Origin of the sequence: Vibrio sp. D431a, assembly GCF_030248655.1 — a bacterium.
Lineage (GTDB): Bacteria > Pseudomonadota > Gammaproteobacteria > Enterobacterales > Vibrionaceae > Vibrio > Vibrio alginolyticus.
The window spans coordinates 57,672-115,342 of record NZ_JAHGAP010000010.1 but is presented as its reverse complement, the minus strand read 5'-3'; the positions used below and the strand labels follow the sequence as shown (position 1 = coordinate 115,342).

The 57,671-nt window shown below is 44.1% G+C and carries 46 protein-coding genes and 1 other RNA gene (2 of these 47 cut by a window edge); 20 read left to right on the top strand and 27 right to left on the bottom strand.

What is annotated here, in order from left to right:
* From frsA to KJB35_RS08910, 3 genes are all read right to left on the bottom strand, one after another.
* Positions 1-595 carry the beginning of an esterase FrsA gene (gene frsA / locus KJB35_RS08920; protein ID WP_213908017.1) on the bottom strand. 653 nt of this gene lie to the left of the window's left edge, so only the first 595 of its 1,248 coding nucleotides appear in the window; the start codon lies at positions 593-595; its stop codon lies off the left edge, out of view.
* A gap of 91 nt (positions 596-686) precedes the next feature.
* Positions 687-1,151 carry an oxytetracycline resistance phosphoribosyltransferase domain-containing protein Tet(34) gene (tet(34), locus tag KJB35_RS08915; RefSeq protein WP_005381590.1) on the bottom strand — a complete coding sequence of 155 codons (465 nt, stop codon included), beginning with the start codon at positions 1,149-1,151 and terminating at the stop codon, positions 687-689.
* Between the two features lie 263 nt (positions 1,152-1,414).
* The gene (locus KJB35_RS08910; RefSeq protein ID WP_005381592.1) at positions 1,415-2,704 is read right to left on the bottom strand and encodes an NCS2 family permease; all 1,290 of its coding nucleotides are present in this window, start codon (positions 2,702-2,704) and stop codon (positions 1,415-1,417) included.
* A 1,024-nt stretch (positions 2,705-3,728) separates the two neighbouring features.
* On the opposite strand from KJB35_RS08910, the gene KJB35_RS08905 reads away from it, so the two are divergent.
* On the top strand, positions 3,729-5,201 hold the full coding sequence (locus tag KJB35_RS08905) for an aminoacyl-histidine dipeptidase (protein ID WP_042521203.1): 1,473 nt from the start codon (positions 3,729-3,731) through the stop codon (positions 5,199-5,201).
* Positions 5,202-5,265: 64 nt separating this feature from the next.
* Here the strand turns inward: KJB35_RS08905 and KJB35_RS08900 are convergent, their stop codons facing one another.
* A complete protein-coding gene (locus KJB35_RS08900) occupies positions 5,266-5,805 on the bottom strand; it encodes a DUF3332 domain-containing protein (RefSeq protein WP_005381596.1) in 540 nt (179 codons plus the stop codon).
* 330 nt (positions 5,806-6,135) lie between these two features.
* Here KJB35_RS08900 and KJB35_RS08895 point away from each other — a divergent pair, with 330 nt between their 5' ends.
* From KJB35_RS08895 to KJB35_RS08885, 3 genes are all read left to right on the top strand, one after another.
* Positions 6,136-7,203: a succinylglutamate desuccinylase/aspartoacylase family protein gene (locus tag KJB35_RS08895; protein ID WP_042521202.1), complete on the top strand. Its 1,068-nt coding sequence runs from the start codon at positions 6,136-6,138 to the stop codon at positions 7,201-7,203.
* A gap of 263 nt (positions 7,204-7,466) precedes the next feature.
* Positions 7,467-9,653 (top strand): TonB-dependent receptor domain-containing protein, encoded by a 2,187-nt coding sequence (locus KJB35_RS08890; protein ID WP_238843127.1) that lies wholly within the window; start codon positions 7,467-7,469, stop codon positions 9,651-9,653.
* Positions 9,654-9,771: 118 nt separating this feature from the next.
* The gene (locus KJB35_RS08885) at positions 9,772-10,212 is read left to right on the top strand and encodes a hypothetical protein (RefSeq protein WP_005381599.1); all 441 of its coding nucleotides are present in this window, start codon (positions 9,772-9,774) and stop codon (positions 10,210-10,212) included.
* Between the two features lie 90 nt (positions 10,213-10,302).
* Here the strand turns inward: KJB35_RS08885 and KJB35_RS08880 are convergent, their stop codons facing one another.
* Together KJB35_RS08880 and purL are read right to left on the bottom strand one after the other, a co-directional pair.
* Positions 10,303-10,611, bottom strand: coding sequence for a DUF3622 domain-containing protein (locus KJB35_RS08880; protein ID WP_025998700.1), 309 nt, complete (start codon positions 10,609-10,611; stop codon positions 10,303-10,305).
* 295 nt (positions 10,612-10,906) lie between these two features.
* A complete protein-coding gene (gene purL / locus KJB35_RS08875; protein ID WP_285356682.1) occupies positions 10,907-14,800 on the bottom strand; it encodes a phosphoribosylformylglycinamidine synthase in 3,894 nt (1,297 codons plus the stop codon).
* Positions 14,801-15,099: 299 nt separating this feature from the next.
* On the opposite strand from purL, the gene mltF reads away from it, so the two are divergent.
* A complete protein-coding gene (gene mltF, locus KJB35_RS08870; protein ID WP_025998701.1) occupies positions 15,100-16,677 on the top strand; it encodes a membrane-bound lytic murein transglycosylase MltF in 1,578 nt (525 codons plus the stop codon).
* Between the two features lie 588 nt (positions 16,678-17,265).
* On the opposite strand, the gene tadA is transcribed toward mltF, so the two are convergent.
* The 6 genes from tadA to KJB35_RS08840 form a co-directional block, all read right to left on the bottom strand.
* Entirely contained in the window at positions 17,266-17,814 is a 549-nt protein-coding gene (gene tadA / locus KJB35_RS08865; protein WP_025998702.1) for a tRNA adenosine(34) deaminase TadA, read from the bottom strand.
* Between the two features lie 211 nt (positions 17,815-18,025).
* Positions 18,026-19,585: an AbgT family transporter gene (locus tag KJB35_RS08860; protein WP_017635695.1), complete on the bottom strand. Its 1,560-nt coding sequence runs from the start codon at positions 19,583-19,585 to the stop codon at positions 18,026-18,028.
* 288 nt (positions 19,586-19,873) lie between these two features.
* On the bottom strand, positions 19,874-20,284 hold the full coding sequence (locus tag KJB35_RS08855) for a prepilin-type N-terminal cleavage/methylation domain-containing protein (RefSeq protein ID WP_005381606.1): 411 nt from the start codon (positions 20,282-20,284) through the stop codon (positions 19,874-19,876).
* Positions 20,274-21,569 (bottom strand): hypothetical protein, encoded by a 1,296-nt coding sequence (locus KJB35_RS08850; protein ID WP_213880545.1) that lies wholly within the window; start codon positions 21,567-21,569, stop codon positions 20,274-20,276. Before KJB35_RS08850 ends, KJB35_RS08855 begins: the two co-directional genes overlap by 11 nt.
* The gene (locus KJB35_RS08845; protein ID WP_213908021.1) at positions 21,569-22,195 is read right to left on the bottom strand and encodes a PilW family protein; all 627 of its coding nucleotides are present in this window, start codon (positions 22,193-22,195) and stop codon (positions 21,569-21,571) included. The genes KJB35_RS08850 and KJB35_RS08845 overlap by 1 nt, the downstream gene beginning before the upstream one ends.
* An 8-nt stretch (positions 22,196-22,203) precedes the next feature.
* Positions 22,204-22,719: a GspH/FimT family pseudopilin gene (locus KJB35_RS08840; protein WP_033905824.1), complete on the bottom strand. Its 516-nt coding sequence runs from the start codon at positions 22,717-22,719 to the stop codon at positions 22,204-22,206.
* Between the two features lie 103 nt (positions 22,720-22,822).
* Between KJB35_RS08840 and KJB35_RS08835 the strand changes: the two genes are divergently transcribed.
* Positions 22,823-23,254 (top strand): type IV pilin protein, encoded by a 432-nt coding sequence (locus KJB35_RS08835; RefSeq protein ID WP_053302986.1) that lies wholly within the window; start codon positions 22,823-22,825, stop codon positions 23,252-23,254.
* Positions 23,255-23,323: 69 nt separating this feature from the next.
* Here KJB35_RS08835 and dnaJ read toward each other — a convergent pair whose 3' ends face one another.
* The 4 genes from dnaJ to grpE form a co-directional block, all read right to left on the bottom strand.
* The gene (gene dnaJ, locus KJB35_RS08830; RefSeq protein ID WP_005381620.1) at positions 23,324-24,472 is read right to left on the bottom strand and encodes a molecular chaperone DnaJ; all 1,149 of its coding nucleotides are present in this window, start codon (positions 24,470-24,472) and stop codon (positions 23,324-23,326) included.
* Positions 24,473-24,676: 204 nt separating this feature from the next.
* The gene (gene dnaK, locus KJB35_RS08825; protein WP_005381623.1) at positions 24,677-26,590 is read right to left on the bottom strand and encodes a molecular chaperone DnaK; all 1,914 of its coding nucleotides are present in this window, start codon (positions 26,588-26,590) and stop codon (positions 24,677-24,679) included.
* 347 nt (positions 26,591-26,937) lie between these two features.
* Positions 26,938-28,212, bottom strand: a complete 1,275-nt coding sequence (locus tag KJB35_RS08820; RefSeq protein ID WP_053302985.1) for a dicarboxylate/amino acid:cation symporter — start codon at positions 28,210-28,212, stop codon at positions 26,938-26,940.
* A 417-nt stretch (positions 28,213-28,629) separates the two neighbouring features.
* Positions 28,630-29,226 carry a nucleotide exchange factor GrpE gene (grpE, locus tag KJB35_RS08815; RefSeq protein ID WP_021034134.1) on the bottom strand — a complete coding sequence of 199 codons (597 nt, stop codon included), beginning with the start codon at positions 29,224-29,226 and terminating at the stop codon, positions 28,630-28,632.
* 146 nt (positions 29,227-29,372) lie between these two features.
* Between grpE and nadK the strand changes: the two genes are divergently transcribed.
* The 5 genes from nadK to bamE all read left to right on the top strand — a co-directional run bounded on the left by nadK (position 29,373) and on the right by bamE (position 34,650).
* Complete coding sequence (gene nadK, locus KJB35_RS08810; RefSeq protein WP_053302984.1) at positions 29,373-30,257, top strand: NAD(+) kinase; 885 nt, start codon at positions 29,373-29,375, stop codon at positions 30,255-30,257.
* 265 nt (positions 30,258-30,522) lie between these two features.
* Entirely contained in the window at positions 30,523-31,713 is a 1,191-nt protein-coding gene (locus KJB35_RS08805; protein WP_005383752.1) for a DUF3103 domain-containing protein, read from the top strand.
* Positions 31,714-31,879: 166 nt separating this feature from the next.
* Positions 31,880-33,544, top strand: a complete 1,665-nt coding sequence (recN, locus tag KJB35_RS08800; protein ID WP_005383750.1) for a DNA repair protein RecN — start codon at positions 31,880-31,882, stop codon at positions 33,542-33,544.
* Between the two features lie 21 nt (positions 33,545-33,565).
* The gene (locus KJB35_RS08795) at positions 33,566-34,048 is read left to right on the top strand and encodes a GNAT family N-acetyltransferase (RefSeq protein ID WP_154204810.1); all 483 of its coding nucleotides are present in this window, start codon (positions 33,566-33,568) and stop codon (positions 34,046-34,048) included.
* 242 nt (positions 34,049-34,290) lie between these two features.
* Complete coding sequence (bamE, locus tag KJB35_RS08790) at positions 34,291-34,650, top strand: outer membrane protein assembly factor BamE (protein ID WP_017820585.1); 360 nt, start codon at positions 34,291-34,293, stop codon at positions 34,648-34,650.
* 101 nt (positions 34,651-34,751) lie between these two features.
* Here bamE and KJB35_RS08785 read toward each other — a convergent pair whose 3' ends face one another.
* Positions 34,752-35,111 carry an RnfH family protein gene (locus KJB35_RS08785; protein WP_005381640.1) on the bottom strand — a complete coding sequence of 120 codons (360 nt, stop codon included), beginning with the start codon at positions 35,109-35,111 and terminating at the stop codon, positions 34,752-34,754.
* Complete coding sequence (locus KJB35_RS08780) at positions 35,101-35,544, bottom strand: SRPBCC family protein (RefSeq protein ID WP_005381641.1); 444 nt, start codon at positions 35,542-35,544, stop codon at positions 35,101-35,103. The genes KJB35_RS08785 and KJB35_RS08780 overlap by 11 nt, the downstream gene beginning before the upstream one ends.
* Positions 35,545-35,662: 118 nt before the next feature.
* Here KJB35_RS08780 and smpB point away from each other — a divergent pair, with 118 nt between their 5' ends.
* From smpB to KJB35_RS08765, 3 genes are all read left to right on the top strand, one after another.
* Entirely contained in the window at positions 35,663-36,148 is a 486-nt protein-coding gene (smpB, locus tag KJB35_RS08775) for an SsrA-binding protein SmpB (protein WP_005381642.1), read from the top strand.
* Positions 36,149-36,214: 66 nt separating this feature from the next.
* Positions 36,215-36,582: a transfer-messenger RNA gene (ssrA, locus tag KJB35_RS08770) on the top strand.
* A 527-nt stretch (positions 36,583-37,109) separates the two neighbouring features.
* A complete protein-coding gene (locus tag KJB35_RS08765) occupies positions 37,110-37,595 on the top strand; it encodes a DUF6795 domain-containing protein (RefSeq protein ID WP_238843018.1) in 486 nt (161 codons plus the stop codon).
* 683 nt (positions 37,596-38,278) lie between these two features.
* On the opposite strand, the gene KJB35_RS08760 is transcribed toward KJB35_RS08765, so the two are convergent.
* Complete coding sequence (locus KJB35_RS08760) at positions 38,279-38,842, bottom strand: porin family protein (RefSeq protein WP_238843017.1); 564 nt, start codon at positions 38,840-38,842, stop codon at positions 38,279-38,281.
* A gap of 398 nt (positions 38,843-39,240) precedes the next feature.
* On the opposite strand from KJB35_RS08760, the gene KJB35_RS08755 reads away from it, so the two are divergent.
* The 4 genes from KJB35_RS08755 to KJB35_RS08740 all read left to right on the top strand — a co-directional run bounded on the left by KJB35_RS08755 (position 39,241) and on the right by KJB35_RS08740 (position 44,118).
* Positions 39,241-40,122 carry a LysR family transcriptional regulator gene (locus tag KJB35_RS08755; protein WP_047102126.1) on the top strand — a complete coding sequence of 294 codons (882 nt, stop codon included), beginning with the start codon at positions 39,241-39,243 and terminating at the stop codon, positions 40,120-40,122.
* A gap of 120 nt (positions 40,123-40,242) precedes the next feature.
* Positions 40,243-41,778: a bifunctional GNAT family N-acetyltransferase/carbon-nitrogen hydrolase family protein gene (locus tag KJB35_RS08750; RefSeq protein ID WP_047102129.1), complete on the top strand. Its 1,536-nt coding sequence runs from the start codon at positions 40,243-40,245 to the stop codon at positions 41,776-41,778.
* A 204-nt stretch (positions 41,779-41,982) separates the two neighbouring features.
* Complete coding sequence (locus KJB35_RS08745; RefSeq protein ID WP_005383738.1) at positions 41,983-42,570, top strand: DedA family protein; 588 nt, start codon at positions 41,983-41,985, stop codon at positions 42,568-42,570.
* A 180-nt stretch (positions 42,571-42,750) separates the two neighbouring features.
* Entirely contained in the window at positions 42,751-44,118 is a 1,368-nt protein-coding gene (locus KJB35_RS08740; protein ID WP_115385756.1) for a Na+/H+ antiporter NhaC family protein, read from the top strand.
* Between the two features lie 75 nt (positions 44,119-44,193).
* On the opposite strand, the gene KJB35_RS08735 is transcribed toward KJB35_RS08740, so the two are convergent.
* The 4 genes from KJB35_RS08735 to KJB35_RS08720 all read right to left on the bottom strand — a co-directional run bounded on the left by KJB35_RS08735 (position 44,194) and on the right by KJB35_RS08720 (position 48,860).
* On the bottom strand, positions 44,194-45,033 hold the full coding sequence (locus KJB35_RS08735; protein ID WP_047102133.1) for a 3-keto-5-aminohexanoate cleavage protein: 840 nt from the start codon (positions 45,031-45,033) through the stop codon (positions 44,194-44,196).
* Positions 45,024-46,355 carry an aspartate aminotransferase family protein gene (locus tag KJB35_RS08730; protein ID WP_137281745.1) on the bottom strand — a complete coding sequence of 444 codons (1,332 nt, stop codon included), beginning with the start codon at positions 46,353-46,355 and terminating at the stop codon, positions 45,024-45,026. Before KJB35_RS08730 ends, KJB35_RS08735 begins: the two co-directional genes overlap by 10 nt.
* A gap of 207 nt (positions 46,356-46,562) precedes the next feature.
* Positions 46,563-47,831: an O-acetylhomoserine aminocarboxypropyltransferase/cysteine synthase family protein gene (locus tag KJB35_RS08725; protein WP_213908023.1), complete on the bottom strand. Its 1,269-nt coding sequence runs from the start codon at positions 47,829-47,831 to the stop codon at positions 46,563-46,565.
* A gap of 117 nt (positions 47,832-47,948) precedes the next feature.
* On the bottom strand, positions 47,949-48,860 hold the full coding sequence (locus KJB35_RS08720) for a LysR substrate-binding domain-containing protein (RefSeq protein WP_017635708.1): 912 nt from the start codon (positions 48,858-48,860) through the stop codon (positions 47,949-47,951).
* 106 nt (positions 48,861-48,966) lie between these two features.
* Between KJB35_RS08720 and KJB35_RS08715 the strand changes: the two genes are divergently transcribed.
* Together KJB35_RS08715 and KJB35_RS08710 are read left to right on the top strand one after the other, a co-directional pair.
* Positions 48,967-50,223, top strand: a complete 1,257-nt coding sequence (locus KJB35_RS08715) for a D-amino acid dehydrogenase (RefSeq protein WP_005383728.1) — start codon at positions 48,967-48,969, stop codon at positions 50,221-50,223.
* A 307-nt stretch (positions 50,224-50,530) separates the two neighbouring features.
* Positions 50,531-52,078, top strand: a complete 1,548-nt coding sequence (locus KJB35_RS08710) for a sodium:alanine symporter family protein (RefSeq protein ID WP_005381681.1) — start codon at positions 50,531-50,533, stop codon at positions 52,076-52,078.
* Positions 52,079-52,178: 100 nt separating this feature from the next.
* On the opposite strand, the gene KJB35_RS08705 is transcribed toward KJB35_RS08710, so the two are convergent.
* The 4 genes from KJB35_RS08705 to guaA all read right to left on the bottom strand — a co-directional run.
* Positions 52,179-52,769 carry a GPR1/FUN34/YaaH family transporter gene (locus KJB35_RS08705; protein ID WP_005381682.1) on the bottom strand — a complete coding sequence of 197 codons (591 nt, stop codon included), beginning with the start codon at positions 52,767-52,769 and terminating at the stop codon, positions 52,179-52,181.
* Positions 52,770-52,951: 182 nt separating this feature from the next.
* Positions 52,952-54,655, bottom strand: a complete 1,704-nt coding sequence (locus tag KJB35_RS08700) for a chitinase (protein ID WP_054579030.1) — start codon at positions 54,653-54,655, stop codon at positions 52,952-52,954.
* A gap of 212 nt (positions 54,656-54,867) precedes the next feature.
* A complete protein-coding gene (locus KJB35_RS08695) occupies positions 54,868-56,391 on the bottom strand; it encodes a Na+/H+ antiporter NhaC family protein (protein WP_213908024.1) in 1,524 nt (507 codons plus the stop codon).
* A gap of 164 nt (positions 56,392-56,555) precedes the next feature.
* A protein-coding gene (guaA, locus tag KJB35_RS08690) for a glutamine-hydrolyzing GMP synthase (protein WP_005383721.1) crosses the window boundary here: on the bottom strand, positions 56,556-57,671 show its 3' portion. Its footprint extends 438 nt past the window's final position; 1,116 of the gene's 1,554 nt are visible here — the last part of the coding sequence; its start codon lies off the right edge, out of view; it ends in the stop codon at positions 56,556-56,558.

Sequence of the window (57,671 nt, the reverse complement as noted above, 5' to 3'; positions counted from 1 at the left end):
TCACCATGACCACAGGCAACTGTTTATCCGTTCTTGGTAAATGGAGGTTCGCGATGATTTTGCGATTTTGGTAAGGCACTTCAATTTGCTTGATGGTGTACTTAGTTTTTTCTGCGCCGTCAGAATACGCTTTGTTTGCCAGTACTTGAGCCTGCGATGCCAAGTTATCATTTTTTAAATGTGGGTAGCCTGCAATACTAAAACACAAAGAAGCAGTGAAGAGTTCATCCGCTGCCTCTTCTCCTTGCATTTCATTTGCTCGCTTCTGATGATCCATACCAAGCTTGATCCACTCAAATGTCCAGTTACCACTGTGATAACCCATTACAGTGTCTAACCAATCATCATTGGTTCGCGAGTGAGATGATGAAGCAATTTTGGACAGTACGCCTTCCATTTCGATCGGAGACAATCCTTGCCAAGCCCATTGCAAGCGACGCAAATGACGATACCAAGCACGATCACCCTGCGCTTCTCGTTCATCAAGTATTTTTTTACTGGTCGGCATGTACTGGGTAAGCGCGGAGGTTTCTTTTGCTTGCTTATGTTTCACGAACAAAGTTTCGGAAAGATTTTTACTGACGTCTTCAGACATAGGAAGAACCCTAGGCTATTAGCATGATTTAATATCATAATAAAAAAAATGCCCCTATAAAGGGGCATTTCTCAATATTCTTTAACCGCGCTTATTTTTGCTTGCGGTTTACTGGCTCAGCATACTGGATTGACATATCCCAAGGCTGCTCGATCCAAGTGTCTTGAGCAATATCTACAACGTAATCATCCAGCAGCTCTTTGCCTGATGGTTTCGCACACACAGCGATCATTTTCGCTTTTGGATACATCTCACGTAGTTTGCGCGCTGTATCACCACTGTCTACTAGGTCTTCAACGATTAGGTAACCTTCGCCATCACCTTCAGGTGCTTTTAGTACCGTCATGTCGCGCTGATGATCATGGTCGTAGCTTGAAATACAGATTGTATCAACGTAACGAATACCCAGTTCACGAGCCAAAATAGCGCCAGGAACCAAACCGCCGCGGCTTACCGCCCAAATTCCTTTCCATTGCTCAGCTGGCATTTGTTTTTCAGCCAGTTCACGGCAGTAAGTCTGCATTGCATCCCAAGTGATAATGAATTTTTTACTCATTGTAATAACCTAATAATTTGAAAATATGCATCCTCAAAATCTAGCGAAGTCACTCAAAAGCGGAATGCTCACTAACTTCTCCAAAATGTTTGGAGACGAGGATTTCAAGCTGCGCAAACGATTATTCTACCGAAACACACCGCTAATACCAACGGTGATATCAAAATTCTCTGCCTATTCCGCAGAAAAACCGTCTTCTGTGAACAACGTAAAAAAGAAAAAGCCAGCGTGAATAAATCCACACTGGCTTTTTGCTCGAGAAATTAACCGACGAGGTATTTAACGATGAAGATGGCTGACATCACCCATACACTCATCGACACTTCACGGCCCTTACCGCTGAATAACTTGATCGCCGCATATGCGATAAAGCCTAACGTGATACCTTCTGCAATCGAGAATGTTAGCGGCATAACTAAACAAGTCACAACAACTGGGGACGCTTCAGTTAGGTCACGCCAATCAATGCTTACTAGCCCAGACAGCATCAAGATCGCCACATAGAATAGCGCACCTGACGTTGCATAAGCAGGGATCATACCCGCAAGTGGTGAGAACAATAGAGCAAGTAGGAAGAGTACACCAACAACCACGGCTGTTAGACCAGTACGCCCACCCGCAGCCACACCAGAAACGCTTTCAATATAAGATGTCGTGTTAGAAGTACCAAGTAATGCACCTACTGACGTTGCTGTTGAGTCTGCAAGTAACGCTTTGTTTAAACGAGGGATGTTGCCATTCTCATCAGTTAGACCTGCTTTTTGAGAAACGCCAACGAGCGTACCTGCGGTGTCAAATAAATCGACAAATAGGAAAGCAAATACGACGGAAATCATGCCTACTTCAAACAAACCAGAGAAATCCAGTTGCATGAAAGTTGGCGCAATGCTTGGTGGCGTTGACATAATACCGCCCCACTGCACATCACCAAATAGAAGACCAAGCGCTGTAACGCCAAGAATAGCGATCATCACCGCACCTTTCACACCACGGTGAACCAATGCAATCGTAAGAAAGAAGCCAATCGCGGCCAATACAGATGGCAATGATGTGATCTCTCCCATAGAAACTAATGTCGCTGGGTTATCAACGACGATACCTGCATTTTTTAATGCGATAAACGCTAAGAAAAGACCAATACCAGCTGAAATACCTGTTCGTAGAGAATGCGGGATCGAGTTAATAATCCACTCACGGATCTTAAATACGCTTAAAAGAATAAACAGAAGGCCAGAAACAAATACAGCCGCTAACGCAACTTGCCACGTATAACCCATTCCCAATACAACAGAGTAAGTGAAAAATGCGTTCAGGCCCATTCCTGGTGCCTGTGCGATTGGGTAATTCGCAACAAATCCCATAATAAAACAGCCGATTGCGGCAGCAAGACAAGTCGCGACAAAAATGGCACCACGGTCCATACCGGTATCCGACAGGATCGCTGGGTTTACAAAAATAATGTAAGCCATAGTTAGGAAGGTCGTAACACCTGCAATGATCTCAGTACGCACATTTGTGCCATTTTCACTGAGTTTAAAAAGCCTCTCGAGCATGATCGAATCCTGTAAAGGTAAAAAAGTAAACGGTTGCGTAATCGATTGGCGGGAATTATAAAGTTATCAAATAGCAAATTCTAGATAGAATCTTCACTCTAATGCGTTTTTTTTCTTTGGATATGAAACACATTCTCTAACCTATCAAAGTAGGCAAAGGAATATATTCTTACAAAACAATAGGTAACCTAGATAACACAGTTCCCTAAAAGAGAATAAAAACTGAGCAATGTACTAAACTTTCAGATGAAAAAGGCCCATTTTTAACATGGTATCTAACAGATTTGATGGAAAAGTCGATAAAACCGAAGAATGGGGAATAGAAGAAGGCTTTGATGGCAATAAGTGAGTCAGGAAGAGAAAATAGAGATAAAAAAACGCCACCCAATGTGGGTGGCGGTGAATCATGTCAGCACTATCACTGAAAAAAAATTCCAATTTATAGGGGTGAACAAACTGTTCGAGTCACATGCGTTGACTTCACTTAGTAGCCAAAGCTTGTTGGGTATACAAAGTTACCGGTGTAAACAGACTTGCTATTCCAGAACATTGTACTTGGTAAACCTTTCATAACTATCACCTTTTAAATCAATTAAACATTCGTTGATTTCTCGGTTCCTTGGAGGCGATAAAACGGACTCATCCTTTGAGCATTTCATTCTTCTCTCAGAAGCTGGTTACAAATATACCACCAAGAAATTTAATTACAAGCATTTTAGTGATTGGAATCACAAAAAATGCACAAATTGACCTTTATCAAAGTTTATGTGTAATTAAATTACAATTTTATGAATAAAAAAATAAAGCCACTTTCAGAATATATGATAGAGAACACATAGTGCTTGTTATTGTATTCACAAACTGTGACAGTTCTGAGAGAAATCCTTGTGATCGCGACTACTCGTACTCTTTATCTGGTGGTATGCTAACGGCAATTTGAAGGCCAAATCGTATAGCATTTAATGCTACCTTGATAATATTTTTACGGTATATATTTGGCAAAGCACATCAAAAGGAGTCATCCGTGTCTGAGTTCCATTCTGAGATCAGTACCTTATCACCTGCTCCACTTTGGCAGTTTTTCGATAAGATTTGTTCTATCCCTCATCCATCGAAACATGAAGAAGCATTAGCACAGTACATTATCAACTGGGCAACAGAGCAAGGCTTTGACGTTCGCCGTGATCCAACCGGTAACGTGTTCATCAAAAAGCCCGCGACACCAGGAATGGAAAATAAGAAGGCTGTTGTACTTCAAGCACACATCGACATGGTGCCGCAGAAAAACGAAGACACTGAACACGACTTCACCAAAGATCCAATCCAACCTTACATCAATGGCGAATGGGTAACTGCGAAAGGCACGACGCTTGGTGCAGATAACGGTATTGGTATGGCTTCTTGCCTTGCTGTATTGGCATCTAAAGATATTAAGCACGGTCCACTCGAAGTTCTGCTGACGATTGATGAAGAAGCAGGCATGACTGGCGCATTTGGCCTTGAAGCTGGTTGGTTAGAGGGTGAGATTCTTCTAAATACAGACTCTGAACAAGAAGGCGAAGTCTACATGGGTTGTGCAGGTGGCGTTGATGGCACCATGACTTTCGATATTTCTCGAGAATCAACGCCTGCAGGTTTTGTAACACGCCAACTGACGCTGAAAGGCCTAAAAGGTGGTCACTCAGGTTGTGACATTCACACAGGTCGCGGTAATGCCAACAAATTACTTGGTCGTTTCCTTGCCGGTCATGCTCAAGAGCTTGATTTACGTTTAGTCGAATTCCGTGGTGGTAGCTTACGTAATGCAATCCCTCGCGAAGCGTTTGTTACTGTCGCGCTTCCTGTCGAAAACCAAGACAAGCTTGCTGAGCTGTTCAACCACTACACTGAGCTGCTTAAAACTGAATTGGGTAAAATCGAAACAGGTATCGTAACCTTTAATGAAGTGATCACGACTGACGCGCAAGTATTTTCAATCGCCGATCAGCAACGATTCATTGCGGCACTTAACGCTTGTCCAAACGGCGTAATCCGTATGAGTGATGAGGTGGAAGGCGTTGTTGAAACTTCTCTAAACGTTGGTGTGATCAGCACAGAAGAAAATAAAGTCACCGTGCTTTGCTTGATTCGTTCTCTCATTGACTCTGGCCGTAGCCAAGTGGAAAGCATGCTGCGCTCGATTACTGAGCTAGCAGGCGCACAAATTCAGTTCTCAGGCGCTTACCCTGGCTGGAAGCCAGATGCAGATTCCGAGATCATGGCAATTTTCCGTGATATGTATGAAGGCATTTACGGTCATAAGCCGAACATCATGGTCATCCATGCTGGTCTTGAGTGTGGCCTATTTAAAGAACCATACCCACACATGGATATGGTTTCTTTCGGTCCAACAATAAAATTCCCTCACTCTCCAGATGAGAAAGTGAAGATTGATACTGTTCAGTTGTACTGGGAACAGATGGTCGCGCTTTTAGAAGCGATTCCAGAGAAAGCATAATTCAATCACGAAAAACGACAAAGGGTGCCATACGGCACCCTTTTTTTGGTTTAGTTGAACCCAACTACACACGGTTTTGCGCGTAAGCGGCTAACTCATCCATTGAGGTTTGTGCAGCAACTTCACCATCAATGTAGTAAGTAACAAACTCACCATCGCGTACACCCATGAGTGTCGCCTTTTCACCGTTACTGTAAGTAATATCCATTTGAACAGTGTTCTCATCGATTTGCTGCATTCGCCCCTGCTCAATGACACGGTTATCCGCTAATGGTGCGATTGGTGCCGTCGTTAACGACTTATCTAACTGGTGATTGACATCAATGTAAGTATCTACCTTTGTATCGAAGATATGTGGCTTACCATTTAACGGGTTCTTACCCGTCCAAAATTCTAGAGAGTTAAACACGATATAATCCGCTGCGATCGCGACACCATAAACAGGCGCTAAAAGCATATTTAGGCCACCTCGAGCGTAACGGTTGTCAACAGCTTTCAAGTTAAACCCCATGACATAACCTGTCACGGCATTACTACCTACGCAACCTGAAAGTGAAACTGCTACCGCAGTCAATGCACCAATTTTAGCAATTGCCTTTTTCATCAAAACCTCTAGTTAGAAAGTGTGAAACCTCAAATTCGGCGCGGATATTATCGGATAAAAAGTAGGGTTAAAAGTCCGTTTTTTTGTCCTCCATGAACAGTATTATTTTTAATACAGTCACATTTTTTAAGGCTATTATTGCGCACTCTTCTCTATGTCTTGTTATGTATTAAACTGATAGAAAAGATCATATTGAAAACAAAAACTTCACACATACCAAAATTTCACGCATGACGATTAAAGTAATTTGTCGTGTCCTTAATGAGAATGATTAGTGCGATTTTGCAGCAATTGTTACATTGCTGATGACGCATTTGACAGAGATGGTTTATGGCCAGAAGTAAAAAAAGCAAAGTGTTTGAGCTCTTAGGACATCAAATACAACCAGGACAACGATTAGAGATCGAATTTGAAGCAGCGAAGCTATATACACATTCGCCTTTATCTATTCCTGTGGAAATCATCCATGGGAAACAAGAAGGACCAGTGTTAATGGTGAATGCTGCTATCCATGGTGATGAGCTTAATGGCGTAGAAATCGTTCGTCAGATCATTAACCAACTGGATCCACAAAAACTGAAAGGCACTGTCATTGCAGTACCTATCGTTAACGTTTTTGGTTTCATCCATAAATCTCGTTACTTGCCCGACCGACGAGATCTCAACCGTTGCTTTCCTGGCAGTGAAAAAGGCGCACTTGCATCTCGTATGGCACACGGGTTCTTTAACAACATTGCCAAGCGTTGTGACTACATTTTGGATCTACACACAGGGGCAATTCATCGCACGAACTTGCCACAGATTCGCGCAAACTTAAGCAACCCAGAAACTCTACGTATTGCTCAAGCATTTTCGACGCCAGTGATTGTTGATTCAGCATTGCGTGATGGCTCTTTACGCAGTGAAGCAGAAAAATGCGATATTCCAGTGCTCACCTACGAAGCTGGCGAAGCATTGCGTTTTGATCCACTTTCGATAAGCGCTGGTGTACTCGGGGTTCGGCGCGTAATGCAAGCCATTGGTATGTTGCGAGCGAGCAGGAAAAAGCTGCCTGAGCCTATCATAGCGAAGTCCACCAGCTGGGTTCGCGCGTCAGGTAACGGCATTTTGCGTACTGTCGTTAATCTGGGAGACAAAGTAGAACAGGGTGAAACGCTCGCTTATATTAGCTCTCCTCTTGGTCATGATGAGATAGAACTAAAAGCCCCGAAGCGTGGTTTGGTTATCGGTCAACAAACATTACCGTTGGTGAACGAAGGCGATGCAATTTTCCACCTTGCCTATTTTAACCAAGGTGATAATGCTTTAGAGCAAGCAGTCGAAAGCTATATTGAAGGCCTCACTGAATTCGATGCCGAGCCGCTGACCACCGGACAGATACCGTTAGAAACTCAGTAATTCCTACCAAGTAGACGCCTGATTAGCTCAAAAGGAGCAACAGTGCTCGCACTATCTTGTTTAAAGCCAATAAGCTCAGCGTCCATGATGCTGGGCTTTTTGTTTTATGTACGCTAACGATACTTATCGTAGTTTCCACGAATGGATAAAAAACTTTACAATCCGTCGCAAAAACACATTTGATAATTAATCTCATTATCATTTATTAATCGTAATAATGTTCTTATAATCCCAGCTTCATAAAAACACTATAAATCATCAATATGAAACGATTAAAAAGTCATCCATTCAAAGTAAATCTCATTTCACTGGCTTTGCTCTTCCCTCTTTATTCATATGCCGAGACAGCGCCAAATGAAGAGCTTGAAGTCATAGGCGTTCGTTATGCCAAACCTATTACCATTGCTGAGCCTGCGCAAACCACCATTAATTGGTCAGAGATTGAAGAGCAACAGTACTCTAATTTTGCCTCAATGATCGATGCCGTTCCCGGTGCATCAATAGATGGTGGCGGTCGTTCTGGTGGCGAACGTATTAACATTCGTGGTTTTGATGATCCAAGCGATATCGCCGTCTTTGTCGATGGCGCTCCAATCGGCTTTCAACAATACCGCTACGGTACCTTCTTTTTTGATCCGTTCTTAATTGGCGAAGCAGAAATTATCAAGGGCGCGCACGACTATCGAGCACTCAACGGGAAGTTTGGTGGCTCCATTCGCATTAAAACCAAAAGTGTCGATGATCTCCTGTACGGCGAAAGAAACTTTGGTGCTCGCATCTCAAGTGCATACAACACCAACGGCGATGAGAACGCCTACACGCTAACACTCTATGGTAAAAACGATACTGGTTTTTATTTTCTAGCGAATGGCTCGGTAAAAGATTCTGATGACATTAACGTCGGAGGTGGTGAAACGCTGGATTACTCAGGTTATGAGCAAGAAAACATGCTCGTAAAGGTCGGTTATGAAAACAACGATCACGAGTTTGAATTTAGCCACACTCGCTACAAAGATGAAGGTCGTAAACCTTGGGCTAACCGCCGCGGAAAAATGCCTAACATCACCGAATACAATATCAAGAAATACGGCTCATTAGAAAAAGCCCAATACGCTTACACCGTCGATAACAAATACACGGACAACACCACGACCATCTCTTACCACTACATGCCGACTAACCCGTATATTGATTTCAATATCAAAATGGCACGTTCCGAAAACGATCGTCATTGGGTTCGCCCTGACGTAGCATTCGAGAAAATGTTCGTTTCTGTTGGCAGTTACGGTCATGAGTCATGGCTGAGTTACGAGCGTGACTACGTTGATGTGTTTAACCAAGCACAATTCGGAGACCACACTCTAATCACTGGGCTTCAATATCAAAAAACCGATAGAGACTCGTTGGTATTCAACGCATCATACGACAGTAATGAAGCGAAAAACTACGGTTGGTACACCCCTTACTACGAACCATCTGGCACGCAGTCAATTTATGCCGCTTACATTGCTGATCACTATCAAGCAACAGACCGCCTAACAATCACACCTTCTCTGCGTTACGAATACATCAAGAGTGAAGGAAAAGGGAACGCAGCGCCGGATTATAATGATCCAGCTGCCGGACATAACTACGGTGAAACGACGCATAAAGGCTTTAGCCCACGTTTGGATATCGACTTTGATGCGAGCAATAATACGCGTTTAAACGCCTCCTACGCCTACGCTTTAAAAGCACCAACCGTTGATAACATCTACTCAGTGCAATATGCGCGAGCTACCGCTACGGCTACTGCTTTGAATCTGGACGTGTCTCGTATCCATGCTTATCAAGCAAGCATTATCAACTTAACGGAAGGGCTGGTGAACTCTCGCGATAACCTCGCAACAGAGTTAACTGTGTTCTATAACGATGTTAGCGACACAGTTGATATACGAACGGGCGAAAACCTCGACAAAAATACGACTGAGTTACAAAGCTGGAATACAAACCTAGATGGCTTTAAAAACTATGGCTTTGAGCTAATTTCACAATACCGGATTGAAGATTTCTACAGTAATTTCTCAGCAAGTTACATTCGCGGCAAAAACAAAGGTAGCCTATCTGACTCTACAGGTTCAGATGATGATCATCCTGATGTACCGCCATTAAACATTAATCTGGGTTTGGGTTACGAATGGATTCCTGGTTTACGTACGGGCTGGGAAGTCCGTTGGTATGATGCGCAAACCAAAACCAAGGCAAGCGGTAATAATTTAAAAGTGAAATCGCCAAGTGAGCAATACACGCTACAAAACGCTTACGTGGTTTGGGAAATACAACAAGTCGAAGGCTTGAGCGTTGGCGCGGTTGTGAAAAACTTAACCGATCGTTACTACGAAGCATACCTATCTAATGGCGTGCCTTCGCCTGGTCGCGAAGTCAAACTGCACCTCACTTATCAATACTAACCATACCTAAAAGATGCAGGGCAGACATTAACTGCCCTGTTATATCGTATCCAATGGCCATAATTGCACGCCGTTTTATTTATCAGTATTATCATTTCCTTTTGCTTGCATACACATTATGAACAATCTAAAAACACGGCTTCTTCTGATTTGCTTCTTCCCTGTAGGTAGCCTAGCGCAAGCTTCTGAGAACATTGCAGACTACTTACAAGAACAAAGCAAGCACCAAGTTTCAGAAGATTTTTACGCACAGCCAACAGCAAATAACCTGAATCTAGATGCAAAAACTAACTCTTTAACTTGGCACGAAGATGGTAAGCCGGATCACTGTCGTTACGCCAAGCAGCCCAAAGACGTCGCAACACATTTCGACTACGGTGAAGCAAACGATCTATCTGACGGCTTACAACACTTTGATTTACCGGAAAGACATTCTGCAAAGGTCAAATCGACACATCGCACTTATGCTAATAACCCTCACCTTCTTCCTGGCAATAAACAATTTGCAGCCCCTGAAGACGGCACGTTTAGCTTGTCCGTATCGTCGGATTGTTTTTAGCCGATATAAATAAAAAATGCCCTGAGACAAAACTCAGGGCATTTTCACTATTTGTTTGATGGGTAACGTCACCATCTCACCGATTTAAACTTATTCTTCGTCAGTGTCTACTTCGGTTTCACGTGCTTTGCGGGCTTCTTCTTTACGAACTTTTGCCGCTAGTTGTTCTGCTTCACGCTCTTGACGTTGCGCTGCTTTACGCTCGTTACGAACCACTTGGTTTTGGATAAATCCAGCCAGTTCTTGTTCAGCCCAAGCTTGTGCTTTCTCTTCGCTGTCAAAGCCTGTTTCACGCTTTGATACTACAGTCTTACGAGATGTCACTTGGCGAGTGATTTCTGCGCTCCAGCCGTTACGTTTTTCAGTGACGCGGATAGCAAATTTTGGATTCTTAGACATTTCTTTCATTTCCTAAGGGATTTAGGGATCAATCAGGGATTCGGTCAACTTGATAACTCCATCTAAGCTGAGCTGTTTAACACCATCCCTTGGTAAGCGCGGTATTAGAGCATAAAAGTAATCTAAACGCTGCAAGTTTTTTACGCTAGATAATAGATGACAAAGAAGAGGCAGAACAAAGCAACGTTTCGCCAAGTCACTAGAAAGAGCGACGAAGAAAAAAGAGTGATAAGAAAAAAGAAAGCGCTGGTCTCTCAACCAACGCTTCACTTAAGCTAGATTAACTTTTGGTTAATTAACCGATATTCTTACGGGCATTTTGGAACATACGCATCCAAGCGCCATTTTCACCCCAACCTTCCGGAGCCCAAGAATTTGCAACTGTGCGGAATACGCGCTCTGGGTGAGGCATCATGATAGTTACGCGACCGTCTGCTGTTGTTAAACCGGTAATCGCGTTTGGCGAACCATTCGGGTTGTTCGGGTATTGTTGTGTTGGGTTACCGAGGTTATCCACGTAACGAGCCGCAACCGTACCTGATGCTTCAATCGCTGCTAGGTGCTCTGCATCACGTACTTCTACACGCCCTTCACCGTGGGAAACCGCGATTGGCATGCGCGAACCAGCCATTCCGTCGAAGAATACAGAGTCAGATTTCTGAACTTCAACTAGACTAAAGCGCGCTTCAAAACGCTCAGATTCGTTGCGCACAAAACGTGGCCACAAGTCCGCACCTGGGATCAGCTCTTTCAGGTTTGATAGCATCTGACAACCGTTACATACACCTAAAGAGAACGTCTCTTCACGGTTGAAGAAGGCTTGGAACTGTTCACGAGCTTGTGCGTTAAACAGGATAGACTTAGCCCAACCTTCACCCGCACCTAATACGTCGCCGTAAGAGAAGCCACCACAAGCTACTAGGCCATGGTATTCATCCAGTACCGCTTGGCCCGTTAGGATATCGCTCATATGGATGTCGGTTGCTTCAAAGCCTGCTCTGTCAAACGCTGCTGCCATTTCGACGTGGGAGTTAACGCCCTGCTCACGTAGGATTGCCATCTTAGGTTTAGCACCTTTCGCAATGTACGGTGCTGCAACGTCTTCATTTACGTCGAAGCTGAGCTTAACGTTTAGACCCGGGTCAGAGTTGTCTTTCTTAGCTTCGTGCTCTTGGTCTGCACACGCTGGGTTATCACGTAGACTTTGCATCTTATGCGTTGTTTCAGCCCAGATAACGCGTAGTTCGGTACGTGAACGTTCAAGCACAACTGCATCACCAGAAGTGATAACAAAGTCGTCTGAAGCTTCAACAGAACCAATCACATGTGAGCATGCCTCTAAGCCGTTTGCCGCCAGAGTAGATAGAACTGAATCTAGATCATCATTCTTAACTTGAACAACCGCACCTAGCTCTTCGTTAAATAGAACGGCTAGCGCATCGTCACCCAGCTCTGCGATGTTCGCTTTTACGCCACAGTGACCCGCGAACGCCATCTCAGCCAGTGTAACAAAAAGACCGCCGTCGCCTTTATCGTGGTAAGCCACTAGCTTGTCATCACGTACTAACGCTTGCATTGCATCAAAGAAGCCTTTTAGCTGCTCTGCATTATCTACGTCAGCAGGTTTGTCACCCAGCTGTTTGTATACTTGTGCCAATGCTGTCGCACCTAAGCGGTTTTTTCCGTTACCCAAGTCAACAAGAACTAGAGAGGTATCTCCTTTGTCAGTGCGTAGTTGTGGAGTCACGGTCTTACGTACGTCTTCCACACGACCAAATGCCGTGATAACTAGCGACAGTGGAGAAGTGACTTCTTTGCTCTCGCCGTTTTCTTCCCACTTGGTTTTCATCGACATGGAGTCTTTACCAACTGGGATAGTCAAACCTAACGCAGGACACAATTCTTCACCAACCGCTTTCACTGCTTCGTAAAGACCCGCATCTTCACCTGGGTGACCCGCTGGAGACATCCAGTTCGCAGACAGTTTAATGTGTTTAATATCACCGATGTCTGTTGCCGCAATGTTCGTTAGTGACTCACCAACGGCTAGGCGAGCCGATGCACCAAAGTCTAGTAATGCCACTGGCGTGCGCTCACCCATCGACATTGCTTCGCCATGGTAAGTGTCGTAGCTTGCCGCTGTTACTGCGCAGTTTGCTACTGGTACCTGCCAAGGACCAACCATTTGATCACGAGCAACCAGACCCGTTACTGTTCGGTCACCGATAGTAATTAGGAATGTTTTTTCTGCAACAGCAGGAAGACGAAGTACGCGATCCACCGCTTCATTAAGCTCAATACCATCACGAACAATGGCAGGGCTTTCCACTTTTAGTGTGGTTGCGTCGCGGTGCATCTTCGGTGGCTTACCAAGCAGGATATCCATTGGCATATCGATTGGCGTATTGTCGAAGTGAGAATCTTCTAGCGTTAGATGACGCTCTTCTGTCGCCACACCCACCACTGCATACGGTGCGCGTTCACGCTTACAGATGGCGTCGAATGCTTCCATGTTTTCTGGCGCTACCGCTAGAACGTAACGTTCCTGTGATTCGTTACACCAGATTTCCAGTGGGCTCATGCCCGGCTCATCGTTTGGTACATCGCGTAATTGGAACTTACCGCCACGCTCACCGTCGTCGACAAGTTCAGGCAATGCGTTAGAGATACCGCCTGCACCCACATCGTGGATAAATGCGATTGGGTTGTCGTCGCCTAACTGCCAACAACGGTCGATCACTTCCTGACAGCGACGTTCCATCTCTGGGTTTTCACGCTGTACTGAAGCGAAGTCCAGATCTTCTGCTGACTGACCAGATGCCATTGAGGACGCCGCGCCACCACCAAGACCGATGTTCATTGCCGGACCACCAAGTACGATTAGGCTCGCACCCACTGGAATCTCTTTCTTCTGTACGTGTTCATCTCGGATGTTACCCATACCACCAGCAATCATGATTGGTTTGTGGTAACCACGAATTTCTTCACCCGCATGAGAAGTGACTTTTTCTTCGTAAGTACGGAAGTAACCCAATAGATTTGGACGACCAAATTCGTTGTTGAATGCCGCGCCTCCTAGAGGACCTTCAAGCATGATGTCTAACGCATTTACAATACGACCCGGCTTGCCGAAGTCGGTTTCCCATGGCTGTTCAAAACCAGGAATACGTAAGTTAGAGGTTGTAAAACCAACCAAACCCGCTTTTGGCTTACCGCCGATACCCGTCGCGCCTTCGTCACGGATTTCACCGCCTGAGCCAGTCGATGCGCCCGGCCACGGAGAGATTGCCGTTGGGTGGTTGTGCGTTTCTACCTTCATCAAGATGTGCGTATCTTCATGGTGGTACGTGTATTGACGGGATTTAGGGTCAGGGAAGAAACGCCCCGCTTTAGAACCTGTCATAACGGCTGCGTTGTCTTTGTATGCAGACAGCACATAGTCAGGTGTCGTTTCAAAAGTGTTTTTGATCATTTTGAACAAAGACTTAGGTTGTTCTACCCCGTCGATAGTCCAATCTGCGTTAAAAATTTTGTGGCGACAATGCTCTGAGTTCGCCTGAGCAAACATCATCAATTCAATGTCGTTTGGGTTACGCCCAAGCTTAGTAAAGTTCTCTACCAAGTAATCAATTTCATCTTCTGCGAGTGCCAAGCCAAGGGAAACGTTTGCCTCTTCAAGCGCAAGACGACCGCCAGCTAAGATATCAACATGTGCGACAGGCTTAGGCTCTGCAACAGTAAATAATGCTGATGCGGCTTCAAATGCTGTGAATACTGTTTCCATCATGCGGTCGTGAATTAACGCTTTAACAGCGTCAGCTTGAGCTTCTGATAGAACAACTGAAGATTCGACATAATAAGCCGTACCACGCTCTAGACGTTTCACTTTCTCCAGACCACAGTTAACAGCGATATCGGTAGATTTAGAAGACCAAGGCGAGATAGTGCCAGGACGAGGCGTGACAAGAAGTAGAAGACCTTCAGGCTCATGCTCTTCGATGGTTGGGCCGTAAGTTAGTAACTTTTCAAGTTTTTCTAACTCTTGGTCATCAAGGTCTGACTTTAGATCGGCAAAGTGCATAAACTCGGCATAAATGCCAGTTACAGGCAGATCTTGTTCACGACAAAGTTCCAGTAGTTTATTAACACGAAACTCAGAAAGAGCTGGGGAGCCACGCAAAATTCTCATGTGCTTAGGTCTCTTATGCAATTGATTAAGGTGATATTGGAATAAATTCAGACACTTAAAATAAGCCCTGTCGAACCTATGCCGATTCCACCTCGTCATTGCGAGCGCATTATATAGTAATTGTTTTTGTGATGTAACACCAAAAGCAACCGTTTGCGTCATTTTTTTTGTCAAATTTGAATTACAACTAAAATGTCGATAAAACACACAATGTCACGTTATAAGTGTGTGATTCACTTTGCCCCATGAGCTCGCTTTGATATAAAGGCAAATAGAAATTTTCCAAGATGTACCTATCAATGCAAATAAGTCACTTCAACCGGCTCAAGCGCAGTGCTCTAATTTTAGTTTCTGTTCTTTTACTCTCTGCTTGCCAGATTGAGTCGGAGCCCAAAAGTGAATTTGAAAAAATTCAAGAACGTGGTGTGCTTCGTGTTGGCACGCTAAACAATCAGCTTTCCTACTACATAGGTCCCGATGGTCCCGCAGGGTTGGATTACGAATTGGCGCGTCAGTTTGCGGAGCAGCTCGGCGTCAAACTCGAGATTAAACCAGCCTTTCGCCAAGCTGAGCTTTTTCCTGCTCTTAAGAAAGGAGATATCGATATCATCGCTACGGGTTTAAATCAAACGTCACAAGCAGTCAAACGATTTAGACCAGGCCCTGCCTATTATTATGTAAGCCAACAAGTGGTATATAAAAAAGGGCAACTTCGACCACGTGATATCGAACAACTCATTGAATACCAAGCCTCGAAAGACGACGAGTCCGACGAAGATACAAATGCAGGCGCTCAAACATTAAAGATCGTTGAACAATCGCAATATGTTCCGACCCTAACAGCGTTAAAGAAGCAGTATCCAGAACTTCAGTTTGAAATTGTTGGTGATGCTGACACGAGAGACTTACTCAAATACGTATCGAAGGGTGAGTTACGTTTTACTGTGACTGATTCGGTGGAACTTTCCCTAGCTCAACGCCTTTACCCCGATCTTGCGCTCGCGTTCGAACTTACAGAAGATCAACCTGTGTCTTGGTTTACTCGACGTTCTGAAGACGAAAGCTTGTATGCAATGCTGATAGAGTTTTTCGGTAACATCAAACAATCAGGAGAACTGTCCACCCTCGAAGAAAAGTACATTGGTCATATTGAAGCATTTGACTACGTTGATACTCGCGCATTCATTCGAGCTCTGGATGACAAATTGCCTAAATGGGCACCTTTATTCCAAAAATACAGCGAAGAGTTCGACTGGCGATTAATTGCAGCATTGGCTTATCAAGAGTCACATTGGAAACCAACAGCAAAATCGCCAACGGGTGTTAGGGGGATGATGATGCTTACTCTGCCAACAGCGAAAAGCGTCGGGGTAACAAACCGTTTAGACCCTGAGCAATCTGTTCGTGGTGGTGTCGAGTACTTACGTCGCATTGTAGGTCGCGTGCCTGATAGCATCAACGAGCATGAAAAAATATGGTTTGCGTTAGCTTCATACAATATTGGTTACGGCCACATGATGGACGCACGACGACTCACCAAAGCACAAGGTGGCGATCCGAACGCTTGGGCCGATGTAAAAGATAGGCTGCCTTTACTGCGTCAGAAGCGCTATTACAGCCAAACTCGCTATGGGTACGCCAGAGGCGATGAAGCGCGTAATTACGTAGAAAATATTCGACGTTACTACCAATCCATCATTGGTCATGTCAGCCAACAGCCAGCGATTGATGAGAATAGCGATGACTTGCAAGTGATTCCGCCGCTCAACCCCGACATTTTGATATCGGGCGCAGTAGAGACCGTCGTAGAACAAGTCTCTGGCGCTTCTGACGTCACGGTTGAAGAAGACACCGAACAAGAAAGCATTGAAGAATAAACCCGCGGTAAACTAGAAAATGACGAGCCTATGAAGCTCGTCATTTTTGTTGAGTCCTAACGAAAACTTATCTAGACTCCAATATTCTGAGTGACACCAACCACACTCAACCATTCCTTTGGTTGGTCGCCTTTTCTTCATCGTTAGTAAAACTGATTGCTTTGTAACAGATTACTTTACAACCACATGGTTTAGCTCACTTGATGAAGCGGCGCTTTCGGCTACACTCTGCCGAAATAACGTCACTCCTATTATTAAGCATCGTATTGAAATTGTTTGCTGGCTCTGTGCAATGCAGAAGTCAAATGAAGAACGTTTAAACCATACAATGTTTAGTGCGATTATCGAGCCTATTGCCAAGCATCGATGAGCCGCGCTTTACTGGTATAAGTCTTGTCTGCAGGAGGTTTTGAATATGAGAAGACGTAGAGTGCAGTCAAAGCGTTTAAATAACACAGTAGCTGCTATCCGACGTAAACGTAAACTGACATGTATGAAAAAGAAAGTAAGTTCACGTAATCGTGTTTTTGTACATTTAGTCAATCACTAGTGCGTCCAAACAAACATCTACCACGTTGTAGGTGTTTGCTAGCCCTCACTACTCCCACTACCTTGCTCGCTCTCTCGATTTTCTAATGCTTTTTGTGCTTGCTTCTTCGCTTTAATTTCCTTTCGGCGACGCTTAAAAAACGCTTGTAGCTGAGTGCGGCACTCATCTTCTAGCAGCCCCTTTTCAACTAAGGCGTAATGGTAAGCGGCTTGGCTTTCAAACAAATTAAGCACTGTTCCTGCAGCTCCAGCTTTTAAATCTGGCGCTCCAAAAACAACCCGCTTAACGCGGCTATGCAATAAGGCTCCGGCACACATTGGGCATGGCTCAAGTGTTACATATAACGTCGTATCCAGAAGGCGGTAATTTTCTAGCTTTTGGCCTGCTTTACGCAGCGTTTGGATCTCAGCATGTGCGGTAGCGTCATTAGTACCAATAGAGCGATTCCACCCCTCAGCGATAATTTCACCATCTTTGACAAGCACTGCGCCAACAGGTACTTCCCCCTCAGCTTCTGCTTGCTCAGCAAGCTCCATCGCTCTGCGCATAAACAATTCATCTTGAGGGGTAAACGGATGGTTAGACAAAGGAGGCTCCAAAGAAACAAAAATGATTGAAGTCGGGAATTTTATCACCAACTTCGGCTTCACTACAGCGACACATCACGGGACAAAGTCTGCAACTCCAAAAAACTAGTTACAAGACCTATCGATGTTCGTTTTACGAGAACAAAAAAGCGCAGATCGAAGACCTGCGCTTTTTGGCTGCCAATTAGCGGCTTTCACACCCTAAACGTTTTTACATTGTGTAAGTGTAAGGAGCTTGAATGCCTAGCGGGATACCTACCATCCAATAAGCAACTAGGAAGATAGACCAACCGATCAGCATTGCGATCGAGAATGGCATCATTAGTGACGCAAGCGTACCGATACCAGCCGACTTCACATAACGCTGACAGTAAACCACTACAAGAGGGAAAAATACCATTAGAGGCGAAATGATGTTCGATACAGAGTCACCCACACGGTAAGCCGCTTGAGACAGCTCAGGCGAGATACCAACCGCCATTAGCATTGGCACTAAGATTGGACCAATTAAAGCCCATTTTGCCGATGCCGAACCAATAAGTAGGTTTACAGACGCGGTTAGAAGGATCATACCGATGATGGTCACTTCACCTGGTAGGTTCATCGCTTTTAAGCCTTCTGCGCCATACAACGCTAGCATCGTACCGATGTTTGACTGAGCAAATGCAGATAGGAACTGAGCACAGAAGAACGACATAACAATGTATGCGCCCATGGTTGACATAGTATCAGCCATCGCTTTGATAATGTCGTTGCTGGTCTTGAACGTTCCAGACACTTTACCGTAAACGTAACCAGGAATGATAAACAGAATAAAGATCAACGGCACGATAGACTTCATTATCGGTGCTGAGAAGGCAGTAATTTCACCTTCAGGCGAGCGAAGTGCTGATGTTTCTGGAATTAACGCTGCAACAAGTAAAGCAATACCCGCCATCATTGCCCAACCTGCATAACGGAATGCTTTTGATTCCAGTTCAGTAAATGAACCTAGGTTTGGCGCGGTTTCCGCATCATCATCAATTGGCATTTTTGATAAACGAGGCTCGATGATTTTCTCTGTCACGTACCAACCAATCCCCACAATAATGATAGAGGATAGGCCAGTGAAGAAGATGTTCGCTAATGGGTTAACCACATATTCAGGATCAAGAACCTGCGCCGCAGTTTGCGTAAAGCCAGCCAATAGCGGATCGATACCTGAAGGGATAAAGTTTGCAGAGAAGCCACCAGATACACCTGCAAATGCTGCCGCAATACCTGCTAAAGGGTGACGACCTGCCGCATGGAAGATAATACCGCCAAGAGGAATAACCAGAACATAGCCTGCATCTGCCGCAGTATGCGACACAATAGCAACCAAAATCAGCATTGGAGTAAGAAGCTTAGCTGGCGTGAAGTTCAGCATCTTCTTAAGACCCGTCGTAATAAAGCCCGAAGAATCTGCAACACCCACACCTAGCATTGCGACAAGTACGATACCCAGTGGCGCAAAGCCAGTAAACGTCGTCACCATGTTAGCAAGGAAACTTGCTAGCGCTTCGCCCGTAAGTAAGTTGGTGATAGTAAGAGCTTCGCCCGTTCGAGGGTTTGGAAGATCGAATGATACATTCGACAAAAGTGCTGACGCCGCCCAAGTAATGATCAATGCCCAGAAGAACAAAATCGCAGGATCAGGGATTTTGTTACCTGTCCTCTCGATAAAGTTTAAAAAGCGCTCCATCCCGCTCGGCTTCGATGATGGTGCTTTATTTACAGCTTGGTTACTCATGGTAACTCCATAGTGAATGATGTTGGTGCCAAGGCCTATTTGAATAATTATAACGGCCTACTATCCAACGAGTATTCTAGTAAACACTAATGGAGAAAGCACAAGGTTCTAGATTTTTTTTCATAATTGGAGATATATTTTGCAAAAACACCACTTCAATTAAACATAATAAAAACAGTAGCACATCAACTCAATTAACAGTTCAAAAACCATTTATTAACCGTGACCAATTCGGTATTAAACAAGAATTACATCCGCATTTGTCTCAGCCTATGTATGCAATTGAACTTAGTTTTCGAATTCACTGTATTGTGAGATCATCGTTTTAAGCTGAACTGATCGCGTCTCGCCGATTCTATCCTTCCAGCTAGAGGTAATGGTGATAGTTTTCAGTGTTCCTGAAACCGTGGCAGCTGGAACTTCCCACTCGACGACATAAGATCCAGTAACAGAAGAGCCTGTTGCAATAGAAGCAAAATTTGCAGGTGTGATGGTAGACATCGCCGCAGAAGCACCACGCGTCCGGAACCATTCGAGCTGGTTTTCTGCTAGACGAAGTGCTTCAATACTTTTTATGGCATATTCGGATTCGCGTTCTAAATACACGTTTAGCTTAGTTAAACCTAGTGCCCCAACACCGATAAGTAGAAAAGAAATTAGAACTTCAAGAAGGTTAAAACCTTTTTGTTTAGAGATCATTCCAGGAGCCTTTTTTCCAGCGGAAATTAATAATCGGATCAACGACCTCATCGATGTTATCTCGGTTGTAAGCAAAATTTAGAGAGTTAACAAAATAAGCACTGTAACCTGGACTATCTAAGACTTGTCCCCCCGAAAAACTAAATGAGCCACGCTGCAGGTAAACGACTTTATCTGGAGCAAGCGTGGGAAAGTTAGCCGCATCCCCAAAATGATCTTTGGCCTCGAACAAGTTCCAATGTGTATCTAAATCTGTAAGTGAATTAGTCGTAAGTTGATAGAGCATACCAGGGAATGTCATTGAACCATGTACAGCAAAAATACCATCTTGAACCACAAGTAATATTGGAGCTTCTCCAGTAGCGGCAAAAGCTTCATTAAGATAATCAATGCCTCCTTTGATTAGTATCCCATCAGAATCATTCTCATACTCTCCAGAGCTATTCTTTTTAGAGGAAGTAAACTCACAGGACCCCGTAACCCAAATATGAGTTTTCCCTGCTGAAATTTGCTCCCCAACTTTCTTTCCACAATCAGTAACGACTTGGTTAGTTGAGTCGTCGTAATCAATCGTAGTAAACCCCCAGCCTGATTTCACCGAGTTCCAGTCACTGCGTTGCTCTCTAAAAATGTCGTAAAATGGCTCTAGGTCTGCATCTTGAATAAAGTCCTCTCCGTAATCTGAGTCAGAAGAGGTCACACTCATATGTTCCGATTTACAATCTATATTGTTGTGAACAAAATCAGCATAAGGGGCAGAACCATGTATAACCCCTTGGTTTGTCGCTCCAGCACGTGAGTGAAATGCATTCTTATAGCGAATAGCAACACACTCCCACCCACTTCCTACAAATTCGCCAGGATCTGGTGTTGAAAATGCGGAGCTACCATTAACGTATAAATCTGTACTACTTTTTAGTGCTCCGGACGCTCTTCCTCTTGAAAGGACAAGTTGTTTTTCAACGGTCCGGCTGGAGTTTGGAGCTGGTTTGCTTAACAGCTTGTTGTCGGGTTCCAATGCTAATTGATGTAAACCTAAAGGTGTTTCACATCGGCTTGAAATTAGTGAAGTTGCAGAAGAAATATCACCGGTACTTTGAACTAAAGAATAGAAACACTCCAATCCCCCTTCTGCAAGCCAATGTTCTTGTCGTGCTTCAATTTGATTGTTGGCACGCTTGATCTGATAAAAAAGAGACTTGTAGCTACCAAGCGACATCATTAATGCCGCAACTAGCAATACACCCACAACTAATAACGCAGCTGCACCTTGTTGTTTCTTCATTACTGCCAGTTCCTTTGCATCGCAGTAAACGACTGCTGCGTGCGAATATCTGTCACGTCTTTCAATTCGGTTCCCAATGTAATGGTCACCAGTGCACTTTTTGCATCAGTGCTTTCTAGCAAATCACTAGTCAGGTCAAATCGATTAACGTGAATAACTTTTTTATCAAAGAGAGTGTTACATGAGCCTGTGCCTGCAAGGTTGACCACGTCATTAACATCCCATATCGTTATTTGCTTTTTTTCACACACAAATAGCGACTCTAGCGTATTAACTCGTTGCTCATAAGCCACGTTTTTATATAAAGGAGCAGAGCCAGAAACACCTATGTAATAGGCGTAAGCAATTAGCCCTCTATCAACATCATCAAGAGTGTAAATTGTGTTCGCTGAGCCCGATATTTTTATAGAATGACCATTGTTACCGTCAAAACCAGCACGCTGAATGTCGCTCTTGAGCATCTGCACGACACTTTCAGAATTCTGTAACAACATTAACTCTTTCGAACGCTCCATTATCACTCGTTGACCACTCACATAGATTGACCCCACTGTCGCAAGAGAAATAAGCCCAAGCACAGATGCGATCATAAACTCAATAAGGCTCGCCCCTTTTTGTTTAAACATAGCCATCCTTAAGAGCAAGTTGAATAACCGTAATATTCTGTGCCGCTGTTATCACTACATACTCTTACGCGGGCTGATAAAGTATGAGAAATGAGTTTTAAGGCTTTTGATGATTCACCAACAGGATGAAACTTCAAGTTTCCTGATGATGGTCGACCATGGACATCGTCGAAGCTGATTTGATCGGAAGCATAGCTCGGGGTAACGACAATACCGTAATACGGCTTACCGGATAAAGAGAACAACACAGTCCCAGCTCCCTCAGCTCCGTTATCTGTCAAATCAATACGCCAGTTTCCGTCACTGGATGAGCTCCCAGACATGATGATGTGTGCCCAAAGTCTTTCACGCCGTAATACTGCTTCAGACTTGCCTTCAATAACAAAGCCATGCAATTCATTAGCTAAGCGCTGCATTTTGTTGGTTTCAAAGACATTCTTGAAAGATGGTGCAGCTGTAGCCAATAAAGCACTCAGTACAGCAACAGTAATAAGAAGCTCCAACAACGTAAACCCGCGAGGCATTTCCCAAATTCCTATGTAAACGGCAAAAGGGCCGTAATTCATCTTGCACAGATGCTATCACCTGCCAAAAATAGGCGGAAAAGTGAAAAGGAAACTACTCGTGATGATTCGAATTTCTCGTTGTAACGGCTACAAAAAAGGATTGAGAGGGATGACATTGATCGAATTACTGATAGCTGTCGTGATTGTCGGGATCATTGCTGCGATCGCCTACCCTTCTTACACTAATCATGTAATCAAGTCTCATAGGACGGTTGCCTTGAGCGATCTTAGTCGAATTCAGCTAGAGCTAGAGACATCTTATGATGGTGGGTACGACTGGAGTCATATTCTCTCTGGAGGAACATGCACTCTATGTGACTCAGACAAAAATAGATTTTCTTTCGATATTGCTAGCTCTGCAAGTACGGCCTATACCATTACAGCAACAGCAAAATCACCTCTTGGACAAGACGACGACGAGTGCTTGACTGGTTCTAAAACGATTACTTTAACGTCAACAAATGTCGAAGAACCAAGTGATTGCTGGAACTAGCAAGAACACCGAGATGCAAAAAGGCCTGCATTTTAGCAGGCCTTTGTATTTGTGCTTTTCACTAACGTCTTAGCTGGTTAAATCATCAAAGAACTTTTTCACACCGTTGAAAAAGCCTTCTGATTTAGGCTTGTGCTTTGTCGCCGCTTCACCACCACAAGACTCTTCAAACTCTTTGAGCAGTTCTTTTTGGCGTGAGCTTAGGTTTACTGGTGTTTCAACAACCAACTTCACAATAAGATCACCAACACCGCCACCGCGAACGCCTTTCACACCTTTACCACGCATGCGGAACATACGACCTGTTTGCGTTTCTGAAGGTACTTTTAGGCTTACGCGACCATCTAGAGTTGGCACTTCAACTTCACCACCTAGAGCCGCCATCGCAAAGCTTACTGGCACTTCACAGTATAGGTTGTTGCCATCACGCTCGAAGATATGGTGCTCTTTCACGTGCACTTGTACATACAAGTCGCCAGCAGGCGCCCCCATTTCTCCCGCTTCACCTTCGCCAGATAGACGAATACGGTCGCCAGTATCAACACCTGCTGGGATCTTAACGTTAAGTGTTTTTGTTTTCTGCTTACGACCTTGACCATGACACTCATTACAAGGGTCTTTAATGATTTTACCTTTACCGTGACAGGTAGGACAGGTTTGTTGCACTGCGAAGAAGCCTTGTCGCATCTGTACTTGACCATGACCATGACAGGTACCACATGTTTCAGCAGATGAACCTTTCTTCGCGCCACTACCATCACAGGTATCACAGTGTACTAGTGTCGGTACTTCGATCTCTTTCGTTACACCACGAACTGCTTCTTCTAGCGTTAATTCCATGTTGTAACGTAGGTCAGCACCTCGCTGGGCACGGTGGCCACCACCGCCACGACGACCACCACCAAAGATGTCACCGAATACATCGCCAAAGATGTCGCCGAAATCAGCACCGCCGCCGCCAAAGCCGCCGCCACCGAAACCACCGCCGCCTTGTTCAAAAGCAGCATGACCGTATTGGTCGTACGCCGCTTTCTTTTGAGGGTCGGTCAGAACTTCGTACGCTTCTTTTACTTCTTTAAACTTGTCCGCCGCAGAATCATCACCCTGGTTTCGGTCTGGGTGGAATTTCATCGCTAGACGCTTATACGCCTTTTTGATATCGCGCTCTGAGGCATCACGGCTTACGCCTAATACTTCGTAAAAATCACGTTTTGACATGTTCTTCGTCACCAGTTAATTACTACAAACGGCATCGATTCACCGCTTGGTGTTTGTATCGTTCTAGGTAAGTGCACTTGTCTGCAACATACTTAACTAGAAAGACAGCGTTTACAAACAGACGGGCGTAAGAGTTGCCCCAAACGCCCGCACACGAAGTCTTATCGACCCCAGATGGCTATGCAGCCATCTGGTTAAGAAATATTATTTCTTGTCGTCTTTAACTTCTTCGAACTCAGCATCTACAACGTCGTCTTCTTTAGACTGTGCACCTGCGTCAGCACCTTGTGCTTGCTGCGCTTGAGCTTGTTGTTGAGCGATTTCCATCAGCTTTTGAGAAGCAGTCATTAGTGCTTGAACTTTAGCATCGATAGCTTCTTTGTCTTCACCTTTACGTGCTGTTTCTAGCTCAGAAATTGCTGCTTCAATCTTCTCTTTCTCTTCTGCAGGTAGCGCTTCACCAGCTTCTTCTACTTGCTTACGAGTACCGTGAATCATTTGGTCAGCTTGGTTACGTGCAGTCGCTAGCTCTTCGAACTTCTTGTCCGCTTCTTTGTTAGCTTCTGCTTCTTGAACCATTTTCTCGATGTCTTCATCGCTTAGACCGCCAGAAGCTTGGATAGTGATCTTCTGCTCTTTACCAGTCTGCTTGTCTTTCGCAGACACGTGTAGGATACCATCCGCATCGAGGTCAAAAGTAACCTCGATTTGTGGCATACCACGTGGTGCAGGCTGGATGCCTTCTAGGTTAAATTGGCCTAGAGACTTGTTGTACATCGCTTGCTTACGCTCACCTTGTAGAACGTGGATAGTTACCGCGCTCTGGTTGTCTTCCGCTGTAGAGAAAACTTGGTTCGCTTTAGTTGGGATAGTTGTGTTCTTCTCAACTAACTTAGTCATCACGCCACCCATTGTCTCGATACCTAAAGACAGTGGAGTTACGTCTAGTAGTAGTACGTCTTTAACGTCACCAGCAAGTACACCACCTTGAACTGCAGCACCCATTGCTACTGCTTCGTCAGGGTTTACGTCACGGCGCGCTTCTTTACCAAAGAACTCAGCAACTTTCGCTTGAACCATTGGCATACGAGTCTGACCACCAACTAGGATTACGTCAGTGATGTCGTTTACTGATAGGTCAGCGTCAGCTAGAGCTACTTTTAATGGCTCAAGAGAGCGTTGTACTAGGTCTTCAACTAGAGATTCTAGTTTTGCACGAGTCACTTTAATGTTCATGTGCTTAGGACCAGTTGCATCTGCAGTAACGTAAGGTAGGTTTACGTCTGTTTGAGAAGTAGAAGAAAGCTCGATTTTCGCTTTCTCTGCTGCTTCTTTAACACGCTGCATTGCTAGTGGGTCGTTCTTAAGGTTGATGCCTTGCTCTTTGTTGAACTCATCAACCAAGTAGTTGATTAGACGGTTATCAAAGTCTTCACCACCTAGGTGAGTATCACCGTTAGTTGCTAGAACTTCGAATGTTTTCTCGCCTTCAACTTCATCAATTTCGATGATTGAAATATCGAATGTACCACCACCAAGGTCGTATACCGCGATAGTGCGATCGCCGCCCTTCTTATCAAGACCGTAAGCTAGCGCAGCTGCTGTTGGTTCGTTGATGATACGTTTAACTTCTAGACCTGCGATACGGCCAGCATCTTTTGTCGCTTGACGCTGAGCATCGTTAAAGTAAGCAGGTACTGTGATAACTGCGCCAGTTACTTCCTCACCAAGGAAGTCTTCAGCAGTTTTCTTCATTTTCTTAAGAACTTCAGCAGAAACCTGAGGAGCTGCCATTTTTTGGCCTTTCGCTTCTACCCAAGCATCACCGTTGTCAGCCTTAACGATTTTGTAAGGCATGATTTCGATGTCACGCTGAACTTCTTCGTCTTCAAAACGACGACCGATTAGACGCTTAATTGCAAATAGCGTGTTTTCTGGGTTAGTTACTGCTTGACGTTTCGCTGGTTGACCTACTAGCGTCTCACCGTCAGTGTAAGCAATAACCGATGCAGTAGTACGTTCGCCCTCTGCGTTTTCAATTACACGTGGTTTGTCGCCGTCTAATACAGCAACACATGAGTTAGTAGTACCTAAGTCAATACCAATGATTTTACCCATCTGGCTATCTCCGAATAAATTCTATTTTCGTTTGGTTATAACCCCAATGTGGGGGGAGGAGAATCGGGTTTCAACCCTTGCTCACAAACAAAAATAATCAATGTTTGCTTCTCTATGCCACATAGATAAGGGCGGCAAAATGCTTTTCAAGGGCAGAATTAAAAAAAAGCGTCTTTTTTCGAAATTTATGTGTTTCTTTCTGATTAGTTGGGAACTCGTCACACTGCTGTAGCGCAACAAAACGTCATTTCCCAGATAAATTTATTTATGCCCGACTCTTCCTAAATAAAAAACGAGCTCATAAGAGCTCGCTTCAATATTAGGGTTAAAATAAATTATTCAAGGTATTAGGCGTTCGCTTGAGCCGGCTCAGCATCAACACCTTCTTCTTTACCTATCTCACCTTCTGTTTTTGCAACAATGGTGTTCACTGCCGTATCGCCGACAACGTTAGATGATGTACAGAACATATCATTGATACGGTCGACCGCTGCAATGATTGCTAAACCTTCAGGTGGTAAACCCAGCTGGTGAAGCAAAACGCCTACCATTACCACGCCGCCACCAGGAACGCCGCCAGCACCAATAGATAACAGAAGAATAGTTAAGCCAAGTGTGAAGATGTCTGCGGTGTTAATAGGCTGGCCAAAAGCGTTCGCAACAAACATCGTTGCTAGAGCAATATAGATAGACACACCAGACATATTCATCGTTGCGCCCAGTGGTACACCGAAGCCAGCAACCGATTTAGAGACCTGAAGCTTTTCTGTCAGTGTGCGCATCGTTACCGGGATAGTCGCGTTTGAGCTCGCGGTAGATAGAGAGAAAAGAATCTGCTCACGAGTTGCACGTAGGAAAGTCTTTGGAGAAGTTCCTGTCGCAATACTCACTGCCATTGGGTAGAAGAAGAAGATCCAGAACACCAACATCGCAACCACCAAAGCCACGTAACCGGCAACGGACATTAATGTATTGGCGTTTAGCGTTGCACCTAGTTGAATCATTAGTGCGAACACACCATATGGTGCAAGACTCATCACTAATCCAACCAATTTCATCATGATTTCATTTGCCATTTTGAATGTGCGAATAGCTGGGCCACCACGAGAATCCAAAGCTTGAATTGCAAGCCCCGTCAAAATTGCCATAAAGATGATTTGCAGCATGTCGCCGCTAGCAAACGCTTGCACAGGGTTGCTAGGAACAATGTTAACAACTAAAGAGAAAATGTCCGGCGTATCTGTCGTTGTCAACTGTACAGCCTCAGATACCGTTCCTGCTAGATTAGCGCCCGCTCCTGGCTGGAAGATCAAGCCGACAGTCAAAGCCGCCGTAATCGCAATGATGGTGTTAAGAATGTAAAGGGTAAAAGTTTTTCCACCAAGACGACCAAATGCACTGATGTCTTTCAAGTCAACAATGCCGCATACGATTGAAACGTAAACTAAAGGAACAACAAGCAATTTGATCAGTGAGACGAACATGCCGCCAACACCTTCTGCTGCTCCAAGTAGGTATGTATCAAAAATCGCAATACCGCTAAATAAGTACTGAATTGCAGTCCCCAGCACAAGGCCGGCAAACAAGCCTATAAAAATCTTACTAGAAAGCGATTTATCCATTATAAATCTCCGATATGTTGTGTTTACTATTTACATTTTTGTAGTTATATATGCTTACTTTTAAAGCATTAGTCGCAAATCATACACACCGAAGTTACAAAATAAAGTGATAATTTACATTTTTGTTAACGAAATTGTTTTGGAAAAAATGACTATATTTACATTCCTATGCAGAACAAACATTCACACAGCGAATGATTACAACCACTTATAGCCCTTTCCGTTAATAAACACGCAGCGAGATGAGAGAAAATCTCCTATAGGAAAATAATTAACCAATAGGAAAAAATATGAAGGGGATCAAATTTTCATTTATCGATATACAACGAAGTTCGATGCAGTCATTTATGTTTAAAACAAAAAAGCGCCCATCAAAAATGATGGGCGCTTTTATATTTAAAAAACAGGTAGTTAAAGTTACTTAGCAACCATTACCATTGCCGGACGAATCACACGGCCGTTTAGTTCGTAACCTTTTTGCATAACAAACATAACAGTGTTTGATTCATGATCAGGGCTCTCCTGAATCGACATCGCTTGATGGAACTCTGGATTGAATGCTTCACCTTCAGGGTTGATTGCTTTCAAGCCAAATTTCGCGACAACGTCTACAAACGTTTTATGTGTTAGTTCAACGCCTTCTAGGAACGGCTTCACAGTTTCATTCTCTGTATCTGCCGCTTGAATTGCACGCTCTAGGTTATCAATAACAGGAAGCAGCTCTTCTGCAAACTTGTTCAACGCAAACTTACGTGCTTTATCGATCTCTTGCTCAGTGCGACGACGCATGTTTTCTACTTCAGCTTTAGAACGCAACACCGCATCTTGTTGCTCTTTTACTTTTGCCTCGCTAGACAATAGTGCCGCTTCTAGTTGAGCAATCTTAGCGTCTGTCTCATCACCAAGCTCTTCAAGCTCAGCTTCAACTTCTTGCGCTTCAGCTTCTACTTTTTCAGCCTCTTCGATGATTTGATCAAGCTCTTCTTCTGTAACTTTGTTTTCTTCGTTGCTCATGATATCTCCAGAATTCAACATAATGCCCTTAAAGCCATGCGCGTTTTTGCGGGCTTTAACCACATAAAAATTCGCATATTTAGGTGACTTGCCATTATTATGGGGATGAAGATTCCTGATTCAAGCCTCTTTAATGCGGAAATGCTATGAAAAATCCATGTAACGTGATCGCGATTATCGGAAAACCAAGAGATCAACAAGCAATTCAAACTCATAAAGAGTTGTACCAATGGTTGACCTCTGAGGACTATAAAGTATTCATTGACGATCGCCTTGCCGCAATACTGGATGATATCCCACAGAGTCAGTTTGCTAGCTTAGTTGAACTAGGAAAAAATGCCGATCTAGCCATTGTGGTTGGTGGCGATGGCAACATGCTAGGTGCAGCAAGAATTTTATCCCGATTTGATGTACCAGTTATAGGCGTGAACCGCGGAAATTTGGGCTTCTTAACTGACTTGAACCCAGACGACTTCCAAGCGTCTCTGCAAGCGGTACTCGACGGTGAGTACATTGAAGAGGAGCGTTTTCTTTTAGAGGCGGAAGTACACCGCCACGGACAAATAAAGAGCCATAACGCTGCGCTAAACGAAGCCGTACTTCACCCAGGGCAAATTGCTCATATGATTGAATTTGAAGTGTATATTGATGAAAGCTTCGCCTTCTCTTTACGGGCCGACGGTTTGATTGTCTCCACTCCGACTGGCTCGACGGCATATTCACTTTCTGGCGGCGGCCCAATTCTTTCTCCTAGCTTGAATGCCATTTCACTCGTGCCAATGTTCCCTCATACATTGTCGAGTCGACCTTTGGTGGTTGATGGAAAACGTCGAATTAAATTGGTGGTATCACCAGAAAACCGTGGAACACAAGAAGTTAGCTGTGATGGACAAGTCTCACTTCCAGTTACCCCTGGCGACGAAATTCACATCTATCAAAGTCCAAATGTACTAAAGCTCATCCATCCAAAAGACTACAGCTACTATCACGTCTTACGGAATAAGCTTGGCTGGTCTAGTAAATTGTTCTAACACTTGTTACTCAGGGTAATAACTTCAATAAAAAAGCCAGCAGCTCAATTGCTACTGGCTTTTGGCTTTCTTAGACAAGAAATAGACACAAAGTAGTGAGGCGACACGATATTTGTCATCATTAAAGAGAAGCTTATAAATTTTGATCCTGTGGGCAAACTTTACACAAAAGATAGAAAAGCAAATTCAATGATCTATGTCCGGTGATATTCTCACCATGAATAGAGTATTAACTCTATTTCATACAATCAATAAAGGACATATTATGAAGAAAACCATCATTCTGTCTGTTCTCAGTACATTAGCACTTATTGGCTGTCAATCAGAGGAAACGCAAGTCAACAGTGTATCCAACGCAAAAGCGGAAGATATCACTAAGACGAAGCGTGCCCTAGCTCAACAATTGAGTGAGAACTATGCTGCCATTGAACCCATGTTGAGAAGAGATATTACTCCGCAACAGACTAACGTGTCTGTATCAGCATTTGTTAAGCAAAACCCTAACTCAGAGTTCAGCCGCCAGCTTGTACAAGCTGACACTCAAATTCGTAGCTGGAAAGGTATTTCTGAATACTCAGATCAGTTGTTAGAAGTTCGCTTGGCAAATGAAGCCATGATAACAGCATGGCAAAGTGGCGAGGTCGAGCCATTATTTGCGTTTGAACCAAGTGGTGATGATGAGAATTGGCAATACATCGAAGCATTTGATGTTTATGGCAACATCCATCAACTCGATGTTTACCAGCTCCCTGAGGTACCTGTACTTGTCGTTGATAACAATAGCTCTGCAGAGCTAAAAGCAGGCTTGCAAGCTATGCAAGCTGAGATGAAAAAACTCGGTCAACCAGCTTTAGTTCAACCATATATTGCTGATGAACAACGCCAAAATACACCGTTATTGTCAAGTAGCGCAGTGGGCGAAGCGGCTCCAATTCAAACCACGCAGTTGAAAAAGATCCGTCTAGCCGATGACAAAGAACCTTGGATCTCTGGCAAGGCAGAAATCTACGCTATCGTAACGGGCGTCAATCCAAGTCGTGATGAACCTACTCTCGATTTGGTGGAGCTTCCATACTTAGACTACGATAACCAAGATTACTATCCAAATCAGATCATTATTCACTGGTCTCGTTACCGCTGGGGTGCGGCAGACATTGTGCTCATGGAGCAAGATGACGGCACAGACTATAAACAATTGGCAAAACTCCTTGTTCAAGTTGCCGAAGAAGTATTGAAAGCGATTCCAGATCCAGAAGTTCAGGCTTACGCGATTATTCCGCAAATCACGAACAAGATCATCGACACTATCCCCGATGGTGTACTCACGAATGATGATGACTTCGTCGACGTTTACTACACTCTAATGCAAGATACTTCATACGTAGATCACCCAGGTGCAGGTGTGAATGCAGTCGTCACACTAGAACCACTAACGATTAACCCAACTCGTCCGTAACCTGTTCAATTTTAATGAGTCGTTGTAATCACATCGGCTCATTTTTCCCACTTCATCACAAAAAAACAGCCTACAAAGAAAATTTTCCTCACCTGACTTTACTGTATAAAGAAACAGTATATACTGTTCTCTTATACAGTATTGTTCGGTTATACAGGTAAATAAAATGCTGGCTCATCTAAGTGTTAATAATTTTGCGATTGTTAAGTCTTTACAACTCGAGCTTTCTAAGGGCATGACCACCATTACAGGTGAAACAGGCGCGGGTAAATCCATTGCTATCGATGCTTTAGGGCTCTGCTTAGGCGGACGAGCCGATGCCGGCATGGTGCGACAAGGTGAAGAGAAAACCGAAGTTAGCGCCGCTTTTTTATTGGACAACAACTTACATGCAACACGTTGGTTAGAAGATAACGATCTGCTAGATGGCAGTGAGTGTATTTTGCGTCGTATTATCACAAAAGAAGGCCGCTCAAGAGCCTTCATTAATGGCAGCCCTGTTCCACTATCACAACTCAAATCTCTAGGGCAGCTACTTATCAATATCCATGGGCAGCACGCTCATCATCAATTGATGAAAAGTGAGCACCAAATGGCCATGCTCGACCAATATGCTGGGCATTTAAACCTACTAAAAAGCACACGAAGTGCTTACCAGCATTGGCGTCAGGCGGATAATAACCTCAAGCAGCTAAAAGAAAATAGCCAGCAAAACCAGGCGCAAAAACAGTTGCTTGAATACCAAATCAAAGAACTGAATGAGTTATCGCTAGGTGAAGAAGAATTTGCAGAGCTCGAGCAAGAGCATAAACGACTATCCAACAGTGGTGAACTCGCCACTACCTGTCAGCAAGCCATCGAACTTATTTACGAAGGTGAAGAAGTCAATGCGCTTGGTATTTTGCAATCGGCCAATCACTCCCTAATTCAATTAGCCGAATTAGATGAAAAGCTATCTGAGCTACCTAACATGCTGTCAGAAGCGATGATTCAACTTGAAGAAACGAAGAATGAATTACGCAGCTACTTAGATGGCATCGATGTTGATCCAGCTCGTATGGCTTATGTAGAAGAACGTTTTTCTAAAGTGATGTCTGTAGCTCGTAAACACCACGTAATGCCAGAAGAACTCTACCAGCATCATCAAGATCTTCTGGCCCAAGTAGAAGCGTTAGATTGCTCCGATGAACGTTTAGATGAACTTGCTCAAGAAGTAGAACACAAGTACCAAAGCTTTCTAACACAAGCAGAAAAACTGCACAAATCACGCAGCCGTTACGCAAAAGAACTGAACAAACTGATCACACAAAGCATGCACGAATTGAGCATGGAGAAAGCAGTATTCAGTATCGAAGTTAGCAATGACAACACGCACCCATCGCCGCTTGGCATGGACAGCGTGTGCTTCTTAGTATCGACCAACCCGGGACAACCATTGCAACCTATAGCAAAAGTTGCGTCAGGCGGTGAGCTATCACGTATCTCTCTAGCTATCCAAGTGATCACCGCTCAGAAAGTAGATACACCAAGTTTAATCTTCGATGAAGTGGACGTAGGTATTAGTGGCCCAACAGCTGCCGTAGTGGGCAAAATGCTACGCAAGCTTGGCGAATCTACTCAAGTATTGTGTGTCACTCACCTCCCTCAAGTTGCCGGATGCGGCCATCAACAAATGTTTGTTGCTAAGCAAACCAAAGCAGGCCAAACCGAAACCCAAATGCACGCATTAGATGAACAACAACGTGTGGCAGAATTAGCTCGCTTACTTGGTGGTAGTCAAATAACCGACTCAACGTTGGCAAACGCAAAAGAACTGCTTATCGCCGCTTAATAAATCGACAAGGGATGAGATATGGATATCAGAGCAATACACAAAACCAACTGCTTAGATCTCATCCCTATTTTTATTGAGTTAGAACATTACTACTTCAAAGAAAAAGCTTCATCAAAACACGATCTGGTCCATTATCTAAAGAGCCAAGTCTTCTCTGAACATTCTGGTGTTAATATCATTGCGGTTTACGATAATGATGACGTCGTAGGCTTTGCATCTTATACCGTCATGCTCCCTGCCCCAAAACTCTCAGGACAGATGTACTTAAAAGATCTGTTCGTATCTTCGAAGGTTCGAGGAAAAGGGGTTGGTCTCAAGTTAATGAAGTATCTGGCATCTTTGGCGATCAAGTGTGGATGCCAAAGGTTGGACTGGACAGCTGAAAGTAGTAACCCTACCGCAGGTCAGTTTTACCGCTCAATTGGTGCAACACTAATTCATGAAAAAGAGTATTATCGTTTTTCAGGTGATGCATTACGCGAATTCGCCAAAACCGACTAACGAGTCACTAGGCTTGGCTCACCGCTGAAAGCGTCCATCACCCTACCTCCGATTGAAATGTGCTCTTCGTCACCTAACTAATACGTCATGTGGTGACATTTACCGCCTAATATCGGTGAATAAATGCAACTCAACTCAAAATTCGTTGTCAGATTGTCTACCATACGACGCATAGCTTTTTACATCTGCGTCGAGCTTGTTTATTATCAGCGCAGTATTTTAAAGGTTACTAAGAAATTATTATGCAATTAAAGAAGTGGTTAGTTGCCGTACCATTAGCAATGACATTGCTGACAGGATGTTCGGTATTGGAAAGACTGGTTTATCGTATTGATATCAACCAAGGCAACTATGTAGAACAAAGTGCGGTTGATAAATTAAAGTTTGGGATGACTAAAGCACAGGTTCGCTTCGTATTAGGGTCGCCAATGCTTATTGAAAACGGCTATCCAAACACTTGGTATTACATCTATCATCATACTCCTGGCCATGGCGAACCAGTACAGAAAGATCTGATTGTAAACTTTAATGACCAAGGCACACTCGCAGACATCAGTGGTGACTTTCCAAAAAGTGACGCATTTTACGAGCAAATTCAGTAAACTGACTTTTGCAAAAAAACCTCCCGTTTGGGAGGTTTTTTATTATATAGAAATCACGTTAGTCAAACTTTGAGTAACTCACATGAGCTATTGGGTTTATATTAATCCTGCTTATTTTTACGTACAGAACTAGGCTTGCCACCGGTGACTGGGTCTGCACTCCCCTCGGCTTTAGCCTGCTCCGCCCGTTTACGGCGAATCTCTTTCGGATCGGCGAGTAACGGACGATAAATCTCTATTCGGTCTCGATCTCGAACGGTCGCATCCAACTTCACGTTACGACTAAACACACCCACTTTGTTCTTGGACAAATCAATTTCAGGGTACAACTCCAATACACCGGATTGTCGAATGATCTCTTCTACCGTTGCGTGATTATTTACCACTAAGTTAAATACACGCTGTTCATGAGGAAGAGCATAGACAACCTCAACGTGAATCATATCTGACTCAATACTCATAACACTCGTAGACCTGTTTTGCGCGTTTAGTAAATGCATTTACCATATTACTAGTAAGCTCGTTAAAAATCTTACCGAAGGCCATCTCAATCATTTTACTTGAGAATTCAAACTCAAGCTTTAGTTCAACCTTGCAAGCTTGCTCATCTAGCGCGGTAAAAATCCAACCACCACGCAACGTCTTAAACGGGCCATCCACCAAGTTCATCATAATTGCTTGGCCTGGGATCAGCTCATTTGAAGTAGTAAACGTTTTGCTGATACCAGCCTTCGCCACATCGACAGAAGCCACCATACCATTACCCGAAGACTCAATGATTCTAGAGCCCGAGCAACCAGGCAGAAACTCAGGGTATTTAGCAACATCGTTAACCAGATTGAACATCTGTTCAGCACTAAAAGACACAAGCGCAGAACGGCTGACTTGCTTCATACATACTCCTATCGATACATGTACAGATTTAAAGCTCCTGCCAATTTTACTTTTATTCCACGATTGCGCAAATAAAAGGATTTCCTATCCGATATCCAACCCGTATAATGTCGCTATTATGGCAAAGAAAAAAACGAAACAAAAAGCGGGTAGCAATACTATCGCGCTGAATAAAAAAGCTCGCCACGAGTATTTCATCGATGATGAAATCGAAGCTGGCTTGGAGCTCCAAGGTTGGGAAGTGAAAGCCCTTCGCCAAGGTAAAGCCAATATTTCTGAAAGTTACGTATTTATGCGTGACGGTGAAGCCTTTGTGAGTGGCATGACAATCACTCCTTTAAATCAGGCATCGACACACGTTGTGGCGAACCCTACACGTGTGCGTAAACTACTAATGAGTCGTCGTGAGCTGGATAACCTATTCGGACGTGTAAACCGTGAAGGTATGACATTAACGGCCCTCTCACTGTACTGGTCTCGCTCTTGGGTGAAACTAAAAATTGGCGTAGCAAAAGGTAAAAAGCTGCACGATAAACGTACGGATCTAAAAGAAAAAGACTGGGCAAGAGAAAAAGCACGCGTAATGAAGAGCGCGCTGCGTTAATCTTGACCACTTAAACGCATAGTACTGGACAGCCAATGCTTTTCTGTTACTATGCGAATATTACCTGGGGCTGATTTAGGATTCGACGGGAATTCAGAAGTCTGAGGTGCATGCCGAGGTGCGGTAGGCCTCGTTAACAAACCGCAAAAAAATAGTCGCAAACGACGAAAACTACGCACTAGCAGCTTAATAACCTGCTAAGAGCTCTCTCGCCCTAGCTTCCGCACGTAAGACGGGGAATAACGAGGGATCAAACCCAAACGCGCTAGCCCGGATTCTCCCGCCTGAGAGATGAACGGCGAATTTTAATTCAGGCTAGTCATTCATTAGCGTGTCGGTTCGCAGGTGGATGGCGAAATTAAAGATCGACTAAGCATGTAGTACCAATGATGAACGGTTTTCGGACGCGGGTTCAACTCCCGCCAGCTCCACCAAACGTTTGGAAAAGGCCACCTTCGGGTGGCCTTTTTTGTATCAACTAAAATAGTCTCTTTTTTCAAACATTCATGCTTTCTGAAATCTTACTACATGGATTACCGCATACCTTTGGCCCATGTAGGTTTACAAACTCGTTGAGTATTAATCAGTAAACAAGAAGTTCATAAGTACTAATCAAAAAGGCAGAAAGCATGGTACTAAAAGCCCTGCAACTTAAAAGTCTTCTGCTTACCTATCCTTTCTAAGAGATAACTAGATCTAAGTCTAAAGTCTATACTCATCTCCCTCGATGAATTGATTGATGTATTCATTGTTAGTCCCTACTCGCTTGTTTCATTACAACTCTATAGATGTAATGACTACAAACAGTAGTTACAAAAAATAATGTAACTCTAATCACAAAGTTAACCTTAGATATTGAACAGAAACACAACATATATAGATTTTTAAATTTCAAAATGAAAATATTGTTGTGAAAAATTAAGTTGCTGGAATTATTACAGTCATATTAGTGAGCATTGTAATGAATTTTGAAGAAAGTAAATTGAATGACGAACACGTTAATCAATACACACCGCAAATCAATGGTGTGTTAACAAAGAAAGGAAAACCACTTAGTAGCCTAAAGGTTAGCCTTAGTATTGGTTTAAGCATGTCAGGGAAATCAATAGACTTATCAACATTCACAGACAGTACTGGTCGCTTTGAGTTTTCTCCAGTCTATGAAAATAAAGACGTCATAAGCACTCCTCTCATTGATCGCTATGTAACTATTGTTTTAGTCGCAGAACTCAGCAATGATGAAAGTACTATTATTTGGGAAGGAAGCTTTGATGGTTATAAAATAGAGGATTACGTAAAAAATAACATGGCTAACCTTGCTTGTGACACTGAGAACCCTCTTAAGTACTTTGCTTTTTCAATTGATGATGAAGAAAACGATGACTACTACGTGAACAGCCAACGTAACTTATTTGGTTATATAGACTCTGACTTGTATGGAAATTAAATAATGCACTCATGATGCAACTCCAGTTCCTATGCCTCCTCTTTGGCCATTCATTCACGGGGGCATTGAGTATCGGTTAGAAGGAGGTTCTGGTATCGACTTCCACGCTCATGGACTAGGAAAAAATCTGTTCCGGGTTATGTCAATAACGCTACAAGTAATGAGTGATCGGCACTACAATCTAAGCCTTAAACTTATCTAGAACGCAACGTATTTCTTGACTTCAACAAGAGATATAACGCTCGGATGACTGATGGTTGGGTAAGTAAAATAGTCTCTTCAACTTTGACTTTACTAAGAATTTCAGGTCTGGGTCATATAATACAACAGATGCGACCGTAGGCCTTGCTACTTGGGTTCAATTAGCTAATTTCAGAGCTAAAAAATGAACGTAACGAACACGTACGCGGTATTATAGGCCACATAAATGTAATGTCAGGCAATGCGGAAATTAACCTATCTAATATTACTTGTAGAGCAATAAAGCTTTGTTTTTCAAGGTTAGTAAAAAGGCTAGACAGTCATGCTAGTAACGTATTAAATACCCTGGAGTAACAATAAAATAAATTAGCCATCGTTTTATATATACGCTTCATCGGTCTTAAATTATTTGAATGATAAATAATAAAAGTGCGAAGCTATTTTGCTTCGCACTTTTATTGAGTCCAGCACGGCTAACTATATTAGAAGCGATACTCTACACCTAGTGATGCTTGGTTAAAGTCTGTTTCCGTGTTTGCACCGTTCGCGACATTCTCCGCATTGAGTTCTACGTCGTACCACATATATTCTGCGTTAACTAAGAAGTTATCAGTAACTTTAAAACCCACACCGACACCAGCGAATACACCTTCATCATCTTTGTTGCCTTGGAAGCCCGCAACGTTGTAATCCGTCGAGTACCACATTTGACCGCCTTTTGCGTAAAGGTCGACACGATCAGCAATGGGAGCGGTAACTTTTAGAGCCGCTGTATAGCCGTCCGTTTCGGCATTTGCTAGGTTATTACCATAGCTACCGAAATCAATGTAACCACCTTCCAACGCTAAGTAAGGATTAAAACGGTAACCAACTAAACCTTGAATAACATCGCTGTCATCATCAAAGTCATCTTGTCCATCAACTTTTAAGTAACCGTAGTTGGCGCCAACATATACACCATGATCGTTGGAGTCCGCAGCATGTGATAAAGTACTAAACGTTGCTAAAGAAAAAAGGCTAATCAAAGTAACAACATTGCTTTTCATTTCGTTCTCCTAATATAAGTTCCATTGAAGGTTCGAATAGTAAAGAGCAAATGCAATGCCAACTTTAAATTAATGAAAAATATATTTAATTTTATAGAATACTGACAATACTCTAAAGATCGCCGAACAAAAACAGAAAAAAAGAGCTGTCTGTTTACTTTATATAAACAATACTAAATTGAGGTTAATCGCTGATGTGAAAAAGATTCTTGTTAATTTGTAGATTTTTCAAAGAAATTAAATAAACATCTAAAATACTCTTGTAGATTAATCAGTCAAAAAACGCTTAGCTAGTTTTTATAAGAAAGGAAGCTAATCACACATACGTTGCATCTTACTTTGCTTCAAGCCGTGAATACTCTACTCTTTGCCTAAGCAGAGTTTAATGGAACTGAAGTATGTTAAAAGGCAGTGAATACCCTTCTATTCGAGCATTAAGGACGTTTGTCGCGGTCTCTAATTACCTCAGTTTCTCTAAAGCAGCGGATGCCCTATGTATTACGCAAAGCGCAGTAAGCAAACAAATCGCATCGCTGGAGCAATTGGTGGGTTTACCTTTAATACAAAGAGGGGCGAGTGGTATTGAGTTAACCGAAGAAGGCAAGCGTTATCTGCCGCAAGTCACAGAAGCTTTGGAGCTTATTCAGCATGCAACTGCCAACTTAATCCAGTCAGATTCAAAGCAAGAATTACTCACCGTGGACGTAACCCCTTCTTTTGCCAGTCTTTGGTTGATACCTAATATTGATGACTTCCACCAGCAACATCCTAACATCCGAGTAAGAGTCTGTACTGGGGATGGGAACGTCAAAGATTCGAGCAACGAAAGTGACTTACATATTCGCTGCCTTCCATTATCCACGCATTATGAATACAGCCACTTACTATGCGAAGAAATACTACTATTGGTCGGTTGTACTAACGCTCCTGCACTCAAGAATGTGCACGCTGTTAGCGACTATCCGCTGATACCTCAAATCACTCGTCCTCAGTTGTGGGAGCAATTTAAGGCGGCACATGCAGTAGAATCAACCGTTACCTATCACTCTGTAGGCTTTGAACATTTTTACCTAGCTTACGAAGCCGTCAAAATGGGAAAAGGACTCGCCTTACTTCCTGATTTTATGGCGCAGAATTCTATTTTGAGAGGGGATATCCAACATATTCTCAACCTAACTTTACAGAGTGGTTATGGTTATTACGTGATGATCCCGAATTATCGCCTATCGGCTAAGAAAGTGGCGGCGTTTTACGAATGGTTGAAGAGCAAACTAAGCTAATATTGTTTTCTTGAAATGCTTTTGGTAAACCAAAACAACTCAAAGACTTCAGTATCTGTCTGCTCCAAATTGTGGCATTCTCATTAACACTGTTTCAAAAGGATAAATGGATTGAAAGATATGGACAGCAATTCGCCCAAACTCTCATTACGTACCATTGAGCCAACGGATTACCCTGAGCTTGCAGAACTAATGGACTTAGTGTTTCCTGATGTTGGCGGCTCATGGCCACGGCTGACTATTATGGATCTCATTCATCAGTTTCCTGATGGCCAAATCTGTATTGAAGATAACGGCAAAATAGTCGGTGCAGCATTAACCATTAAAGTGGACTACAACCGCTTTTCTCTTCCTCATCTATATACCGACATCATTACCGAAAACAACGTCATACAGAATCAAGTAACCGGTGATGCAATGTATGGTCTCGATGTATTTGTCCACCCGGACTATCGAGGGCTACGTTTAGGTCGACGTTTGTATGATGCGCGTAAAGAGCTTTGCCGGAGTAAGAACTTCAAAGCAATTTTAGCCGGTGGCCGCATCCCGAATTACCACAAATATGCTGACGAATTGAGCGTGGCTGAATACATCGACAAGATAAAACGCCGTGAGCTTCACGATCCTATTTTGTCTTTTCAGCTTGCAAATGACTTCGATGTAAAGCGTATTATGCGTGGTTACTTGCCAGAGGATAGTGCTTCTAAAGGCTACGCAACTCTACTGGAGTGGGATAACTTTTTCTACGAAGAGGATATTCAATCCGTCCATGATGTAGAAAAAACGCTGATTCGTATTGGTGTTGTGCAGTGGCAAATGCGTGCTATGAATGACTTAGAGGACTTGCTCGATCAGGCTGAGTTCTTCATTTCTTCTCTTGCGAACTACAAAGCCGATTTCGCCCTATTCCCTGAATTCTTTAACGCGCCGCTGATGGGATTGCAAAACGACCAAAATTCCGTCGAAGCAATTCGCTTTTTGGCTAGCTTTACAGAAGAGATCAAAAACCGCTTCTCGCAGATGGCTGTCACCTACAACATCAACATTATTGCAGGCAGTATGCCCGTTATCGAAGATGGCAAACTGTATAATGTGGCCTACTTGCTGCAACGAGATGGTGAAATAAACGCTCAATATAAGATCCACATCACGCCCCATGAGCAAAAAGACTGGGTGATCGACGGTGGTGACAATGTTCAAGTGTTCGAAACCGATGCGGGCAAAGTCGGCATACTGATTTGTTATGACAGCGAATTCCCTGAATTGGGAAGAATGTTAGCAGAACAAGGCGCACAAATTGTATTCGTTCCTTTCTGGACAGACACAAAAAATGGCTACCAACGAGTACGAATCTGTTCCCAATCACGAGCCATCGAAAACGAATGCTACGTTGCAATTGGGGGCAGTGTCGGCAACTTACCTCGTGTTGATAATGTCGATATCCAGTACGCACAATCTGCCGTATTCTCACCGTCGGATATCTATTTCCCACACGATGCGACCTTGACAGAAGCAAGCGCCAACACCGAAATGATAATCTTCGCTGATGTTGATTTGACTAAGTTGAAACAGCTTAATACCGAAGGCTCTGTCACCAACTTACGTCATCGCCGCCTTGATTTGTATGGTGCATTCACCAAAGCCAAAGAGTCATAAGGATCTCCCTAATTCGCCGCTACCAAAGAGCGTGGCGGCGAGTAAAGCAAGCTGCAGGTTGATTCAGCGCAATTATCAGAGGCATGTCAGTTTTTCTCAACGGTGAGAAACAAGAATTGACCCAATAGGACATTCGGAGTATCACTCCAACTTCGTTCCGCTTTTATTAGGGGAAAGCTTTTGGAACATATTAACGAACTTCTCATGTCAATGAAGCCTTTGCTTGAGCAATATGGCTACGTTGCGCTGATTGTCAGTATATTTCTAGAAGGGATAGGTATCCCGATGCCTGGTCAATCACTGATGATCGCGGCATCTTTGCTCTCGTCAGAACAAGTCATGAACCTAAGTATGGTAATGATGGTATCGTGGCTGAGTTGCTTTTTTGGTAATACCTGTGGCTACTTAATCGGTTATTACTTTGAGGGGTGGTTAGATAAAAAAGGCTACATTTCCGGCCCGAAGATGCAAACGCTTCAATTAACTATCCAGAAATACGGCCCTACGTGCTTGGTCGTCAGCCGCTTTATTGAAGGAATGAAGCAATTTATGCCTCTTGCATGCGGTATCGCGAAAATGCCACGTAGAGAGTTTTTGCTCGGTAACGCCCTCGCGGCGACGGTTTGGGTATTGGTATTCAGCTTGTTAACTCACTTTGCATTTGAGCATTTAAGCGTGTTGAGCAACCTGTACACCGAATACAAATATCTGGTATGGGCATTTGCTGCTGTCTTATTTACGTGGATGGTTTTAGGTATTGTTAAACGCAAAAAAGCCAAATCAATGCAATAACAACAGTCTCTTCATTAGCGCATAACTAAAGCTCGTGGTATCAGTGAGATACGCAACACGAGCTTTTATCTTTTTCTTTACGTGTAAAATTTAAACAGCCATTTAGACGTCTAGACGTTGACAATGTAGAAATGTGATATTAGTCTGCTCTTCTCTCTTATCATTAACATTGTCGTTTACATGTCCGGTTCCCAACAAACTACTAAAACAGTTGCACCGTCTGCGGTCGCACTGATCCCATTAATTGTATTCCTTGCGCTATTTATTGGCGTAGGCACTTACTTATCTTTGCAAGGCGTGGAATTTGCCTTCTACCAGCTGCCTGCACCCATCGCGGTATTACCAGCCATCATCATTGCGTTTCTTTTAAGTAAAGAGAAACTTAACCGCTCAATCGAACACTTCATGCGTGGTGTTGGCCACCCAGACATAATCGCAATGTGTATGATCTATCTGCTTGCAGGTGCCTTTGCTGCGGTAGCAAAAGCCTCTGGCGGTGTTGATGCAACAGTAAACCTTGGTTTATCCGCTATTCCAACCAGCATGATTTTACCGGGCATTTTTCTGATTTCTGCTTTTATCGCAACAGCAATGGGGACTTCGATGGGTACCATCGCAGCCGTTGCCCCCGTAGCGTTGGGTATTGCTGAATCAGCAGGAATGAGCTTACCGTTAACCGCAGGCGTTGTACTGAGCGGCGCTATGTTTGGTGATAACCTTTCTATCATCTCTGACACCACCATCGCGGCGACACGCTCTCAAGGTTGTGAGATGAAAGACAAGTTTAAAGAGAACATTCGTATTGCTTTACCTGCGGCGTTGATCGCGATTGTAGTGTTCGCTTTCAACAGTACCGCGACTCAAGTGCCTGCAACTGGCGATATTGAGTGGCTAAAAGTCTTGCCGTACATCACTATTTTGATCCTAGCGGTATCTGGTGTGAATGTGTTTGTGGTTCTGTCGATTGGCATTCTTTTGGCTGGCGGCGTGAGCTTGGCATCGATTGACAATTACGGACTAACTAATCTAGCCCAAGACGTTTACAAAGGCTTTGGTAACATGCAAGAGATCTTCTTGTTATCCATGCTGATTGGTGGTTTGAGTGAACTGATGCGTCGCCAAGGTGGTCTTGCTTTTCTAACAAATTTCGTTAGTAGCCTTATCCACGCGTTTGGCTCTAGTCACTCTAAGCATGCGAACAGTCGTGCAAGCGAGCTAGGTATTGCAGGTTTGGTATCAATGGTCAATGGCTGTACGGCAAACAACACCGTAGCCATCATTGTATCGGGCAGCGTTGCTCGCCAACTGGCGGAAGAGAATAATGTCTCTCCTCGCCGCTCAGCAAGCTTGTTAGACATTTTCTCATGCGTGGTGCAAGGCGTGTTGCCTTACGGTGCTCAAGTACTGCTGCTAGGTTCCGTGTTCAACCTCTCGCCACTTGAAGTAGTTGCCAATTCTTACTACTGTTTTGCATTAGCGATAGCGGCTGTTGTCGCGGTGTTTATCAAACACCCCGCTCGTCAACCTGTAGCGCAAACTGAGAACTAACGACAAATACCGAAAAGGCTCCGATGGAGCCTTTTTACTTTCCTTTCTTCTTTTTTTTCTTTTCCGCGAGCAGATTTACTTCAAAGCTGAACGCAAACTTTGCGCACTGTGTAAAGGAATAGCAAAGCGATGCGCCACATCGCGTAGAGCTTCCACCTGAGCCGCGTTACTGATTGCTAATTCGCCTGCCACATCGACGTGGTTATTCTCAAACCCCACTCTCACATCGAATCCAAGTAACATCGCACTCGCTAAACAGTCTTGCTCTCGCGCGCCAAAAGCACAAATGGCACATCGAATTTCTTCCTCGACAAAACGCGCCAAATTCAAACCTCGTAAATCCCATGGCGAAGACTGTTGAGCTTGGTGATAACGCCCTAACACCACTAATGCATGCTGATGCGTTTTAGGTAACACGCCCGCATCACGCAGTTGGAAATAACGTTCAATGTCGGTTGCATCGTAGAGAATAATTTGGCTCACGATGTTGTGTTCTGCCACCCAATGGAAAAAGGCATGCCCTTCTTTCTCACTTGCGCGATCAGGGATTAACTCCCTCAATGCAAAAGAAGCCGCTTCTGGTTTCACAGCTTTAACTAACGCCATCTGTTGTGGCGGAGAATACAAGCCCACCGCCTCTGTGGTGAGCTGTACCATCATGTTTTGTCCCACCGCTTCTTTCACGGCATGGTAAATTGCCATGTTGTCGTCGATGTCTAATGAATGACGTCCGTTGGCGTCTCTAGCATGCAAATGGATCATGGCAGCCCCTGCCGTTTGACAAGCGATAGCCTCTGCAACCAGTTCGTCTGTTGTCATGGGTAAGCTGGCGTGATCGTGCTTAGTTTTTCTTGCACCGTTTGGGGCCACGATAATAGCGATAGGCTCTCGTATACATCGATTTTCTAATTCCATTCCTTCGCTACCTCTTTTAGCGTTAATGAGAGTTTGCCAACTAGCTCATCAATATGGTGAGGCTGAATAATGAATGGCGGCGCAAGCAAGATATGGTGCCCATTAACGCCATCAATCGTTCCGCCCATTGGATAGCACATTAAGCCATTTTCCATTGCTCGCTGTTTGATGCGTTTGTCTGCCAATGTGGCTTTACTCAGAGGCGCCTTGCTTTCTTGATCCGCCACCAGCTCAATGCCAAAAAACAAACCTTTACCACGAATGTCGCCAATGTACGGTAAATGGGCCAATGCAGAAGTAAGCTCATTACGCAGCAAAGCACTTTGCCGATTCACCGCCGTTAACAAATTATCTTGGAAGATGGTTTGAATGGTCGCCACGGCAGCAGCGCACGCCACAGGGTGCGCCATAAAAGTATGACCATGTTGGAAAAAACCGCTTCCATCAGCAATAGCTTGATAGACTCGATCATTCGCAACCACCGCGCCAATAGGTTGATAACCCGCACCAAGCCCTTTAGCCATACACACCAGATCGGGTTCTGCCTCTTCTTGCTCAAACGCAAAAAAACTGCCACTGCGTCCAACGCCACACATGACTTCATCCAAGATCAATAACACATCGTATTGGTCGCATATTTCGCGAATACGCTTGAAGTAACCTTGTGTGGCAGGCACAGCTCCAGCGGTGGCTCCCACAATGGGCTCAGCGACAAAAGCCATGACATTATCAGCCCCCAACTCAAGAATTTTTGCCTCTAGCTCATTCGCCGCTCGCAATGAGTAATCCAATTCCGACTCATGACTCTGCTGATAACGATAAGCATAGCAAGGGGCGATATGATGGCTCGGGTGTAAGATGGGTTTGAACGGTTCACGTCGCCATTCATTACCTCCGACAGCCAGAGCCCCCAAGGTATTACCGTGATAACTTTGCTGACGCGCGATGAATTGCTTTTTCTCTGGCTTACCTGATTCCACGAAATACTGCCGCGCCATTTTTAGTGCCGACTCCACCGCTTCTGATCCTCCACTGACTAAATACACATGGTTGAACTGTTCAGGCATGTGCTGACAAATCAATTCTGCTAGGCGCTCACTGTTGTCACTAGTAAAAAATCCAGTATGAGCAAATGGCACTCGCTCGATCTGTTCCAACATGGCTTTTTTAACGGCGTGATGACTGTGGCCAAGGTTTGATACCGCAGCACCACCACAAGCATCGAGATACTGCTTTCCATGCTTATCGAATAGATAAACACCTTCACCTCTATCGATGATTGGTAGCGTGGCATGGCAATGACGGTGAAATACGTAAGACATTTGAGTCCCTTCCAATGTGTAATACTTGCACACATCATCAGGAACAAACCCAAACGTGACAAGAGAATAAATCTCACCCTCTATGAGCTTTTGGAATGCCACAAACCAAAAACACCAAAACCCTTGATATTTAAACAATAAAATAAAAATAGGCCAGCTTTTTTAAAGGCTGGCCTATGGGTAACCCAAAGCTAAAAACAGAATCGTTTACGCGTTTAGTGCCTGTTCTAAATCGGCTAGAATATCGTCAATATGTTCAATACCCACCGATAAACGAATCATCTCTGGAGACACACCAGCTTGTTTTTGTTCTGCTTCGCTCAATTGACGATGAGTCGTCGATGCAGGATGACAAGCCAATGATTTTGCATCGCCAATGTTCACCAAACGCTTAAAGATTTTCAAAGCATCATAAAAACGCACACCAGCGTCATAACCATCTTTTAAACCAAACGACAAAATCGCAGAAGGCTTACCTTTCATGTATTTTTCGGCGAGATGGAAGTGTTCAGAACTTGGCAATCCGGCATAACTTACCCAACTGACTTTGTCATTCTGTTCCAAGAATTCAGCCACTTTGAGTGTGTTCTCGGTATGGCGCTCCATACGCAGCGGTAACGTTTCTAGCCCTTGCATAAGCATAAATGCATTCATCGGTGATAATGCGGCTCCGGTATTACGCAGTGGTACGGTACGCGCACGCCCGATAAATGCCGCCTCACCAAACGCTTCGGTATACACCACGCCGTGGTAAGAAGGTTCTGGTTGGTTGAAAACAGGAAAGCGGTCTTTGTGCTGCGCCCAAGGGAATTTACCTGAATCCACAATCACGCCACCCAATGTGGTGCCATGCCCACCAACGTATTTAGTGAGAGAGTGAACTACGATATCCGCACCAAATTTGATGGGTTTGCACAGCACTGGCGTCGCGACGGTGTTATCCACAATCACAGGCACGCCTTGTGCGTGAGCAAGCTCCGCCACACGTTCTAAATCGATGATATTACCTGCAGGGTTACCAATGCTCTCGCAGTACACCGCTTTGGTATTTTCATCAATTAACTCGGCCAAACTTTCTGGCTTGTCATCTTTAGCAAACTTCACCTGAATACCCTGATTTGGCAGCATGTGCGCAAACAAGGTATAAGTACCGCCATAAAGTTGCGGCGTAGAAACGATGTTATCGCCCGCTTGCGCTAAGGTCAGAATCGCATAGTTAATCGCTGCACTCCCCGCACTCACGACCAATCCAGCAATGCCGCCTTCTAACGCCGCCATGCGTTTTTCCAGAACATCGTTAGTCGGATTCATGATGCGAGTGTAGATATTCCCCGGCACTTCCAAGTTAAACAGATCAGCGCCGTGCTGCGCGTTGTCAAACTCGTACGCGACTGTTTGATAAATCGGTGTCGCGACAGATTTGGTGGTCGGGTCAGTTTCGTAACCAAAATGGATAGATAGCGTTTCGTCTTTCATGTTCTTCCCTGTCTTTCATCACTCAAATAGCGGCAAGAAAAGCACTTACCTTGCTTAAAACTTATATTGCCCAATTTTTCAACAAATAACGTAGGGATGAATCACAGAGATAAAACGCTAATTCAACTGTCCAAGTAACCAGTGACGAAACGTTTCTGTCGCATTCGTACGTGTGTTCATGATCAAGTAATACCCTGCATTAGCAGGAATCGGTTTGAATGGAGAAACCAAACGCTCTGTCGTCAATTCATCCTCAATCAGTGCCATTCGTGCCATCGCAATCCCAACGCCTGCTTCGGCTGCAGACATTGCCATATCCGTTCGATTAAAAAAGTGTCCGATATCGGTTTTAAAATCCAACCCCATCGCTGACGCCCAATATAGCCACTCATAGTCACGCGTCGCTTTTTCCCATGGCATCGCATCGTGTAGTAGCGTCGCCTCTTGCCATTGCTTCACTGGCATTGAGTTTTTTTGCTCACCAAACAACGTTTTTAGCCAGCCATGATCCTCAAGGTATTTTGGACTCATCACCGGTAGCAGATGCTCATCCAAAATCAGCTCCGCGTTAGCATTTCTATAAGGATGAAGACCATAGTCAATTGCGACGTCATAGTCTTTTATCTCACTATTTACCAGCGCACCTTCCGCAAAGATTTGTACTTGGATATCCGGATTATCATGATGGAAGCTTTCGAGCTTTGGGACTAACCATTTGAAAGCAAAAGAAGGCGTCAACTTCAAACGAATTTCATTGGTTTGCTTTTCTACTTTGAGCTCATCAAGCAATTTGCTCAGTTCCGAAAAGTGAAACTGCGTCGCTTGGTGTAACTGAGTGCCTTTTACGGTTAAACGAATACCGCGAGAGTGGCGTTCAAATAAAGTAAAACCTAATAACGCTTCCAAATGAATAATTTGTTGGCTTATGGCACCAGTGGTGAGGTGTAAATGTCTTGCAGCACCAGTAAAGCTGTTGTACTCCGCGACTTGGCTAAATAAACACAAACCACTTATCAGATTACTTTTCATCCTTGAGCCTATAGTTTTTCTAAACGCTGTGTGTAATTTATATCGATTGTTAACAAAAGGTAAAGAAAAGAAACTGAGCACTCTGATAAATGTGTGGAGTGCATCAATGGAAGTCATCGTATTAGGCAGCGGCGTTATCGGCTTAACCTCTGCTTGGTATTTATCTCAAGCAGGCTATCAAGTTACCGTCATTGACCGCCAAGCAAGCAGTGCCATGGAAACGAGCTTCGCCAATGCCGGGCAGATCTCATATGGCTATTCTTCGCCTTGGGCTGCGCCTGGTGTTCCTGTTAAAGCCATTAAGTGGTTAATGGAGGAGCATGCTCCACTTAAAATCAAACCCACTCTGAATGCCGACATGATCCGCTGGGCAAGTAAAATGGTCGCGAACTGCACCCTACCTCGCTATCAAGTTAACAAGGCTCGCATGCTTTCGATCGCCAACCACAGCCGTATTTGCTTAGAACAGTTACGCCAAGAACACGCCATTGAGTATCAAGGACGTCAGTTTGGGACCTTGCAAGTATTCCGAACACATCAACAGCTGCAAGCCATTGAAAAGGACATGCAGCTCCTTGAACAAAGCGGAACCCGATTTAAGCTAATGGACGTCGAACAATGTATTGAACAAGAGCCAGGGCTTGCACTTGTGAAAGACAAACTGGTTGGTGGCTTGCATCTACCTGATGACGAAACGGGCGATTGCCATCAATTTTGCCAACAACTAACGGAGCTTGCTAAGGCACACGGTGTCCGATTTGAGTTCGATACTGAAGTAAGCAATTGGGTTACAGTAGGCAAAAAGATCATAGGTGTCCAAACGAACCGAGGACAATTTAAAGCAGACCAATATGTGGTGGCCTCTGGCAGCTACTCTACAGCGCTACTCAAGCAACTCGATATTGATATTCCGGTCTACCCTGTCAAAGGCTATTCACTCACCATCCCGATGGAAGATGAACACTTCTCTCCTCGATCTACTGTGATGGATGAAACCTATAAAGTCGCTATGACTCGATTTGATGACAGAATTCGCGTAGCTGGCACCGCAGAATTAGCAGGGTTTGATGCTTCCCTTCCACAAAAGCGCAAAAACACCATCGAAATGGTCATCCGTGATCTTTTTCCTCGTTGTGGTGACTTCAGCCAAGCTGAGTTTTGGAGCGGCTTTAGGCCAATGACGCCTGATGGCACACCAATTATCGGCGCGACTAAATACGATAACCTTTTTACTAACACCGGACACGGAACTCTGGGCTGGACGATGGCTTGTGGTTCAGGTCAATTGCTAGCAAGCGTAATGAAAGGTGAAAAAGCAAAAGTGATGGATAATGCGGAGCTTAACCTTTGTCGTTACGCCTGAGGACATGACTGAACAAAAAACAGGCAGACACTTACTCCACAAAATGCATAACCACTGGCATTTTTAACTCATCAAAATCGCAGCACATTTAAATGACAATGTGCTGCATAATTAATCATCAGGCAAATCTTCTACCTAAAAGGAGCAAATAAGCAACAAGAACCAAATTTTAACAACTACTCTCCATTCTGTGTTCATCATCACGCTACAAAGGATTTGTAGCTAAAAAAGTTAACAATTGCATTACATAAAGGGTAATGTATTGTGTGAAAAACAACCACAAACACAACTAACAGGGAAAATACTCATGCAGTCATTAGTTGATTTTCTGAATGGAATTATTTGGAGCCCGGTACTGATCTATTTGTGCCTTGGCGCAGGTTTGTTCTATTCAATCATGACGCGTTTTGTACAAATTCGTCACTTCTTTGAGATGTGGCGCTTATTACTTTCAGGGAAGAGTTCAACAAAAGGGATATCATCATTTCAGGCACTTGCCGTTTCACTGTCTGGCCGTGTAGGTACAGGTAACATTGCTGGTGTTGCTGCTGCTATCGGTTTCGGTGGCCCAGGCGCCGTATTCTGGATGTGGGTCGTAGCCTTCTTTGGCGCTGCAACCGCATACGCAGAATCAACACTTGCACAAATTTATAAAGAAGAAGACGAAGGCGAGTTCCGTGGTGGCCCTGCTTACTATATTGAGAAAGCAATGGGACAAAAATGGTACGCTTGGATCTTTGCTATCGCGACCATCTTTGCTTGTGGTGTTCTACTTCCTGGCGTTCAATCGAACAGTATCGGTAACGCAGTAGAAGCCGCATTTGGCTCAGGTGACATGATTGAAACCGCTATTGGTACCTTCAGTTTTGCTAAAATTTTCACTGGTACGGTTGTTTGTGTCATTTTGGCTTTCATCATTTTTGGTGGCGTAAAGCGTATCGCGAACTTTACCCAAGTCGTTGTCCCATTTATGGCGTTAGCTTACATCATTACTGCGTTTGTCATCATCCTTCTAAACATTGGTGAGGTTCCACGCATTTTCGGCATGATCATTGGTGACGCGTTCACACCAATGGCAGGCGTTGGTGCAGCAATCGGCTGGGGTGTAAAACGTGGTGTTTACTCCAACGAAGCAGGTCAAGGTACTGGTCCTCACGCAGCAGCAGCAGCGAGTGTTGATCACCCAGCTCAGCAAGGTCTTGTTCAATCTTTCTCTATTTACATCGATACACTACTTGTGTGTTCAGCAACCGCGTTCATGATTCTTATCACTGGCGCGTACAACGTAAATGGTGCGATTGAAGGTACATTCCTGGTTCAAAACCTACCAGCGGATATTGGTGCAAATGGTCCTGTGTTTACACAGATGGCGATCGAAAGCGCACTACCTGGCGTGGGTAAACCATTCATCGCAATCGCTCTATTCTTCTTCGCGTTTACGACCATTCTGGCTTACTACTACATTGCAGAAACGAACATTGCTTACATTCGTCGTACGTTCAAAGTAAATGGACTGATGTTTATTCTGAAAGTCATCATTATTTCATCCGTGTTCTACGGAACCGTGAAAACCGCCAACTTAGCATGGGCGATGGGTGATGTAGGTGTAGGACTGATGGCGTGGCTAAACATCATCGGTATTTTGATCATCTTCTTTATGTCGAAGCCTGCACTCAAAGCACTGAACGACTACGAAGAGCAACAAAAACGTGGTGTGACCGATTTTACATTTAACCCTGTTGCACTGGGCATTAAAGGCGCAGATTACTGGGAAGATAAGTACCGACGTAAAACGGGTAAAGCACCAACGGCAGACAGCAATAGTGCAGAAACTGTTGAGCAACCATCAACATAGCGTTATCACATAAATAAGAAAAAGCAGTGGTCCGATTGAGGACATAAAAAAGGGGGATTAACCAATGGTTAATCCCCCTTTCTTCATTATGAGTAACAGCTTAGGCGATAACCGCTTCAACTTTACGAGCGATTTTTGCTTTACCGACAGGTAATACTTCACGACCAAATTCGTTGTTCAGTACTTGCGCCATTGCAAAGTAAATTGCACTTGCGCCACAGAAGATACCCTCGAAGCCAGCGATAGCACCGATCACTTCGCTACCAGTGAAATCACGAGCAGCAAGCAAGAAGAACAGGATAGTTAGAGAACCAAATACCACTTGCTTCGCTGTTGGGTAACATAGAGAACCAATGAACATGAAACCAGTGAAGATGCCCCAAAGCGCTAGGTACCAACCCATAAAGCTTGCAGGGCTTGCAGGAAGACCCATGTGAGGCATTACGATTAGACCAACCAATGTTAGCCAAAATAGACCGTAAGAAGTAAACGCAGTTGTGCCGAATGTATCACCGCGTTTAAAGCACATGATGCCAACGATTACTTGGCTAAGGCCACCGTAAAAGATGCCCATCGCTAGAATCATAGAGTCAATTGGGAAAAATCCTGCATTATGAATATTGAGCAGAATAGTGGTCATACCGAAACCCATTAGACCTAGCGGTGCTGGGTTAGCCAGTTTTGTCGACATGTACAAATACCTTTTTTCAAAAATGTTGATAAAAAATGCGCGCGAATTTTAATGGGCTGCAGAACAAAAGAGAAAAGCTGTTATTGAAAACTTAGATTCCATAAATAAACCACTACATATATAAAAAAAGACCCTGCAAAAAAGCAGAGTCTTTATAGATGGTTAGGTTGTTTTTTACTCGATCACTGACAAGAAATCTCGTCCCAGAACCAGTTGCTTTGCGTTGGGCTTTCCCACACTCCTGGGCCATTTTTCGCAACAAAACATTTGTTTTGGTACGTCACTTTATCGCCGTTAGCGACTTGCGTTACACCCGGCTCCCACTGAATAAAATTGCCTGTCACTGGTGGTTCTGGCTCGGTTACTGGCGGCTCAGGTTCTGTGACGGGCGGCTCTGGCTCAGTCACCGGTGGTTCAGGTTCCGTTGTAGGCGGCTCCGTAGGAGTGCCTGAAACCAGCTTCCACGGGTCTCCTTTCGTTGGCTCATTACCTTGTGACCACCATTTCGCTTCGTAAACAGCACCTTGGTAAGAGACTTGTTCCCCCGTGTTATATACTTTGCCAGAATCCCAAGCTGCCACACCACCTACAGGCGGATCGACCGGATCCACTGGATCTAACTTGTCAACTACACGAACTTCTGGCCAACCCGCATGAGATTGGTAGAAGTTAGTTACACATTTCTCATAATCACCCGCAACTAGCGCAGAGTAAGCCGTTTGGAAACCAACAAGTTCACATTCAAAAGAGTGGCCTCCCGGACGATCTGAGTAGTATTTCCAGTTTCCATCCCAGTTGGTGTACAACACGTCTGTCGCACCATTCAGATTTAAGCTACCGTAAGGCGTCTGCTGCCAACAGGTATTGGTCTCATCGGCTTCAATTGGAATTTGATAATGGGCGGCAAGACCTTCCCAATAACGAATACGGTTAACAGGTTGACCTTTATCCTTGTTTTGCTCACCACACTCAATACCACCATTGATCACGTTGATGGTGGTACCAAAGCCGTAACCAATGCCAGCATCAAGCTCACGCTGTGAAGGCACCCAAGTACGGTCAATCACATGTAGCATTGCAGGTTTCGGTGCTTGTGGGGTTAGGAAGAACCAGATAGCCGATGCTAAGTTCAGCCACGAATCCGCAACCAAGCCTGGATTTTTTAGCAATACAGATGCATCACCATCAAACATCACTTCAGAGAACGCGCCATAGTTAAAATGGTAAGAAAGCTGTTTTGCACCACGTCCAAAGTAACCTTGTCCAGGTTCACATGGCCAGCGTTTGTTTTGCCAGTCATTTTGACCACAACCTGTTGTGTAACCTTCTTGCCCTTCAGACCATCCCATTTCTCGCACATGAACCAAAGCTTGCTGCCACTCTTCCAACCCTAGCGGATTATCCGATACGTTATCGATCGAAATATGGCCACCGGTTTCTTGTGCAAAGTGAGCAAACGCTGTCATGATCGATTTTTTACAAATTGCATCCGAATCACGACCGTCTGTGTACTCACCACAGAATGCAGGGAACTTACCAATTGCACGTAGGAAACGCGTGTAAGTGTATTCAGGTGCCGCCATTTGAGTCAGGAAGTCCCACTCACTTTCGGGGAATACACGCTCTACACGCTTCACGTTTTCTGGGTTGGTTGTCGCCCCTGGAACAATCGCTTCAACTACTGAGTTCGGGCGTGTCTCTAATGCTTGTGACCAAATGGCATACATAGGATCAGAAGTTTTGCTTTGCTCTACGGCTTGAACGTCACCACGAGCAATAACATAACCATTCGGATTTTGCGGATCGGGCTGAATATTCATACTCGCATTCACTTGTGCTGCTAAGACACAACTCAATGCAAGAGGAAGATGTTTGAGTGCAAACATGTCTAGTCTCCGGATTTCAACAATACAATATACGAGGAATAACTAAACATATAGTGGATCATATATACGAAACACCGAGCCAAGTACGTTGATTCTGCGAGACAAAATGAATAAATAGGTCCTCACACACATTTTGTCACAAGAAAAATGTTACCTTGACTCAAAAGAAAAGCGGAGACCCTGTGAGCCTCCGCTTTGTGATGTTTCTCTCTTTATTGATCTGCCGAAACCACCTCTAGCTTCGCGGTTGACTTTTGTTTAGACAGCACAAAATAAACCACACACTGAGAAATAATTGCGGCAAGCACAATCACTGGTGAGGCGTTGATTCCAGCTAAAAGAAAACACCCCAATGCGATCATTCCATTGAGTAATGCGTAAGGTAATTGTGTACGGAAGTGCTCATACTGTTCACACCCCGCTCCTGTCGACGACAAAATCGTAGTTTCAGAGATGGGAGAACAGTGATCGCCAAACAAGCCACCAGATAATACCGCACCAATACAAACCAACAGTGGTGCATCAATCGCGACGGCAGTTGGGATCACTAATGGCATCATGATGGCAAACGTCCCCCAAGATGATCCCGTAGCGAACGAGATAATACCGGCCAGTAAAAACGCAACCGCTGGCAATAACCAGTAAGGGAAACCGGCTTGAGCTTGTTCAGCAATGTATGCAGCTGCACCTAATTCTTTCCCAACCGAGCTAAGCGCCCAAGCCAATACCAGAATCACCGCCACTGACATCATGTTTGACATCCCTTTCAGATAAACCTGAATACCATCCGAAAGCTTTCTTACGCCATAAAACGCCATCAGCGCAATTAAAGTGAAGGCCGCGAAGAAATATGCAGAAGAAAGTGCAGCCCTAAACGTTGATCCTGCCACTTTTTGAAATGGAAAACCGTGTGGCACGAGGATGGTACATAGAACCACCAGCATAACGAGCAAAGGTGCCCATACAAAACTAGATTTTGCATTTTTATGCGTAAACACATTCATGGACTCCTGCACTTTCCCAAAGTCGGAGCCCTGCTCTGCTAGTTGCTCAGCCTTCGCCATCGGTCCGAAATCTAATTTGAAGAAAGAGACAATCGGCACAATCGCGATCGCAAGAAAGGCGTAAAACTGATACAGGATCGCACCAATGAAAGCATCCCAATAACTCATACTGACATTCAGGGCAGTAAACTCTTTTTGAATCAATTCCATGATGTAAACGCCCCATCCGATAAAAGGGATCAAGATTGCGACGGGAGAGGAAGTAGAGTCGATAATAAAAGCTAATTTTTGGCGTGATACTTTTAACTTATCAAATAAAGGGCGAAAAACAGGACCAACAATCAACGGTGTACCAAGGTCAGAGAAGAAAATAACCACACCACCGAACCAAGCGGACAGTTGAGCTTGGCACTTACTCGCCACCCATTGAGTGACCTTTTTAGCAAACGCCACACCACCGCCAGATTTCTCCATCAAGGCAACAAAGCCACCAATAAAGACCAAGAGCAAAATGACGCCCGCATTGTAGCTGTCAGTTAATTGCGGCAGTAGATAGCTTTTCATCAATGCACTAAACGAGTCTAGTGGCCCTTTTTCGACAAATGTCCCTTCAAGCATAGCGACACCACTCACCACACCGGCGAATAAACCAACAACGACATTTCTTGTGGTCAGCGCGAGGAAAAGAGTAATAAGGATGGGAATGAGAGAGGTAACGTCAGCCTGTTCCATAGCAATACCATTTATGATAATTAAACAATTAAAATGAATATATATTTAATTTAACCGCATGTATATATCTCTCAAAAAAAGTTGAGCCACCTCTTCACAAACTTGAAGTACAAAAAAACCAGCCCGAAGGCTGGTTCTTATAAACTCAACTGTCTAGAGGAAAATTATTCCCACTCGATTGTCGCAGGTGGCTTACCAGAAATGTCGTAAACAACACGAGAAATGCCATCAACTTCGTTGATAATACGGTTAGAAACCTTACCTAGGAAGTCGTATGGTAGGTGTGCCCAATGAGCAGTCATGAAGTCGATAGTTTCTACCGCACGTAGAGACACAACCCAATCGTACTTACGGCCATCGCCCATTACACCAACAGAACGAACTGGTAGGAATACCGTGAACGCTTGAGATACTTTGTCATATAGGTCTGCAGCGTGAAGCTCTTCAATAAAGATAGCATCAGCACGACGTAGCAAGTCACAGTATTCTTTCTTGATTTCACCAAGAACACGAACACCTAGACCTGGACCTGGGAATGGGTGGCGGTAAAGCATGTTATAAGGCAGGCCTAGCTCTAGACCAATCTTACGTACTTCATCTTTGAACAGCTCACGTAGTGGCTCAACAAGACCCATTTCCATGTCATCTGGAAGACCGCCCACGTTGTGGTGCGATTTGATCACGTGCGCTTTACCAGTCTTAGATGCAGCTGACTCGATTACATCAGGGTAAATCGTACCTTGAGCTAGCCATTTCGCGTTTTTCAGCTTCTTAGACTCTTCATCGAATACATCTACGAATACGTGACCGATAGTCTTACGCTTCTCTTCTGGGTCAGACTTGCCTTCAAGTGCTTTGAGGAAGCGTTCTTCAGCGTCAACTTTGATAATGTTCAAACCAAATTGGTCGCCGAACATATCCATAACTTGTTGACCTTCGTTTAGACGAAGTAAACCGTTATCAACAAATACACACGTTAGCTTGTCGCCGATTGCACGGTGAACTAGCATCGCGACTACCGATGAATCAACACCACCAGATAGACCTAGGATAACTTCGTCGTCACCCACTTGCTCTTTAATACGAGCAACCGCGTCTTCGATGATAGATTCAGAAGTCCATAGACGTTCACAGCCACATACGCCAAGAACAAAGTTCTCAAGCATTTGTAGGCCACCTTTTGTGTGTGTCACTTCTGGGTGGAACTGAACGCCGTAGTATTTCTTCTCTTCATTCGCCATCGCAGCGTAAGGACAAGTGTCTGTCTCACCAACTTTTAC

Excerpts from the sequence above, each read along its gene's own strand:
- KJB35_RS08850 (WP_213880545.1), bottom strand. The coding sequence starts at position 21,569 with ATGAAGAAACAACAAGGTGCAGCTGCGTTATTAGTTGTGGGTGTATTG.
- KJB35_RS08730 (WP_137281745.1), bottom strand. The coding sequence starts at position 46,355 with ATGTCTTACGTATTTCACCGTCATTGCCATGCCACGCTACCAATCATC.
- grpE (WP_021034134.1), bottom strand. The coding sequence starts at position 29,226 with ATGAGCAACGAAGAAAACAAAGTTACAGAAGAAGAGCTTGATCAAATC.
- dnaK (WP_005381623.1), bottom strand. The coding sequence starts at position 26,590 with ATGGGTAAAATCATTGGTATTGACTTAGGTACTACTAACTCATGTGTT.
- KJB35_RS08765 (WP_238843018.1), top strand. The coding sequence starts at position 37,110 with ATGAATTTTGAAGAAAGTAAATTGAATGACGAACACGTTAATCAATAC.
- KJB35_RS08895 (WP_042521202.1), top strand. The coding sequence starts at position 6,136 with ATGGCCAGAAGTAAAAAAAGCAAAGTGTTTGAGCTCTTAGGACATCAA.
- dnaJ (WP_005381620.1), bottom strand. The coding sequence starts at position 24,472 with ATGTCAAAACGTGATTTTTACGAAGTATTAGGCGTAAGCCGTGATGCC.
- KJB35_RS08705 (WP_005381682.1), bottom strand. The coding sequence starts at position 52,769 with ATGTCGACAAAACTGGCTAACCCAGCACCGCTAGGTCTAATGGGTTTC.
- KJB35_RS08885 (WP_005381599.1), top strand. The coding sequence starts at position 9,772 with ATGAACAATCTAAAAACACGGCTTCTTCTGATTTGCTTCTTCCCTGTA.
- KJB35_RS08890 (WP_238843127.1), top strand. The coding sequence starts at position 7,467 with ATGAAACGATTAAAAAGTCATCCATTCAAAGTAAATCTCATTTCACTG.
- KJB35_RS08860 (WP_017635695.1), bottom strand. The coding sequence starts at position 19,585 with ATGAGTAACCAAGCTGTAAATAAAGCACCATCATCGAAGCCGAGCGGG.
- KJB35_RS08740 (WP_115385756.1), top strand. The coding sequence starts at position 42,751 with ATGTCCGGTTCCCAACAAACTACTAAAACAGTTGCACCGTCTGCGGTC.
- KJB35_RS08745 (WP_005383738.1), top strand. The coding sequence starts at position 41,983 with ATGTCAATGAAGCCTTTGCTTGAGCAATATGGCTACGTTGCGCTGATT.
- KJB35_RS08855 (WP_005381606.1), bottom strand. The coding sequence starts at position 20,284 with ATGATCTCTAAACAAAAAGGTTTTAACCTTCTTGAAGTTCTAATTTCT.
- KJB35_RS08900 (WP_005381596.1), bottom strand. The coding sequence starts at position 5,805 with ATGAAAAAGGCAATTGCTAAAATTGGTGCATTGACTGCGGTAGCAGTT.
- KJB35_RS08840 (WP_033905824.1), bottom strand. The coding sequence starts at position 22,719 with ATGCCTCGCGGGTTTACGTTGTTGGAGCTTCTTATTACTGTTGCTGTA.
- KJB35_RS08805 (WP_005383752.1), top strand. The coding sequence starts at position 30,523 with ATGAAGAAAACCATCATTCTGTCTGTTCTCAGTACATTAGCACTTATT.
- purL (WP_285356682.1), bottom strand. The coding sequence starts at position 14,800 with ATGAGAATTTTGCGTGGCTCCCCAGCTCTTTCTGAGTTTCGTGTTAAT.
- KJB35_RS08715 (WP_005383728.1), top strand. The coding sequence starts at position 48,967 with ATGGAAGTCATCGTATTAGGCAGCGGCGTTATCGGCTTAACCTCTGCT.
- KJB35_RS08780 (WP_005381641.1), bottom strand. The coding sequence starts at position 35,544 with ATGAAGCAAGTCAGCCGTTCTGCGCTTGTGTCTTTTAGTGCTGAACAG.
- KJB35_RS08720 (WP_017635708.1), bottom strand. The coding sequence starts at position 48,860 with ATGAAAAGTAATCTGATAAGTGGTTTGTGTTTATTTAGCCAAGTCGCG.
- KJB35_RS08910 (WP_005381592.1), bottom strand. The coding sequence starts at position 2,704 with ATGCTCGAGAGGCTTTTTAAACTCAGTGAAAATGGCACAAATGTGCGT.
- KJB35_RS08795 (WP_154204810.1), top strand. The coding sequence starts at position 33,566 with ATGGATATCAGAGCAATACACAAAACCAACTGCTTAGATCTCATCCCT.
- KJB35_RS08880 (WP_025998700.1), bottom strand. The coding sequence starts at position 10,611 with ATGTCTAAGAATCCAAAATTTGCTATCCGCGTCACTGAAAAACGTAAC.
- bamE (WP_017820585.1), top strand. The coding sequence starts at position 34,291 with ATGCAATTAAAGAAGTGGTTAGTTGCCGTACCATTAGCAATGACATTG.
- recN (WP_005383750.1), top strand. The coding sequence starts at position 31,880 with ATGCTGGCTCATCTAAGTGTTAATAATTTTGCGATTGTTAAGTCTTTA.
- nadK (WP_053302984.1), top strand. The coding sequence starts at position 29,373 with ATGAAAAATCCATGTAACGTGATCGCGATTATCGGAAAACCAAGAGAT.
- KJB35_RS08710 (WP_005381681.1), top strand. The coding sequence starts at position 50,531 with ATGCAGTCATTAGTTGATTTTCTGAATGGAATTATTTGGAGCCCGGTA.
- KJB35_RS08755 (WP_047102126.1), top strand. The coding sequence starts at position 39,241 with ATGTTAAAAGGCAGTGAATACCCTTCTATTCGAGCATTAAGGACGTTT.
- KJB35_RS08695 (WP_213908024.1), bottom strand. The coding sequence starts at position 56,391 with ATGGAACAGGCTGACGTTACCTCTCTCATTCCCATCCTTATTACTCTT.
- KJB35_RS08760 (WP_238843017.1), bottom strand. The coding sequence starts at position 38,842 with ATGAAAAGCAATGTTGTTACTTTGATTAGCCTTTTTTCTTTAGCAACG.
- KJB35_RS08845 (WP_213908021.1), bottom strand. The coding sequence starts at position 22,195 with ATGTTTAAACAAAAAGGGGCGAGCCTTATTGAGTTTATGATCGCATCT.
- KJB35_RS08750 (WP_047102129.1), top strand. The coding sequence starts at position 40,243 with ATGGACAGCAATTCGCCCAAACTCTCATTACGTACCATTGAGCCAACG.
- KJB35_RS08820 (WP_053302985.1), bottom strand. The coding sequence starts at position 28,212 with ATGGATAAATCGCTTTCTAGTAAGATTTTTATAGGCTTGTTTGCCGGC.
- KJB35_RS08785 (WP_005381640.1), bottom strand. The coding sequence starts at position 35,111 with ATGAGTATTGAGTCAGATATGATTCACGTTGAGGTTGTCTATGCTCTT.
- KJB35_RS08735 (WP_047102133.1), bottom strand. The coding sequence starts at position 45,033 with ATGGAATTAGAAAATCGATGTATACGAGAGCCTATCGCTATTATCGTG.
- smpB (WP_005381642.1), top strand. The coding sequence starts at position 35,663 with ATGGCAAAGAAAAAAACGAAACAAAAAGCGGGTAGCAATACTATCGCG.
- KJB35_RS08725 (WP_213908023.1), bottom strand. The coding sequence starts at position 47,831 with ATGAAAGACGAAACGCTATCTATCCATTTTGGTTACGAAACTGACCCG.
- mltF (WP_025998701.1), top strand. The coding sequence starts at position 15,100 with ATGCAAATAAGTCACTTCAACCGGCTCAAGCGCAGTGCTCTAATTTTA.
- KJB35_RS08700 (WP_054579030.1), bottom strand. The coding sequence starts at position 54,655 with ATGTTTGCACTCAAACATCTTCCTCTTGCATTGAGTTGTGTCTTAGCA.
- KJB35_RS08835 (WP_053302986.1), top strand. The coding sequence starts at position 22,823 with ATGATTCGAATTTCTCGTTGTAACGGCTACAAAAAAGGATTGAGAGGG.